The following is a 55,393-nucleotide window of genomic DNA, read 5'->3' as shown; positions in this document are numbered from 1 at the left end:
GGGGGCAAGGCTCAGGGATGTCTCAGGGTCGCTTGCAGGAACCGCGCGACACCCGATCCCGTTTTCCAAGGCAGAGAGCGGCACAAGCCGTGAAGGAGGCGACGCACATGTCGAAGAAGACGAAGATCGCCGCAGGAGGTGTGGCGGCCGGAATCATTCTGCTGTTCTGGCTGCCATGGTGGGCGGCATTCCTGATCGTGCTCGGAGTCCCCGCGGCGGCCTATCTGACGCTCGACTCCGGTCAGCGGCGCAGGCTGCGCCGTGTCACACGCAAGGAGATAGGCCACTGAGCCGTCTGCACGGTGCAGCAGTGAGTTCTCTCGCCGGTGCTCAGGAAGGGCGAACCGCCATGTTGTCGAGGGCCTCCAGCAGCGCGGGAAGCTCTGGTCCGCGACCCACCGGCATCACCTCTCCCGGTTCCTCGTCCAGCAGTACGAACGCGATGTCGTCGGTCCTGGCGACCATGGACCAGCCAGGACCGTCGGCCCGCAGGGTGCGTGCGTCCCCGGAGGCGAAGGACGACCGCACCCGTCCCAACGGCGGCGGAGTGTCCACGTACGCGCGAGCTTCGGCCAGGACACGCCGGACGCTGGTCAAAGGAGCACCCTCGGCGTCTCCCGGAGACTCCACCGCAGGCTCGTGCGCCGCGAATTCCGCGTCGTCGATCTGCGCCCGCCAGGCCGCCCACTGCAGTGCTATCTCGTCGGCACCGAGCCGCCGTTGCGCCGGGCCCCAGGTGTCGGACGCCGGAGGCGCGAGTGGCGGGCGGCCGGCGTCGTCGGGGCCGGGTTCCGGATCGTGCGGAGCGGGCACGCCGGGAGCCGCCACGGCGACCGCCAGAGGCCATCCGGGCAGCGCGGCGACCACCGTGTGCTCTTCGGGGGACAGGTCGTACTCCATGCCGCAGTCCCAGGAGGCGATCGCCACGGCCACCAGCGACACGTCGTCGACGACGACCGTCCAGCGCGCGCCTTCCCCGTCCTGGCCGAGCACCAGCCCGTATCCGGCGGCGAGCGGCGCGAGGCCGAGCGCCGCGCACGCCTCCGGATAGTCGTCGCCCAGTACGCTGGGGAACTTCGCGGGCGTCAAGAGCACCGCCGTCAGTACGTACAGCGCGTCGGCGGCGTCGTCGACAGCGTCGTCCGTCCCGGCCATGCCAGCCTCCCCGATCGCTTCATCCGTCGGCGCACCCTAACCACTCGTCCCAGAGATCGTCGAGGGGGCGATGAGCAGGAAAATCGTCGGCGTACCGCCTCATGCGACCGGTCCGGTGCCCTCGCGGGCTCAGGCCGCGGGCAACCCCAGAAGGGACCGGGCCACGTCTCGCGGGGACTCGTCCCGTTCTCGAGCGAGGGCGATGACGGCGCGGCACGCGAGCTCGTTGACACCGAATGACAGTGCTTCCGGAGAGACCCATCCGGTGGCTTCGTCCATCTCGGCTTGATCGTCCTCGGCACACGCCGCCACATAGACGGCGGCTGCCTCGAAGATGTTGTGCGGGCGCTTGTGCTTGCCCCGGTCGCCAGCGGGTTCGCTCTCGTCCCGCGCGGGCTTGTTGGATCGCCAGAATTTGCGCAGTCCGTCAAACATGTGGTCCACCTTCCCCCGGGTGCGGCTACCACCATTGAACCCCCACCCGCATTTGGCCAACGTAGAGTTGTTGTTCCGGTGCGAGAAGGGGGATCACGCGGTGAAGCGTTTCGAGCGGCTCGAGCAGATCAGGCGCCTCGACCCGGAGCGGGACTTCCTCGAGATCTACCGGCTCACCACGACGTTCGAATTCCCGTGGGACCACACGCGCGCACTGGAACTCGCGCTGTACCGCACCTACGCAGTCCCCAGTATCGGCCGTCTGCTGGCACAGACAGCGGAACTGACAGACCGTACGCAGAAGAGATACGACGACACGGCTCTGCTTCTCGACACCGTCGTAGAGCACGGTTTCACCGGCGAGAAGGGTCGTACCGCCATCCGGCGCATCAACCAGATGCACCGCAGCTACGACATCAGCAACGATGACATGCGCTACGTGCTGTGCACCTTCGTTGTGGTGCCGAAGCGGTGGATCGACGCCTATGGCTGGCGCAGGCTTTCACGACACGAGACGGCCGCGGCTGCCGCGTACTACCGCACTCTCGGCCGGCACATGGGCATCAAGGACATCCCAGGCTCCTTCGAAGAGTTCGAAGACTGCCTCGATGCATATGAAGAGGCCCACTTCGGCTGGGACCAGGGAGCGCGTGAGGTATCCGACGCGACCCTGAACCTGATGGCCTCCTGGTATCCGCGACCCATGGCGCCCCTGTTGCGCAACGCGACCCTCGCACTGCTGGACGAGCCCCTGCTGCGGGCGTTCCGGTACGAGCAACCCGGAGCGGTCACCCGCTCGGTGGTCCGGGGCGCGGTGCGGCTCCGCGGGCGCGCGGTGCGCCTCATGCCGCCGCGCCGGGCACCGCATTACGCCCGGCAGAACCGGGAGATCAAGGGATATCCCGACGGCTACGAGGTCGCCGAGCTCGGCTCGTTCCCCGTGCCGGGCGTGCGCGGGTGCCCGGTGCCGCACAAGGACAGGTCAGCGACCACGTCCGCCGAGTGAGGTCAAGGTGGCCCGGAGCCAGGCCAGTTCGGCCTGGCTGGTGGCGCGGGCGATCGTGAGGATGCCGCGTCGGAAGGGGTCGTCGAGCTCCTCCGCGCGCAGAGGGCGTTCACCGTCGTAGAAGAAGCTGGCGGGTTCCTCGAGGAAGGCCAGCCGTCGCCGGAGCACTGCCGCTTGTGCCGCTTCGTCGTCGAGGTGGCGGAGGAACGCGAGAAGCGTGAACCAGCGGTTCTCGTCGGTGATGTCCGCCCGAGCCGGCTCTGCGAGCCGCTTGCGCAGCTCCTGCCGGCCGGCCTGCGTGAGACTCAGGACGTGGCGGGGCGCCGCCCCGGTGCCGGGCTGGGTCTCTCTGGCGAGTAGCCCTGCCTTCTCCAGCCGCTTGATGGCGGGATACAGCGTGCTCTCCGCCACGGGGCGCACATGCCCGGTCAGAGCCGAGATGCGCTTGCGCAGCTCGTAGCCGTGCAGGGCGGCGTCGTAGAGGAATCCGAGGATGGCCAGTTCGAGCATGGCCAGCATTCTGCCGCACCTTTCATGGCGGCTGTACATCCGATGCGCAATACCTCGGCACCGATGTATGGTCTTCGGAGTCCGCTGATGACGCGTGGGAGTGGACGGCAGGACGAGGGACATGGGGTGCGGCGATGAAGGAAGCGCGGTTCGATGCTCGGGGCAGCCGTGTGCGGTGGACCGAGGTGGCGGGGGCCGAGCCGGCGCGGGTGTACGTGCACGGACTCGGCGCGGCTTCCACGATCTACCACGCACACATAACCGCCAGGCCCGAACTGGTAGGTCGCCGCTCGTTGTTCGTGGATCTCCCAGGTCATGGCCTCAGTGACCGTCCTGCCGACTTCGGGTACAGCCTCGAGGACCATGCCGACGCGCTGGCCGCGGCCTTGGACGAGGCTCACGTGGTCGGCGCGGAGATCGTCGCGCACAGCATGGGCGGGTCCGTCGCCATCGTGCTCGCGCGCCGACGGCCCGACCTGGTGTCGAGGCTGGTCCTCACGGAGGCCAACCTCGACCCGAACCCTCCTGCCACCGCGGGCAGCAGCGGCATCGCCGCGTACTCCGAGGACGACTTCGTCAGCGGCAGTGGCTACGCGCGCGTGCTTGAGAAGATCAGCGCCACATGGGCAGCCACGATGCGTCTTGCGGACCCCCTCGCGCTGCACCGCAGCGCCACTGGCCTCATCGCGGGCACCCGCCCCACGCTGCGGCGGATGCTCACGGAACTGCCCATCGACCGCGTCTACTTGCAGGGCGCCATGAGCGGCGAGCTCCCCGGGCACGGCGAACTGACCGCCTCCGGAGTGCGCGTGGTGACGGTGCCCAGAGCGGGCCACAACATCATGTTCGACAACGCGGACGCGTTTGCGGCGACGATCGCCGGTCGCCTCTGACCGCTCGCCGGGACCGGGCGGCCCGCGCTCAGTCCTGGCGCACCGCGAGGGCAAGGAAGCGTGCGTCCTCGTCGACGTACGAGGTCATGAGCCACCCGGAACGGGCGAGCAGCGGGCGCAGGTTGCCCTCCGCCCGCAGGTCGTCCGGAGTGATCTGCCGTCCTTGCCGTGCCGCGAGTGCCGCCCTGCCGATGGGGTGGAACAGCGCGAGCAACCCACCGGGGCGCACCACACGCCCCAACTCCTTCAGGTTCTCCGCGGGATCGGGGAGATGTGCGATCAGGCCGGCGCCGAACACGGCGTCGAGTGACTGCGTACGCAGCGGCAGACGCGCCACATCGGCGAGCAGCAGCTGGCCGTCATGGCCCCTGCCCGCGCGTGTCGCGGCCTCCAGCATCGCCGGAGTCAGATCGGCACCGAGCACCACCCCCGAGGGCCCTACGGCATCCCTGAGCGCGGGCAGCGCCCGCCCCGTCCCGCACCCGGCGTCGAGCACGGAGGAGCCCGGAGCGAGCGACAGCTCCGCGACGGCGGCCCGATAGGCGGGCCCGTCATCGGGGAAGCGGGTGTCCCAGTCGGCGGCGCGGGCGGTGAAGAATTCCTGGACCTGCGTGTGGTCGTCGCTCATGCGACCCATGATCCCGCACAAGGTCGCACGTGCGTTGGGTGCACTCGTTCGAGCGTGACTCGATCGTTCAGCATCTTCTCTCTGTCATCTTCCGCCAGCTTTCGAACTGCGCCCCCGTTGTGCGCCCCGCGCCGGACTAGCGTCCCGGGGCCATGGGACACCTGGACCACGCCACCTTCGGCTGGCTGACCCCCGTGCTGTCGTACGCGATGGCCTGCATCGGCGCCGCCCTCGGGCTGCGCTGCACCGTCCGCGCTCTGGGCGCCTCGGGCCGCTCACGCAGGAACTGGCTCATCACCGCAGCCTCCGCCCTCGGCACCGGCATCTGGACGATGCACTTCGTCGCCATGCTCGGCTTCGGAGTCACCGGCACCGAGATTCACTACAACGTGCCCCTCACCTTCTTGAGCCTTCTCGTCGCGATGGCCGTCGTAGGAGCCGGCGTCTTCGTCGTGGGGTACGGCCGTGACCGTGGGCGCGCGCTGGCGCTGGGCGGGCTTACCACAGGGCTCGGCGTCGCGAGCATGCACTACCTCGGCATGGCGGCGCTGCGCCTGCACGGCGACGTGGAGTACGACCTCGTGCTGGTCGGGCTCTCCGTGGTCATCGCAGTCGTCGCGGCGACCGCCGCTCTGTGGGCCGGCCTCAACATCAAGTCCCCGATCGCCGTCGCGGTGGCGTCGCTGGTCATGGGCGGGGCGGTGACCAGCATGCATTACACCGGGATGCTGGCTGTCAGCGTCCGGGTGGTTCCCTCGGAAGCCGCGCTGCCCGGTGCCACGACGATGCAGTTCATCTTCCCCCTTGCTGTCGGCCTCGGCTCCTACCTCTTCCTGACCTCGGCATTCGTCGCGCTGTCCCCGACCACCGGCGAGCGTGCGGCGTCTGTGTCGGCCCAGCGGCCGATGGACGGTGTTGCCCCTTAGAGCGCCTCCCGCGCCGACCGGGCGACACACACCGACCATCCGAGCGAGGAGGCCATGGACACCCCGCGAAGCACCCCCGATCCGGCCGCGAGCACGACACTGCCGCCCCCCGAGCACCAACCGGCGCGCGGACGACGCGCCCACGCGGGCCCGCCTGCCGTCGAACCAACCGGCGGATACGGTGAGTTCACCGATCCATCGACCTACAGGGCGCCCACGCGCGCGGCATGGTGGCGAATAAGGCCGCGCACCGTGCGGGCCAAGATCGTGTGCCTCCTGATGGTGCCTGTCGTCTCGCTGCTCGCCCTGTGGGGCTACGCGACCGTCAGCACCGCGCAGGATGCGGCCCGCCTGCGCCAGGTGCAGCGTGCCGATGCCGACGTACGGTCCCCGGTCGAAACCGCCGTCACCGCGCTCCAGGCCGAACGCGTCGCCGCCGTCCGCTACGCGGTCGAGCCCGGAGCCGACCGCGGCGGCGTACTCGAGAGGCAGGCGACACGGACCGACCGCGCCGTGGCCGAGCTGCGCCTCGGCGATCACCGGACCGTCGCCGACGGCGCAGGACTCCCCGATGGTGTGGCCGACCGGCTCGAAACGTTCGTCACCAGCGTCGAAGAACTGCGCTCCCTGCGTGCAGAGGTGCTGGACCGGCGCACGGGCTGGGACGCGACGTACGGCCAGTACACGAAGACGATCTCACAGGCGTTCGCAGTGGTCGGTGCCCTCACCGGAATGCAGGACACCGGACGCGGCTCCCACGCGCGCGTGCTGCTCGAATTCTTGAGGGCGGGCGAAATGCTGGCCCGAGAGAACACCGTGCTCGCCGCGGCCCGGCTGGACGGCGCCCTGGACGGCCCACAGCTGCGGCTGTTCACCGGGGCCGTCGACACCCGCCGCACCCTGACCGAAACGGCGGCAGCGGACCTGCGGGGCCCTGAGCGGGCCGCCTGGCGCGGACTTGAGCAAGGCAAGGCGTACGGAGACGTACGAGCCGCCGAGGACAAGGTTCTCCTCGCCGAACCGGGCCGCAAGGCACTCGCCGCGGCACCGGCAGGAGCCTGGGACCACTCCTACGCGGTCGTACGGGACGAGCTCCACGCGATCAAGGAGGCAGCTGATCGCAGCGCCGCTGACCGCACCGACCCGCTCGCCCACGCAGTACTCACGCCCGCGGGTGCCGCAGTCCTCCTCGGGCTGGCCGCTGTCTGCGCCTCACTCGTCATCTCCGTACGCATCGGGCGAGGCCTCGTCGTCGAGCTCGTGAGCCTCCGTAACGGAGCCCTGGAGATCGCACGCCGCAAACTCCCGCAGGCCATGCGACGGCTGCGTGCCGGTGAGGACATCGACATCCGTGCAGAGGCGCCTTCTGGACCACCGGCGGAGGACGAGACCGGGCAGGTCTCCGAAGCGCTCGGCACCGTCCATCGAGCGGCCCTGCGCGCCGCGATCGAGCGCGCGGAGCTGGCCAGCGGCATCTCCGGGGTCTTCGTCAACCTGGCCCGCAGGACCCAGGTCCTCGTCCATCGCCAGCTCAGCCTCCTCGACAGCATGGAGCGCAGGTCCGACGATCCCAACGAGCTCAGCGACCTCTTCCGGCTCGACCATCTGACGACCAGAATGAGGCGCCACGCGGAGAGCCTCATCATCCTCTCCGGAGCCGCACCCGGCCGCGCCTGGCGCATGCCCGTCTCCCTGACCAACGTCGTGCGCGCGGCAGTCTCCGAAGTCGAGGACTACGCGCGCGTGGAGGTACGACAACTCCCCGCCGCGTCGGTCCTCGGTACGGCGGTGGCCGACCTCACCCACCTCCTCGCTGAACTGGTCGAGAACGCCGCCCAGTTCTCGCCGCCCCACACCAAGGTGCGGATCAGCGGCGAACCAGTCGGCAACGGCTATGCCCTGGAGATCGAGGACCGGGGGCTCGGTATGGGCAAGGAGACGCTCGCGGAGGCCAACCGCCGTATCGAGCAGTCCGAAGCACTCGATCTGTTCGACAGTGACCAATTGGGCCTCTTCGTGGTCAGCAGACTCGCCGCCCACCACGCCATCAAAGTGCATCTGCGGACGTCCCCCTACGGAGGGACCACCGCCGTCGTACTGCTCCCGACCGCACTTTTGCACAGCGGCACGGTGGGGAGCACGGAGCCCCACGCCGCCGAGGCCGTCCCGGCGGCGCGCAGCACGCTGGACAAGGCGCACGCAGGCGTGCAGGGAGTACCACGGCACCACATGAACAACAACCCCGTGCCGGCCTCGGCCACACGCCCCGCACTGGCCTCAGCGGCCGAGGCGCCGCCTCCGTCCGGCGTCACCGCGCTCCGGCTGCATCAGGGACGAGGCGCGCGCGACACCCCGGAAACGCGTCCCAACACCCGGGAAACGCGTCCCGACACCCCGGAGACGCGTTCCGACAGCGTCGACGCTCTTGATACCGCCGGCGCCGACTCGCAGGGGGACTCGGAGGAACTGCCGCGACGCATACGCCAAGAGAGCCTCGCCCCGCAACTGCGGGAACGCCCCACAGGCAGTGGCAGCACGGCAGAGGATGCCGGAGCTGAGGACGAGCGCAGCCCGGAGCAGGTGCGTGCCCGTATGACCGCCTACCGCGACGGCTGGGCACGCGGGGGCGGCCGGCTCCCGGGAATCGGCACGCCGGGAGCCGTACCGGGCAGTGACAGCAGCGAAGGAGATCGCGCATGATCCAGGACCAGAGCATCCCCACCGGCCGGACCGGCGAACTCGGCTGGCTGTTGGACGACTTGGTGCTGCGCGTCGGTGAGGTGCGGCACGCGGTGGTGCTGTCCACCGACGGACTCCCGGTCGCCACGTCGAACGCTCTCACCCGCGAGGACGCCGAACACCTCGCTGCGGTGGCCTCGGGATTCCACAGCCTCGCCAAGGGGGCGGGCCGGCACTTCGGAGCCGGTGGGGTGCGCCAGACGATGGTGGAGATGGACGACGCCTTCCTGTTCGTGGCCGCTGCGGGCGACGGATCCTGCCTCGCTGTTCTCACTGCTGTGACGGCCGACATCGGCCTTGTGGCGTACGAGATGGCACGCATGGTCAAACGGGTGGGTGAGCACCTCTACACCCCGGCGCGCTCCGCCGAGCAGCCACCGACCCTCGGATGATGAGGGCGGCCGGTACCCATGACCGAGGACACGAGCGGCACCCCGGGCCAGCCGGGCAGCCAGTGGTACGACAACGAAGCCGGGCCCCTCGTACGGCCCTATGCGATGACAGGCGGACGCACCAGGCCAGGACCGCGGGGCGTCCGCTTCGACCTGATCGCCCTCGTGACGCTCGCCGACATGCCGCAGGAGCTTGACGACACCACCGGGCTCGGGCCCGAACACCGGGCGCTCATCGAACTGTGCCGCGCCGAGACACAGTCCGTCGCCGAGCTCGCCGCCGGTGCGGATCTGCCCGTGGGCGTGGTCCGCGTGCTCCTTGGTGACCTGATGGAGGTGGGGCGCGTAAAAATCAGTCGGCCCGTTCCGCCCGCACAGCTTCCCGACGAAAAGATCCTCCGAGAGGTGATCGATGGGCTCCGAGCACTCTGACGCCACGGGCGCCGAGACCTCTGCCATGGCGTTGAAGATTCTGGTCGCGGGCGGCTTCGGGGTGGGCAAGACCACCTTGGTGGGCGCTGTCAGCGAGATCCGTCCGCTACGCACTGAAGAGCTGTTGAGCGAGGCGGGTCAGTCGGTGGACGACACCGAGGGCGTCGACCGGAAGACCACGACGACCGTGGCCATGGACTTCGGTCGCATCACCATCCGGTCGGGTCTTTCGCTGTACTTGTTCGGCACCCCTGGCCAGGACCGGTTCTGGTTCCTGTGGGACGAGTTGTCACAAGGTGCCCTCGGTGCCGTGGTCCTCGCGGACACCCGGCGGCTCGAGGACTGCTTCCCCGCCGTGGACTATTTCGAGCACCGTCGTATCCCGTTCGTCGTGGCAGTCAACTGCTTCACGGACGCGCGTACCTATGGGGCGCTCGAAGTGTCACGAGCCTTGGACCTCGACCGCGGGACACCCGTGGTGCTGTGCGACGCCCGGGACCGGGATTCGGGGAAGGAGGTGCTGATTCGGCTGGTCGAGTATGCCGGGCGGTTTCATACCGCCCGGCTGCTCGACTCAGTGAGCTGAGCCGGCCGTCAGTCGGAGACGCCGGCGTACGCGAGCATCTTGTCGATCCGCACGCGGACCAGGAGTGCCCCCGGGACGCCGTTGTGCTTGCCGAGCTCCTCGGCGCGGTTCTTGCCCATTCGGGTGTCGTGCGCGACGAAGGCCCGCCACTGGTCGCCGGTCATCTTCTGTGCCATGTCCCCATCATGCTTGCCGGGCGGCCGGTCGTGGTGAAGGCTGGCAGGTCAGATCCTCCGGCCAGGGGGAGCGGACACGGGGAGACGGGATCATGGGGCAGAGCATGGGGCTCGGCTGGCTGCTGGACGACCTGACCCAGCGGATGGAACACGTACGGCACGCACTGGTGCTGTCCAACGACGGCCTGGTGACCGGCGCGAGCACGGACCTCAAGCGGGAGGACGCGGAGCATCTGGCCGCGGTCTCCTCCGGACTGCACAGCCTGGCCAAGGGATCGGGGCGCCACTTCCACGCAGGCAATGTGCGCCAGACGATGATCGAGTTCGACGATGCGGTCCTCTTCGTCACGGCGGCGGGCGACGGCAGCTGCCTGTGCGTCCTGAGCTCCGCGGAGGCCGACATCGGGCAGGTCGCCTACGAGATGACGCTGCTCGTGAACCGCGTCGGAGAGCACTTGGCCGTGGACGCACGGCAACCCGAACGCACGCCAGTCGTAGACCTCTGACCTGCACTGACGCTGCCACGTCAGGAGTTATCCACAGGCCCAGCGAGGATCGTCGTGATCGGGCTACGGTTTTTCCCGAGAGCAAGCACATCTCACACGGGGGAACCACCATGACCGGTGACACCATTACGCAATCCACCAAGACGCGATCCGGCAGCACGCAATCCACCAGCACGACGACCACCCGACCGACGGTCACGCCGAGCTGGGCGGCGAAGGAACTGGGGCTGAAGCGGGGTGAATTCGACCTGGCCGTGATGCTGGGGCGCATCCGCACCGTCGCGGACGTGCCGGGCGCCCGGCGCCGCGTCACTCACGAGGAGATCGAGCGTGTGCGCGGGTGCGAGGGGTTCCCCGAGGCGCTGCGAGAGAGCGTCAGAGCCGTGGGCACCACCGAGGGCGCGGAGCTCATGCAGATCACCACGGCCCGCTTCACCCGTCTCGCACGCGCCGGTGTGCTGACGCCCGTGAAATTTTACTTGAACCGCTACAGGACGGTTGTTTGGCTCTATCTCGCCGAAGAGTTGCGCCATTTTGCCGGGTCCGAGATGAATGCCGTACTTCTCAAGGGCCGCATGCCGGAGACGATTCGTGGGCGCCTCGAAGAAGGACAGGATCTACGGGCCCGCAACTGGCGGGGGCGGTACGCGGAATCCCTGCTGCGCCATGCCGAAGACGCCTGGGAGCGCGCCGCCGCGATGGCCTCGCTGCTCGACCCGGTGCAGATCGCGGAGATCGTCAGGGATCCCTATGAACGCGCGTATCTCAGCAGGCTCAAGCCCGTGCCTCGCACGCAGGGCGGACCGGAGTCGCCCGCGCTCCGGATCGTCGAGAGCATCACGACCGCGGACGACCCCGACGAGATCCGGTGGCTGCGCTCCAGCCTGCTGATCGGCCTGGTGCAAGCCCGCGCGGAGCGCCCAGCGCCTCGACCGTCACCACAGCCCGCTCCGGTTCTCCCTCCTCCTGAAACAAGCGCTCCGGCGCCGGAGTCGGAGGATGCGCCCGCCGTCTCGGCCGAGGCTTCGGTGCGGGAGGCGCGAGGCTTGATGAAGTGGTTGCGCCGCAGGAGGGCGTAGACCGCCAGAGCCGCGAAATCGGATTCGAGGGCCGGGTGCCCGTCGGCGTTGCTACATCGTCGCGTCCAGGTCCTTGGCGTACTCCTCGATGGCGGGGCGATAGCCCGTGATGTCAGGGTCGTTGCTCGTGGCGACAAGCAGCGTCAGAAGCATCTGCATCGCGTCGTGGTTCCGGCCGGTGTTGTACAGAGCCATGGCGAGGAACGTCTTGAGACCGCCGTCGTCCGGGAACTCAGCCACCCCTTGACCGAGTGTGGCCACGGCTTCCTCGTAGCGTCCCAGAATCCGGTAGGTACTGCCCAGCCCCAGCAGAGCTCCGCGACGATCATCGTTCGACAGGCCCGTTCCCTTGAGCGCGCGCTCGTAGTACGGCACCGCTTCGGCCTCAAGACCGAGCGTGTCGTGGACCCAAGCCGTCTGGTACGCGACCTCCACATCGTGTGGGAGTTCCGCGGCGAGGCCGACGAGTTGCTCCCTGGCCTCCTCGGGCCGACCCTCCTCGCGGAGCCGTACGGCCTCCGCCAGCAGCCGATCCCTGTCCTCGCTCGAATATCCGCTCAACGCCACGCCCCGTCCTCTTCGTGCTCATGTCCGAAACCGGAACCTATCCCGAACGGAGGCAGAGATGCCTTTCGGAACCCGTCCCGTACCCGCCCTGCGGTCGTCAAGCGGCCAGTTCCTCCTCCAGCCACGTACGCCCCCGGGTACGAGCGGTGAGCCGCACGCCGCCTAGCCGCGTGGCGAGTCGCTCCGCCTCGGCTCGCACCGAGCTCTCCGCGTCCGCACCGACGTCCTCGAGGAACCGGCACACGATCTCACCACCGCTGTCCTGGGCCCAGCCACCGACGATGCGGCCGTCCCACCACACAGACGGACCGATGTTGCCGTTCCTGTCGAAGAGGCGCGGGCCGTGCTCCCCAAGGAACCAGCCGCGGTGCTGCCAGCCCATCGGGGTGGAGTCGAGCGCAGGCAGGAGAGCCGCCCAGGGCTCCGGCCGGCAGGTCTCCTCCAGGTCATCGGGGAGCAACAGCCCGGGCAGCCCGTCCAAGTCGACCTCGACTGGGCGCAGTTCGGTCAAAGCCCGCTTGGTCTGGGTCTTGGTCCACCCGGCCCACCACCGCAGATCATCCGCGGTGGCCGGACCGAACGTCCTGAGCCAGCGCCGGGCGAGCTCCGTCTCGGCCTCACGGGTGCCCCAGTCGGTGAGGCCGCCGGGAAACCAGTCCGTCAGCGACGCCCAGCGGTACTGATGAGAAGTCCATGTGCCACGCGGTCTGCCACGCACCACGTGTCCTTCGGCGGCGAGCAGCAGAAGGAGTCGGCTGGCCAGCTTCTGCCGACCCTCGTAGCTCTTGCCACGCGCCATGACCAGTTCGGTCGCCAGCCGTGGATCATCGCTCGCGAGCTCGGCGGCGGTCGCCTCGCCCCGCTCCTTCAGCGCGCGCAGCGCCACCTCCTCCGTCTGCGCCAGCCACGCCACCACCCCGGCCGCGTCGTCGGCGACGCCGGACTCGGCCAGCATCCCCAGGAGAAGGCGACGCTCCCGCGCGGCGACCGCCCGCGAGCAGGCGGCCTGCAGTACCGGCGCCACATCGAGAGACGTCACGAAAACCGTGCGCCGCATGCCCATCAGCCGGATCAGCGAGCGGTCCTCGTACAGCGCGCGCTCCACGTCCGCCACCTGACCGTCCCGCATACGGGCCCACGCGCCGACATACACCGACGAGGGGTCGGTCCCGTGCAGAGCCAGCAGAGACCGCGCCACCTCGACCGGATCGTCCGTCCTGGTGTCCACGGTCAGCCGATGACGCAGCGCCAGCCTCGCCCGCCGCTCCACCGCGTCGATCCGTCGCACCGCGCCTCCCCTCCAGGCCTTTCACTGGCTATGCGCCGGTTGTCGGACCGTCCATGTGGCGCTCCCCGTACGGGCGGAACAGCCCTTCCTGCACCACCGATACCAGGAGGCGGCCCTCCTGGTCGTAGATACGGCCCCGTGCGAGACCACGGCCCCCCGTCGCGATGGGCGACTCCTGGTCATAGAGGAACCACTCGTCGGCGCGGAAGGGCCGGTGGAACCACATGGCGTGGTCGAGCGAGGCCATGTCGAAGCCTCGGGGTCCCCACAGTGGTTCCACCGGGATGCGGACGGCGTCGAGGAGCGTCATGTCGCTCGCGTAGGTGAGTGCGCAGGTGTGCACGAGCGGGTCGTCGCCCAGCGGGCCGACGGCGCGCATCCACACCGCGCTGCGCGGCTCCGCGTCCTTGGTCTCCTCGGCGGTCCACCGCAGCCGGTCGACATAGCGGATGTCGAAGGGCTGACGCCGGGCCATGCGCTCCAACTGCTCGGGGAGTGCGCCGAGGTGCTCCCTGATCTCTTCGGCGACCGTCGGCAGCGACTCCGGAGCGGGGGCCGCGAGGCGTGGCGGCAGCTGGTGTTCGAAGGCGCCCTGTTCGGGCTGATGGAAGGAGGCGGTGAGGTTGAAGATGGTGCGGCCCTGCTGGACGGCGGTGACACGGCGCGTGGTGAAGGAGCGCCCGTCCCTGACCCGTTCGACCTGGTACACGATGGGCACACCCGGGCGCCCCGGGCGCAGGAAATACGCGTGCAGCGAGTGCACCGGGCGGTCACCCTCGGTGGTCCGTCCCGCCGCCACCAGGGCCTGTCCGGCGACCTGCCCGCCGAACACCCGCTGCAAGGACTCGTTCGGGCTGCGGCCTCGGAAGATGTTGACCTCGATCTGCTCGAGGTCCAGCAGGTCGACCAGCCGGTCAGCGGGATTGTTCATGACAGTTCCTCGACTCCTGTCCGGGACACACGGATCCTCGGGGCCCTCAGAGCTGGCCGACGTCCGTGACCCGGACGACGGCACGGCCCTCCTCGTCGGAAGCCGCGAGATCGACCTCCGCGCTGATGCCCCAGTCATGGTCGCCGTTCGGGTCGGCGAACGTCTGCCGGACGCGCCACAGACCGTGCGCAGGATCCTCCTCGATGAGCAACAGCTTGGGCCCGCGGGCATCGGGGCCGGTGCCGAGATCTTCGTACTCGTCCCAGTACTTGTCCATGGCCTCACCCCACGCATCGGCGTCCCAACCGGACTCGGCGTCCAGCTCACCCAGCTCCTCGACGTGGTCGAGGGCGGCCAGCTCGACCCTGCGGAACAGCGCGTTGCGGACCAGGACGCGGAAGGCGCGGGCGTTGGCCGTGACCGGCTTGACCTCGTCGGCCTTCTCCTGCGCCTCCTCCGCCGTCATGACCTCGGGGTTGGCCAGCTGCTCCCACTCGTCGAGGAGGCTGGAGTCGACCTGGCGCACCATTTCGCCGAGCCAGGCGATCAGGTCCTCCAGGTCCTCGGACTTCAGGTCGTCCGGGATGGTGTGTTCCAACGCCTTGTACGCGCTCGCGAGGTAGCGCAGGACGATGCCCTCGGTGCGGGCGAGTTCGTAGAAGGACGTGAATTCCGTGAAGGACAGTGCCCGCTCGTACATGTCGCGGATCACGGACTTCGGGGACAGCGGGTGATCGCCGACCCACGGGTGGCTCGTGCGGTACGTGTTGTACGCGTGGAAGAGCAGCTCCTCCAGAGGCTTCGGGTACGTGATGTCCTGGAGTCGCTCCATCCGCTCCTCGTACTCGACGCCGTCTGCCTTCATCAGCGCCACGGCCTCGCCGCGCGCCTTGTTCTGCTGGGCCGCGAGGATCTGACGCGGGTCGTCGAGAGTGGACTCGACGACGGACACCATGTCCAAGGCGTACGAGGGGGACTCGGGGTCGAGGACTTCGAAGGCGGCGAGGGCGAACGTCGACAAGGGCTGGTTGAGCGCGAAGTCCTGCTGGAGGTCGACGGTCAGACGCACGATGCGGCCCGTCGCGTCCGGCTCGTCGAGTTTCTCCACGACGCCGCCCGCGAGGAGGGAGCGGTAGATCGCGATGGTCCGGCGAATGTGCCGCAGCTGCTGCTTGCGCGGCTCGTGGTTGTCCTCGAGGAGGTGCCGCATCGCCTCGAAGGCGTTGCCGGGCCGGGCGATCACGGACAGCAGCATGGTGTGCGTGACCCGGAACCGGGAGGTCAGCGGCTCAGGCTCCGAGTCGATGAGCTTCTCGAAGGTGCTTTCGGACCAGGCGACGAAGCCCTCGGGTGCCTTCTTGCGGACCACCTTGCGGCGCTTCTTCGCGTCGTCGCCGGCCTTGGCGAGCGCTTTCTCGTTCTCGATGACGTGCTCCGGCGCCTGGGCGACCACGAGCCCTGCCGTGTCAAAGCCCGCACGCCCGGCGCGCCCGGCGATCTGGTGGAACTCCCGCGCGCGCAGAGTGCGGACACGAGTGCCGTCGTACTTCGTGAGGGCGGTGAACAGCACGGTGCGGATCGGGACGTTCACGCCGACGCCGAGGGTGTCGGTACCGCAGATGACCTTGAGGAGGCCCGCCTGGGCGAGCTTCTCCACCAAGCGGCGGTACTTGGGCAGCATGCCGGCGTGGTGCACACCGATTCCATGGCGCACGTAACGCGAGAGGTTGCGGCCGAACTTGGTGGTGAAGCGGAAGTTGCCGATCAGATCGGCGATCTTGTCCTTCTCCTCGCGCGTGCACATGTTGATGCTCATCAGCGACTGTGCGCGCTCGACCGCTTGGGCCTGGGTGAAGTGGACGATGTAGACCGGCGCCTGCTTGGTCTCCAGGAGCTCGGTGAGCGTCTCGGTGATCGGAGTCAGACGGTACTCGTACGACAGCGGCACCGGCCGCGTCGCGGACCGGACGACGGAGGTGGGGCGGCCCGTGCGGCGCGTCAGGTCCTTCTCGAACATGGAGACGTCGCCGAGCGTCGCCGACATGAGGATGAACTGCGCCTGCGGGAGTTCGAGCAGCGGGATCTGCCAGGCCCAGCCGCGATCCGGCTCGGCGTAGAAGTGGAACTCGTCCATCACGACCTGGCCGACATCGGCGTGCTTGCCGTCGCGGAGCGCGATGGAGGCGAGGACCTCGGCCGTGCAGCAGATGACGGGAGCGTCGGCGTTGACCGACGCGTCACCGGTCAGCATGCCGACGTTCTCGGTGCCGAAGAGCTTGCACAGGTCGAAGAACTTCTCCGATACGAGAGCCTTGATCGGCGCCGTGTAGAAGGTGACCTTGTCCTGGGCCAGTGCCGTGAAGTGGGCGCCCGCGGCGACGAGACTCTTGCCGGAGCCGGTCGGCGTGGACAAGATCACGTTCGCCCCGGAGACCACCTCGATCAGTGCCTCCTCCTGGGCCGGGTAGAGGGCGATGCCCTGGTCCTCGGCCCACGACGAGAAAGCTTCGAAGAGGGCATCTGGGTCGGCGTCCGGCGGCAGCTGATCGATAAGGGTCACACCCCCATCTTGCCTTCCTTCCTGCCCGATCACGGAACCGGAGGTATTCAGGAAGATCACGAACGCTACGCTGTGTCGCCAACGGGGCGTCAGAACAATCGAAATGGGGCGGGCAAGACCAATGATGGGACCGGCACACTCACTGTCGGGGGCGGCGGCCTGGCTCGGGGTCGGTGCCGCGGCAGCGGCCGCGGGGCACACCATGCCCTGGCCGGTTCTCCTCGTCGGAGCGCTGATCTGCGCCGGAGCGGCACTCGCACCCGACCTCGACCACAAGTCGGCGACCATCTCGCGGGCCTTCGGGCCGCTCTCCCGGGGACTCTGCGAGATCGTCGACAAACTCTCGTACGCCGTCTACAAGGCGACCCGCAAGCAGGGGGACCCGCGTCGCTCGGGTGGGCACCGCACACTCACGCACACCTGGCTGTGGGCGGTGCTGATAGGGGCGGGCGCGTCGGCCTTGGCGATCTTCGGCGGTCGCTGGGCGGTGCTCGGGATCCTCTTCGTCCATATGGTGCTCGCCATCGAAGGCCTGCTGTGGCGGGCTGCTCGCGGGTCGAGCAGCGATGTCCTGGTGTGGCTGCTCGCCGCGACGAGCGCCTGGATCCTCGCCGGCGTCCTGGACAAGCCGGGCAACGGCTCCGACTGGATGTTCACCGCGCCGGGCCAGGAGTACCTGTGGCTGGGGCTGCCGATCGTGCTCGGCGCGCTGGTGCACGACATCGGGGACGCGCTGACCGTCTCGGGCTGCCCGATCCTGTGGCCCATCCCGATCGGCCGCAAGCGCTGGTACCCCATCGGGCCGCCGAAGGCGATGCGGTTCCGGGCCGGGAGCTGGATCGAGCTCAAGGTGCTGATGCCGGCGTTCATGCTGCTCGGGGGAGTGGGCGGCGCGGCCGCGCTCAACTTCATCTGAGCAGTGACTTCCGTCTGAAGTATGCCCACGCCCACGCCCACACCCACGTCGGCTCAGGCCGTGGACGGGCGCTCGCCGTGCCAGGAGTGCCAGAGGGCGGCGTAGGCGCCGCCGGCTGTCACGAGGTCGTCGTGGGTGCCGAGCTCGGTCACCCGGCCGTCCTCCATGACCGCCACGCGGTCCGCGTCGTGGGCCGTCTGCAGCCGGTGGGCGATGGCGATGACAGTGCGTCCGTGGAGGACGGCGGCGAGGGCCCGTTCCGTGTGCCGTGCTGTCGTCGGGTCCAGGAGCGCGGTGGCCTCGTCCAGGATCAGCGTGTGCGGATCGGCGAGCACGACGCGGGCCAGGGCGAGCTGCTGGGCCTGCGCCCCGTGCAGGCGGTGGCCCCCGGGGCCCAGCTCGGTGTCCAGACCCTCCGGCAGGTCGTCGGACCAGTCGGCGCCCACCGCGGTGAGGGCGGCCTTCAGTTCGACGTCGGTGGCGGTCTCCGCCGCGATGACGAGGTTGTCCCTGAGAGTGCCGAGGAAGACGTGGTGCTCCTGGGTGACGAGGACGACCTGACGGCGCAGCCGATCGGGCGGAAGATCGGCGATCGATACGCCGCCGACGGTCACCGTGCCCTCGGCCGGTGCGTCGATCCCCGCCAGAAGTCGGCTCAGCGTGCTCTTGCCCGCCCCCGAGGGCCCGACGATCGCAAGGCGCTCGCCGGGGTGTACGGAGAGGTCGACGCCGTGCAGGACGTCGGCGGAGCCGCTGTAGGCGAAGCGCACGCCCTTGACCTCGATGCGGTCGTCCTCAGGGGTGTCGCCGTGGGGGAGAAGGGGAGTGGTGGCGCCGGTGGAACCTGTCGGGGCGGTGGCCAGGCCCTCGACCCGGGCGAAGGAGGCGCCGCTGCTCTGCAACTGCTCCACCTGCTGGAGGATCGTGTCCAGCGGCTGGGAGAGCTGCTGCAGGTAGAGGGCCGAAGCGACCACCGTGCCCAGGCTCACGGAGCCCTGGTCGTGGAGGATCCCGCCGAGGAGCAGTACGGCGACGACCGGGACGGCGTACGAAACGTCGATGGAGGGGAAGAGGACGCTGCGCAGGAACAGTGTCCGGTCGTGGGCGGCGACGCACCGCCCGATCTCCGCCTCACTGTCCGCGACACGACGCTCGCGCAGACGCAGGGCCTCGACGGTGCGGGCCCCGGAGGCCGTGGCGGCGAGTACCTCGGCCAGTGCGGAGTGGGCCGTTCCCTGCTCGAGGTAGGCGGAGTGCGCACGGCGCAGGTACCAGCGGGTGGCGAACCAGATGCCGGTGAGGCCGACGACACCGCAGACACCGAGCAGCGGGTTCAGCAGAAAGACCGCACCGAGGATGAACAACGCCTGCACGGCAGCAACGAAGACATCCGGCCCGGTGTCGCGCAGCATCTGCCCTGCGGTCGCGACGTCGGTGGTGCCGCGCGCCGTCAGATCGCCTGCTCCGGCCCGTTCCACGACGGACGCCGGCAGGGCGAGGGCCCGGTCGACGAACTGCTCACGAATGCGGGCGAGAGTCCGCTCGCCGAAGCGATGGGCGAGGTAGCGGGCGTGGCGTGCCAGCAGCAGCTGGGCGACGGCGCCGACGAGGATGCCGAGCGCGAGGCGGTCGACGGCGTCGACACCTCCGCCGTCCCTGACCGTGTTGATGATGCGCCCGAGGAGCCAGGGGCCGGTGAGCCCCGCTGCCGCGGCAAGCGCATTGAAGACGATCATCGTGATGAAGGCGCCGGTGTCCTGCCGGATGAGCCGGAGGGCGGCACGTCGGACCTGGCGGCGGTCGGCCACGGGGAGGTGCCCCATCTCGGCACCGGCCGTGTCGTCGCGGCGGGGCGGCGTCATCGGAGGGCCTCATGAGTCGGCTCGGCGGGAGGTCGAAAGCGCTTCTGTCCCTGTGGCGTGTGCTGTTCCTTCGCCTCGTCGCCTTCTTCGGTCCCGCGCGACACCAGGTGCCGGTAGCCCGGATGGCCTGCCAGCAGGTCGGCGTGGCGGCCGACGGCGCTCACGCGGCCGTCCTCCAGGTAGTACACGGTGTCGGCTTGGTCGAGGACGAGGGGAGATGTGCTGGTGACAAGGGTGGTGCGTCCGTCGCGGGCGGCGCGGAGGCGGGACGCCATGTTCGCTTCGGTGTGGGCGTCGACCGCCGATGTCGGTTCGACGGCAAGGAGCACCTCGGGGTCGGCGAGGAGGGCCCGTGCCAGGCGGATGCGCTGGCGTTGGCCACCGGAGAGGTTGCGGCCCTGCGCGTCGAGGAGGGCATCGAGTCCGTCCGGGAGGCCGAGGACGATGTCGCCGGCCATGGCCGCCTCCACTGCGAGGGTGATGGCGTTCTCGTCCGGAGCCCCTCGGCCGGAAGCGGCGGCGCGCAAGGTACCGGCGAAGAGGTCCGCTTCGTTGTCCGCCACCAGGATCCGGGCACGCACCTCGTCCAGCGCGACGGCGTCGAGGCGGACCGAACCCCATGTGACGGAGGAGGGAGCGAAGCGGCCGAGCCGATCGACGATCTCCGTGCCGTCGGACGCACGAGCGCTGACGAGTGCGGTGAGGAGCCCGGGGGCGACCTCGACGCCGGACGCGGGATCGCGCAGCACGGACGGTTTCTCGGGGCCGGGGCCGGGGCCCGGGTCGGTGGCAGGGCCACCTTCACTCTCCCAGCCCTGCGGCTCCAAGTTCAGGAAGTCGACGACCCGACGCGCGGCCACGAGCCCTCGGCCGATGTCGTAGCTGCCCTCGATCAAGCTCGTCACCGGCACCACGAGCACGGCGACGTACCCGTAGATAGCCACCAACTCGCCGACAGTAATGGTGCCCTGAGCGGCCATGCGTGCGGCGAGCCACGTCACAGCGGCCAGGAACAGGGTGGGCAGGCCGAGACCGAAGGCCTGGATCCAGCTCATGCTCGACCCGACCCGGTAGCCCTCGTCCCGCAGGCGGCGCGAGCCCTCGCGGTAACGGGCCGCGAACACTCCCTTGCCCCCGAGGCCGTTGAGGACACGGAGCCCGCCCGCGAGGTCCCCGAGCGTCGCGGCGAGTGCACCTTGGCGCTCCCGGTAGGCCGTCTCGGCGCCTTGCAACCGGCTGAGGAACGGCCCGATCAGTACGGCGAGCAGCGGCACGCCGACCAGCACCACCACAGCGAGCAACGTGGAGACGGACAGCAGCAGCGCGGCCACCACGAAGTAGGCGATCACCGAGCCCACGCCCGGCCCGGTCACAGTGAGGGTCTGGCTGATCACTCCCACGTCCGAGTGGCCGATCGTGACGACCTCACCGGCCGAGATGCGGCGGGGCAGCGCGGCGCCGAGCCGGGTCGCGTGGTCGACCACGACTCGCACGGTACGGAAGTAGGCATCGAGGCGGATCCGGGTCATGGTGCGATGCCGCATGATCGCCAGCCAGGCGTTCAGGACTCCGATGCCGAACAGGGCCGCGCACCAGCTCACCAGAGCGGACCGGTCACCCGCCCGCAGTCCGTCGTCGATGGCGCGCGACAGGACGTACGGGGGGAGCGTCAGGCAGACCATCCACGCGCTGCCCAACACGGCTCCGGCGGCCACACGGCGAGGCTGGCTGACGGTCACCCACCAGAGGTAGCGGACGGGCCCACGCCGATCGGGGATGCCGGGTTCCGTGGACGATGCAGCCATCCACGAACCCTAACTGCCCCTGCCGGAGAGCCAGTAGGGGCCCCTGTGTCCAGGGAGTCCACCTCCCTGTACGTCGAGCATGCCTCCCCACACACCCAGCCCGCCCCCCCGTACACCCACCCCCTCCTACCCGTGCCAGGACCGCCACAGCGCCGCGTACGCGCCGTCCGCCGCCACCAACTGGTCGTGGCTGCCCAGTTCGCTGATCCGGCCGCTCTCGACCACCGCGATGACGTCGGCGTCATGTGCGGTATGCAGCCGGTGGGCGATCGCCACGACCGTGCGGCCGTCCAGGACGCGGGCGAGGGAGCGCTCCAAGTGCCGTGCCGCGCGCGGGTCGAGGAGCGAGGTCGCCTCGTCCAGGACGAGCGTGTGCGGGTCGGCGAGGACCAGTCGCGCCAGGGCGATCTGCTGGGCCTGCGCGGGTGTCAGCGCGAATCCGCCCGAGCCGACCTCGGTGTCCAGGCCCTCGTCGAGGCCACGCGCCCAGTCGGCCGCGTCGACCGCACCGAGTGCGGCCCACAGTTCGGCGTCCCGCGCGCCGGTTCTGGCGAGGAGGAGGTTGTCGCGCAGAGTGCCCACGAAGACGTGGTGTTCCTGGTTGACCAGCGCCACATGGGCGCGCACCGCCTCCGCGGGCATGTCCGACAGCGCGGCGCCGCCCAGAGTGACGCGACCGGTGCGAGGTCCGTAGATCCCGGCGAGAAGCCTGCCCAAGGTCGACTTGCCCGCGCCCGAGGGGCCGACCAGCGCGACACGCGAGCCGGGTTCGACGGCGAGAGACACCTCGCGGAGCACGTCGACGCCCGCGCGATACCCGAAGTGGACGTCGTCGGCGAGGACATGTCGTCCCTCCGGAGCCACGGAGGGGTCGCCCGCGTCCGGCTCGATGTCACGCACACCGACGAGCCGGGCCAGCGACACCTGCGCGACCTGAAGTTCGTCGTACCACCTGAGGATGATCCCCAGCGGGTCGACGAGCATCTGCGCGATCAGGACCCCCGTGGTCAGTTGGCCGACGCCGATCCAGCCCTGGAGGACGAAGACTCCGCCGATCATCAGTGTCGAGCAGAGCACCGTCGTGTGGGTGAGGTTGAGCACCGGGAAGAGGACCGACCGCAGATAGAGGGTGTACCGCTCCCAAGCGGTCCATTCCGCGATGCGGCGCTCCGACAGTTCGACGCGGCGCTGGCCGAGGCGGTGGGCCTCCACCGTGCGCCCCGCGTCGACGGTCTCGGTGAGGGCGGCGGCCACGGCGGCGTATCCGGCGGCCTCCGAACGGTAGGCGGAGGGAGCCCGCTTGAAGTACCAGCGGCAGCCCACGACGAGAAGGGGCACGGCGACGAGCACGGCGGGTGCGAGCGGCGGCGCGGTCACGACGAGCCCGCCGAGCAGCAGCACCACCCACACCACGCCGATGGCGAGCTGCGGCACGGCCTCACGCATGGCATTGGCCAGTCGGTCGATGTCAGTGGTGATGCGCGACAGCAGGTCGCCGGTACCGGCCCGTTCCAGGACGCCGGGCGGCAGCCCGACGGAGCGCACGAGGAAGTCCTCCCGCAGGTCCGCGAGCATCCGCTCGCCGAGCATCGCGCCGCGCAGCCGCACCTCGCGCACGAAGAAGGCCTGCACGAGGAGGGCCACGGCGAACAGTCCGATGGTGAGTTCGAGGTGGAGGTCCCGTGCGTCGTCGGAGACCTTCTCGACCAAGCCGCCGAGGAGATAGGGGCCGACCATCGAGGCGATGACGGCGAGCGTGTTCACCAGGATGAGCAGGAGGAAGGACCGGCGGTGGCGCTGGAACAGTTCGCGAACGTAGTCGCGCACGGTCGTGGCCGAGCCGATGGGCAGGGTCTCCGCCGTCGTGGGGGCCGCCGGATCATATGCCGGGGGCGCCAGGCCGATCATGCCGTCTCCTCGATGTCGAAGTTCGTCAGGCCGTCAGAGAGGGCCGGGCCCGCCAGAGCCTCCGCGGCGACGCGATCAGCGTGTTCTGCGCGATCTTCGTGTTCAGCACGATCTGCGCGTTCGGCGTGTTCGGCGCGTTCGCTGTCGGTCTCGCGGGTCACGACCGCGCGGTACCGCGGCTCGCTGTGCATCAGTTCGCGGTGTTCGCCTACCGCCGCGACTTCGCCGTCGGCCAGGAAGACGACACGCTCGGCACGGTCGAGGAGTAGAGGTGACGAGGTGAGGACCACGGTGGTGCGTCCCCGGCGCAGTTGCCGGATGCCATCGGCGACCCGGGCTTCGGTGTGCGAGTCCACGGCCGACGTCGGCTCGTCGAGTACCAGAGCCTCGGGGTCGGTGACCAGGGAGCGGGCCAGAGCGAGGCGCTGGCGCTGGCCTCCGGAGAGGGAGCGGCCGCGTTCCGTGAGGTGGGCGGCCATCGGGTCGTCGTCCACCGACGCCTGCGCGAGTGCGTCCAGGACGTCGGAGCACTGCGCCGCGGCCAGCGCCTCCTCGGGGCTGACCGCGCCCGAGGCCGGTACGTCGAGGAGGGCGCTCAGGGTTCCGGAGAGCAGGACGGGGTCCTTGTCCTGGACCAGGACGGCGGTGCGGGCGGCGGCCAGCGGCAGGTCGTCGAGCGGTACGTCTCCGAGACGTACGGACGGCAGGCCCGCGGCGTCGTCGAACGCGGGGTGTCCGCCGAGCCGTTCGGCGAGCCGTCCCGCCTCGTCGGGGTCGCCGCACACCACGGCGGTCAGGCGACCCGCCGGGGCGAGCAGGCCCGTCGCCGGGTCGTACAGGTCACCGGAAGGCGCAGGCGAGCCACCCGCCGAAGACTCCGCCGAACCTTCCGCCAAGGACGCCACATTCACATCACCGGAGGCCTCCTCCCCGGAGTCCGCACCCCTCGGCGCCGTCCGCTCCAGAGCGAGGACCCGGGCCGCTCGCTTCGCGGAGGGACGGGAGAAGGAGTACGCCATGGCGATCTCCTCGAAGTGCCGCAGCGGGTAGTTGAGCATCATGATGGCGCTGTAGACGGTGACGAGTTCGCCCACCGTGACGCGGCCCTCGCGAGCGAGGTGCACGCCGTGCCAGACGACCGCGATCAGCAGCAGCCCCGGCATCAGGATCTGGATCGCCGAGATGACGGCCCACATCCGGGCGCTACGCACCGCGGCCGTGCGGACCTCCTGCGAGGCACGGCGGTAGCGGTCGAGGAAGAGTTCCTCGCCGCCGATGCCGCGCAGCACCCGCAGCCCGGCGACGGTGTCCGACGCCAGTTCGGTGGCCCGCCCCGCCTTCTCGCGCTGGAAGTCGGCCCGGCGCGTGGCGCGGGGCAGCAGCGGGAGCACGGCCATCGCGAGCACCGGAATGCCGACAGCGACGACGACGCCGAGGGCGGGTTGGTAGACGACGAGACCGACGCAGACCAGGACGACCGTGAGCGCGGCCGCCGCGAACCGCGACAGCGCCTCCACGAACCAGCCGATCTTCTCGACGTCACCGGTGGAGACGGCCACGACCTCACCGGCGGCGACGCGCCGGGTCAGCGCGGAGCCGAGCGCGGCGGTCTTGCGTGCGAGCAGCTGCTGCACGCGCGCCGCGGCCGTGATCCAGTTGGTGACCGCGGTGCGGTGCAGCATGGTGTCGCCCACCGCGATGCCGATGCCGAGCAGACCGATCAGCGCGCCCGCCAGAGCGAGTCGTCCGCCGGAGCGATCGAGCACGGCCTCGACGGCGACGCCGACCATGTAGGGCAGGCCCGCGATGGAGCTGAAGTGCAGCAGACCCCAGGCGAGGGACTTGAGCTGCCCGCCGAGCTGGTTGCGGCCCAGCCACAGCAGGAAGCGCGGTCCCGACCGGACGTCAGGTACGCCGGGGTCGGTATACGGAAGGTCGCGAATCTGCATGATGTCCCAGGACTAGGTGGACGAGGTGCGGCGGCGTCGCCCCGACGAGAGCTCGAAGGAGCGGACGGCGGTTACAAACCGTGAAAGGTTCGCGTCGTGCGGTGGTGGGAAGCAAACGGTTTTCCGCCCTGGGGTAAAGAATCGGCCCGGTCCCGGCGTGCGCCGTGGCGCTGGCCGGGGGAGTGCGGAGCGGGTGCGACCATGGACGGATGCGAATAGCGGGTGGGATACGTGTGGTGGTCGCGGCAGCGGCCTGCGGTGTTCTTCTGACGTCCTGCGCGAGTGGGAACGACGACGGTCCGCGTAAGGGCGACGCCGGCGCGGAGCACGGCAAGGGTGCGGGAGATGGCCAAGGCGACCGGGCCGGGGCCGGCGACCCACGGCGTATTCCGGACGTCGGCGACCGGCTGCAGGCCGAGATCCCGCGGAATTCCCGTCAGGTCGTGGCTGTCTACGGCGACGGTGAGGACTCGGCGAAGTCGACCGTCGTGCTCTACACGAAGTCGGGCAGCAAGGACACCACCTGGGAGAAGGCCCGCAGCTGGCCGGCGCACAACGGCAAGAAGGGCTGGACCACCGACCATCGAGAGAACGACAAGCGCAGCCCGGTAGGTGTGTTCACGCTCTCCGACGCAGGCGGCGTCCTCGCGGACCCCGGGGCCAAGTTCCCCTACACGCAGTCGGTGTCCATGCAGGCCCCGCACTACTGGCCCAAGACGCACTGGCACGACTTCGACTACGTCATCGCCATCGACTACAACCGCGCCAAGGGCACCCCGCCGAACGACCCGACGCGCCCGCAGGGTCAGGCCAAGGGCGGCAGCATCTGGCTGCACATGGACCACGGCAGCGGTACCTCGGGCTGCGTGAGCCTGTCCAAGGCGGGCATGAAGTACCTGCTGCGCACGCTCGATCCGAAGCAGCACCCGGTCGTGGTGATGGGCGACAGGACGAACCTACGGGCCTGAACCGGATGCGGGACAGCAGGAGAGAGCAAAAGGCGGGGGACCAGGAGGCTGAGGCAGCGGCGGCACCATTGCGGTGATCGGCGACCGCCCCATAGAAAACCTCCATGAGAAGACGCGTCATGTCCATGCTCGCCGGGGCGGCCCTCGCGGCGAGCACTCTCCTCGGCGCCGGTCCGGCCGCGGCCGCCACGCCCCCACCGGAGTTCGGGAACGACTGGCACGACCCGGTCACCGCAGCACCGCCCGTGCCGAAACCGCCTGCCAAGTCCTGTGAAGTGACGGTCGCCGAAGCGCAGTTCAAGGACTTCACACCGTACAAGGGTGACTACGCCCCTCCGGAGAAGTGCGGCAAGGGCGACTGGGCCAAGGTGGTCCTGCGCCTCGACGGAAAGGTCAAGGGGCGTCAGTACGACCGTCTGGGCTACCTCCGCATCGGCGGTGTCGAAGTCTTCCGTACGTCGACTCCGCAGCCGTCCGTCGACGGCATCACGTGGTCCGTGGAGAAGGACGTGACGCGGTACAGCGACACGCTGGCCCGCGCCCAGCACGTCGAGATGCTCATCGGGAACGTCGTCAACGAGACCTACACCGGGATCATCGACGTCAAGGTGAAGCTGACGTTCTATCAGCGGCCGAAGGCGGCTGCCGCCTCCAGCGAGACGCCCGACCGGATCATCCCCCTCGGCGAGGGCGCCACCGGCACCACCCTCACCACCCCGCGCAACAGCGAACGCATCATCGCCGAGGTGTACGCCACGGGCTCCGGCGGCGGCTGCGAGGAGTACTGGTACCTGACCGTGCCCGACGCCGCGCCCTACTCCTGCAAGGCTGACAACGGCCCCTACCGCGAGGTGCAGGTCAAGGTCGACGGCCGGCTCGCGGGCATCGCCGCGCCGTTCCCGACCGTGTGGACCGGCGGCTGGTCCAACCCCTTCCTCTGGTACGTGATCCCGGGGCCGCGCGCCTTCGACATCAAGCCCATCGAGTACGACCTGACCCCCTTCGCGGGCATCCTCAACGACGGCCGCCCGCACCGGGTGGAGGTCTCCGCCGCAGGCGTCCCCGAGGCGACGACCGGCTGGAGCACGCCGGTCAACGTTCTGGTCTGGCAGGACGAGAAGAGCGACCACGTCACGGGCCGACTGACACGCCACAAGGAGGGCGACCTCGCCAACAAGTCGACGTACACACCCGGTTCGGGCGACGCGGCACACCGGCTCGACACGGAGGGCGGGCACCGGCTCAGCGTTTCGGGGTATGTGAACACCTCGCACGGCCGCGTCGCGACGACCGTGACGCGCGCCCTCGCGAACACGTCCGTCCACCGCTGGACCGACGGCGAGTCGACGGACGCGCTCAAGGCCACCTGGACCGACCGCGAGACGGTCACGACGGGCCATCGCGCCGCGCGCACCGACCGGACGTACACCATGGACGGCACCACGACGCTCGGGGCGGGCGACCGGCTGCGGACCGAGATCTCCCTCGGGGACCGCGCCGAGAGGGCCACGCAACGGGGCGACCGGCGCACCGGCTGGTCGGTGTTGGACGACCGTTATGACGGCGACGCGACGTACACCGCCAATGTCCCGCGTGATCAGCGGCACGCCGTCGGCACGTCGCGCGAGCGCTACCGGCTGGTCGGCGACACGGGCTGCTACGACCGGACCCTCTCCACCGTCCAGGGAACCCTGACGGAGGACCGCCGACGCTGCTGACCGGCGTAGCTCCCCAGCAGGCCCGGTGACGGGCCCGGTGCCAGAACCACGGCACCGAGCCCGCCCCGGCCCTTACGCCTTCGGCTTCTCCGAGTCCACGCCCGGCCTCGCCTTCTTCCACAGGCCACGCGTGAAGTCCGGGACCGCCTGCGGCGCGCCCTTCGCCTTGATCGACAGATGGCTCAGCGGGACGGGCGCCGTCCACGTCGCGGCGTCGTACACGTCGAAGTCCGGCACCAGGCCGAGCTGCATGGTCTGCATCAGCCGGAAGATCATGATGTAGTCCATGCCGCCGTGCCCGCCGGGCGGGTTGGAGTGCTCCTTCCACAGCCAGTGGTCGAAGTCGGCGTACTTGGAGAAGTCGGCCCACTGGTCGTTCGTGTGCTCCGGCTCGATGTAGATGCGGGCGGGGTAGTCCTCGAAGACGCCCTTCGTGCCGCCGAGGCTGTTGATGCGGCTGTAGGGGTGGGGCGTCGAGACGTCGTGCTCCAGACGGATCACCCGTCCCTTCGCCGTCTGGACGAGGCTGATGGTGCGGTCGCTCTCGATGTACGTCTCCTTCCAGCTGGGGTCGCCCGGCGGCATGTGCGCCTTGCGGTACTCGGCGAGGCCGAGCGCGGGTGTGCCGAAGCTGGAGATGTGCGTGACGCGGTCGCCGCGGTTGACGTCCATGTAGTTGGCGACCGGGCCGAAGCCGTGGTTGGGGTAGAGGTCGCCGCGCAGCCGCGTGTGCCACAGGCGGCGCCACGGACCTTCGTAGTAGTCGGGGTCGAACATCAGGCCGCGCAGGTCGTGGTTGTAGGCACCCGCCCCGTGCAGCAGCTCGCCGAACTTGCCCGCGTGCGCCATGCGCAGGACACGCATCTCATTCTTGCCGTAGCAGCAGTTCTCCAGCTGCATGCAGTGCCTGCGGGTGCGCTCGGACAGGTCGACGAGCTGCCACAGCTCGTCCAGGCGCATGGCGATCGGACACTCCACGCCGACGTGCTTGCCGTTGACCATCGCCGACTTGGCCATGGGGAAGTGGAGTTCCCAGGGCGTCGCCACGTACACGAAGTCGATGTCGCCGCGCTTGCACAGGTTCTCGTAGTCGTGCTCGCCCTTGGTGTACGTCGCGGGGGCGGGCTGGCCCGCCGCCGTGACCTTCTTCGCGGCGGCCGCGGTCTTGTCCTTGACCGGGTCGCAGAGGGCGACCACACGCACGCCCGGTATCGCGAGGAACAGGTCGATCATGCTGCCGCCGCGGTTGCCGAGCCCGATGATCCCGACCCGCACCGTGGAGCGCCGCTCGAACGGCACGCCGATCATGGTGGCGCCCTTGCGGGCGGGGGCCCCGGCCGCCCCTGTACCCGACGTGTCCGACGCCGGGGCGGCCGCGGCCGTGGCAGGGACGTCGGCGTGTGCCGGGCCGCCGGCGAAGGCGCCGACTCCGAGCCCCGCACCGGCGAGGCCCGCCGTGCGGAGCACCGTGCGGCGGGAGTGGCCGTCTCCCGCAGTGCTCCCGGTGCCGTCGTCGGGGGTGGTGCCGTCAGGGGTCGGGGTGGCGTTCTCGTCGTGCATCGGACCTCCGTAGCTCAATGTCGGCTGGTCTCTACCACTGGGGCGGAAGCCACCCTGGTGGCGGCCCGGCCGGGGCGCAAGAGACAGGAGGGACCGAAGAGTTGGACTTATTGACGGGACACCGGAGAGCACGGGGACGGGGGACCGGTCACGGACGTGTCGCGCGCTCCAACTCCAGGAGTACGGAGTAATAGCCGCGGCCCGTCGCGTGGTCCATGCCCACCTCACACATGCGGTTCGCCGAGAGGTGCGCGTCGAAGGGGCGGGACGTGACCTCCGCCGCCTCCTTGCGCGTGGCCGATTCCGTGAGCTCCTTGTGGAGCATGCCGCGGTCGCCCGCGAAGGCGCAGCATCCCGCGTCGTCCGGGACGACCACCTCGTCCGCGCAGGCCTCGGCGACCGCCCGGAGCTGTGGCTCGTCCCCGAGGTGCCGCATGGAACAGGTGGGGTGCAGCACGGCGGAGCCGACCGTGCGGTGCACCGTCAGGTGGGGCAGGAGCTCGTCGGCGGCCCAGACGATCGAGTCGACGACCGTCAGCTCCCGGTGCAACTCGCGGTTGTCGGCGGTCAGGTAGGGCACGACCTCGTGCGCGATGCCGAGCGTGCAGGACGAGGCATCGACGACCAGCGGCAGGCGGCCGCCGGCCGTCCAGCCCCAGGCCGCCTCGACGATGCGATTGGCCATGACCCTGTTCCCGGCGTCGTACCCCTTGGAGTGCCAGATCGTCGCGCAGCACGTCCCCGTGACATCGTCCGGAATCCAAACCGGCTTCCTCGCGCGCGTGGAGACGGCGACCACGGCCTCCGCCAGGGAGCGGTCGCCCGGCCCGCCGAAGATGCGGTTGACGCACGCCGGGTAGTAGACGGCCGAGGCGCCGACGCGTGCGGTGCGCGGCAGCTTGCGTGCGGCGGCCCCGGGGATCTGCGGCAGCCACTCGGGCACCAGGTCCGGACGCACGGCCTTGCGGGCGGTGCGGGTCACCGCGGTCAGGAGTCGGTCACCGATCCGGTCGGCGGCGGCCACCGCCAGCCGGGCGGACGCCTCGACGGCCTTGAAGTTCCTCGCGGCGAGAGCGGCCGCCTTCTCCTCGCGGGGCGAGTGCCGCGCGTGCCGGAAGTCCTTCATCAGGGCCCCCGTGTCGATGCCCACCGGGCAGGCGATCGCGCAGGTCGAGTCGCCCGCGCAGGTGTCCACGGCGTCGTAGCCGTACGCCTCGACGAGGCCGTCCTCGACGGGGGAGCCCGGGGGCTGGCGCATCATCTCGCGGCGGAGCACGATGCGCTGGCGCGGGGTCGTGGTCAAGTCCTCGCTGGGGCACGTCGGTTCACAGAAGCCGCATTCGATGCACGGGTCGGCGATCGGCTCCACCCTGGGGATGGTCTTCAGGCCGCGCAGATGAGCCTTCGGATCGCGGTCGAGGACGATGCGGGGCGCGAGCACCCCGTCCGGGTCGATGACCTGCTTGGTGCGCCACATCAACTCGGTCGCCTTGGGACCCCATTCGAGCTCCAGGAAGGGCGCGAGGTTGCGTCCCGTGGCGTGCTCGGCCTTGAGGGAGCCGTCGAAACGCTCCACCGTCAGACGGCAGAAGTCGTCCATGAACGCCGCGTAGCGCTCCACGTCCGTGGGGAGCGCCGCGTCGAAGGCGAGCAGGAAGTGGAGATTGCCGTCCGCCGCGTGGCCCGCGACGGCTGCGTCGAAGCCGTGCCGCGTCTGGAGGTCGAGCAGCGCTTCGCAGGCCTCCGCGAGCCGGCCCGGCGGGACGGCGAAGTCCTCGGTGATCAGCGTCGTCCCCGCAGGACGGGAGCCGCCGACAGCGGTGACGAACGCCTTGCGCGCCTTCCAGTAACCGCCGGCCGTCTTCGCGTCGCGGGTGAACGTGTTCGTCACCGACGGGACGGGCGCGACCAGTTCGAGCCCTTCGAGGACCTGGGCGGCCGCCGCTTCGTACGCCTCCCGTGCGGCCTCGTCCGGGGCGCGGAACTCCACCAGGAGGGCGGCCGTGGACTTCGGCAGGTCGGCCCAGTCGGCGGGCACGCCCCGCACGCTGACCGACGCGCGCAGGGTGTTGCCGTCCATCAGCTCCAGGGCGAGCGCGCCCGCCGCACTGAACAGCGGCACCGCGGCGGCGGCCGCGGGCAGCGAGGGGAAGAACAGCAGGGCGGTCGTCGTATGCCGGTCCAGGGGCAGCGTGTCGAAGACGACTTCGGAGATGAAACCGAAGGTGCCCTCGGAGCCGACCATCAGGCCGCGCAGGATCTCCACGGGCGTCGCGCCGTCGAGGAAGGCGTCGAGACGGTAGCCATTGGTGTTCTTGATCTCGTACTTGGCGCGGATGCGGGCCGAAAGCCCGGCGTCCGCCTCGATCTCCCGCTTGATGGCCAGCAGGCCCGTGCACAGCTCCGGCTCCGCCTGCGCCAGCCGCTCGTCGGCGTCCGGCTCGGCCGTGTCCACGACCGTCCCTGAAGGGAGGACGAAGGTCAGTGAGGCGACCGTGCGGTACGAATTGCGGGTGGTGCCCGCCGTCATGCCCGACGCGTTGTTCGCCACGACGCCGCCGACGGTGCAGGCGATCGCGCTCGCCGGGTCGGGGCCGAGCACCCTGCCGTACCGGGCCAGGGTGGTGTTGGCGCGCACGATCGTGGTGCCGGGGCCGATACGGGCACGCTCGCCCTCGCCGAGCACCTCGACGCCCGACCAGTGCTTGCGCACGGCGACGAGGATGTCCTCGCCCTGCGCCTGGCCGTTCAGCGACGTGCCCGCCGCGCGGAAGACGACTTCGCGGCCCTTGCCGTGCGCGTACGACAGGACGGCCGACACGTCGTCGATGTCCTCGGGGACGACCACGACCTGCGGCACGAAGCGGTAGGGACTGGCGTCCGACGCGTACTTCACGAGGTCGGAGATCTTCGTCAGGACCTTGTCCGCGCCGAGCAGCGCGGTCAGTTCGGAGCGCAGCGGCTCAGGGGTGCCGCCGCCCCGCCGGTCCGGCACGCGGTCGTGCGACGGGCCCTGCGCGCGCGCCGCGGGATCGGGGCGCAGGGCGTCCGGCTCGGGCTCCAGCAGTGGCATGAGCTCTCCTCGACGGTTGCGGCGACGGTGTGCGGCGCCCGGCGGCGAACGGGGTCAGCAGCGGCGGACGTCCGGCACGTCGAACAGCGCGTTCAGCAGGACGCCGAGCTGGGCGCGCTGCTCGGTGTCCAATGGAGCCAGGATGTCCTCCGCGGCGGCGCGGCGCGCGCCGCGCAGCTCACCGAGGGCCTTGAGTCCGGCGTCGGTGAGCTCGATGCGGATCACCCGGCGGTTGGTGGGGTCGGGTGCGCGGCGCACGAGATCGGCGGCCTCCAGGCCGTCGACCAGGGTGGTGACAGCGCGCGGCACGACTTCGAGGCGCTCGGCGAGATCGGCCATGCGGGGCGGGGTCTCGCAGTGCGCGAGGGTGCGCAGCAGGCGGGACTGGGCGGGCGTGATGCCGATCGGCACCAGATGGCGCTTCTGGATCCGCTGCAACCTGCGGGTCAGCCGCAGCAGCTGTTCGGCGAGCAGGCCGTCTGGGTCCGGGGTGTTCATGCGGGAACATTACCAGGACCTTGTGCATTGTGAGTATAGGTAACAGTGAGCTATGCTCCCCGAGTCGTCCTCGTCCGAAATCCCGAAGGAGCCCATGCGCCACGACGAACCCACCTGGACGCCGCAGCCCCCCGCCCCCGGCGAGGAGCCGCAGCCACGCCAGATGCGCCGCATCCTCCGCCTCTTCCGGCCCTACCGAGGCCGCCTCGCGCTCGTCGGCCTGCTGGTCTGCGCCGCGTCGCTCGTCGGCGTGGCGACCCCGTTCCTGCTCAAGGAGATCCTCGACACCGCCCTGCCGCAGGGGCGCACGGGCCTGCTGAGCCTGCTCGCGCTCGGCATGATCCTCAGCGCGGTCGTCACCAGCGTCTTCGGTGTCCTGCAGACCCTGATCAGCACATCCGTCGGCCAGCGCGTCATGCACGACCTGCGCACCGCGGTCTACGGCCGGTTGCAGAGCATGTCCCTGGCCTTCTTCACCCGCACCCGCACGGGCGAGGTCCAGTCCCGGATCGCCAACGACATCGGCGGCATGCAGGCCACGGTCACCTCCACCGCCACGTCCCTGGTCTCGAACCTCACGGGTGTCATGGCGACCGTCGTCGCCATGCTCGCCCTGGACTGGCGCCTCACGGTGGTCTCGCTCCTCCTGCTCCCAGTCTTCGTGTGGATCAGCCGCCGCGTCGGCCGCGAGCGCAAGAAAATAGCCACACAGCGCCAGAAGCAGATGGCCGCGATGGCCGCGACGGTCACCGAGTCGCTCTCGGTGAGCGGCATAGTCCTCGGCCGGACCATGGGGCGAGCCGACTCCCTCACCAAGTCCTTCGCCGAGGAGTCCGAGCGACTGGTCGACCTGGAGATCCGGTCGAACATGGCGGGCCGCTGGCGCATGGCCGTCATCTCGATCGTCATGGCCGCCATGCCCGCCGTCATCTACTGGACCGCGGGCATCGCCTTCCAGGCCGGCGGCCCGACGGTCTCGATCGGCACGCTCGTCGCCTTCGTCTCGCTCCAGCAGGGCCTGTTCCGCCCGACCGTGAGCCTGCTCTCGACCGGCGTGCAGATCCAGACGTCGCTCGCGCTCTTCCAGCGCATCTTCGAGTACCTCGACCTGCCCGTCGACATCACCGAGCCCGAGAAGCCGGTGCGCCTCGACGAGATCAAGGGCGAGGTCCGCTTCGAAAAGGTCGAGTTCCGTTACGACGAGAAGTCGGGCCCCGCGCTCCAGGACATCGACCTCGTCATACCCGCGGGCGGCAGCCTCGCCGTGGTCGGCACCACCGGCTCCGGCAAGTCCACCCTGAGCCATCTGGTGCCCAGGCTCTACGACGTCACGTCCGGGCGCGTCACCCTCGACGGGGTCGACGTGCGCGACCTCGACTTCGACACCCTCGCGCGTGCCGTCGGCGTCGTCTCCCAGGAGACGTATCTCTTCCACGCCTCGGTCGCGGACAACCTCCGCTTCGCCAAGCCCGACGCCACCGACGAAGAGCTCGCGACCGCCGCCCGCGCCGCCCAGATCCACGACCACATCGCGTCCCTCCCCGACGGGTACGACACGGTCGTCGGCGAGCGCGGCCACCGCTTCTCCGGCGGCGAGAAGCAGCGCCTGGCCATCGCCCGCACCATCCTGCGGGACCCGCCGGTCCTCATCCTCGACGAAGCGACCAGCGCCCTGGACACCCGCACGGAGCGAGCAGTGCAGGAGGCCATCGACGCGCTGTCCGCGGGCCGGACCACCCTCACCATCGCCCACCGGCTCTCCACCGTCCGCGACGCCGACCAGATCGTGGTCCTGGACGCCGGCCGCACCGCCGAGCAAGGCACCCACGAGGAGCTCATGGAGCGCGACGGGCGTTACGCCGCCCTCGTCCGCAGAGACGCCCAACTGGAGCCGGTGACGTGAAGATATGCCAGGAATATGACCATTTGCGGGTTACCGTGCCCGCATGCAGACCAAGACTCCGAGACGGGGCACGACTCAACTGACGCGCCGGGGCCGGATCGCCCTGATCGCGACCGGAGCCGCCGTCGCGGCAGCCGCTGTGGCGGTGCCGCTGCTGCTTCCTGACGACGACGCACAGCACGAGACCCTGACCATCCCGGAGGGGTGGCGCTCGGGGCAGGTGTACGCGGCCGTGGACAAGGCTCTCGGGGTGCCCGCCGGCACCACGAAGAAGGCGCTCCCGAAGGCCGGCCTCAAACTCCCCCGCGACGCCGGTGGCAATCCCGAGGGGTACCTCTTCCCGGCGACGTATCCGATCGACTCGCAGTCGACTCCGGCATCCGTCCTGTCGTACATGGTGAACACGGCGAACAAGAAGTTCGGCGGAGGTCAGGTCACGGCGGGCGCAGAGCGGAATGCCGTCAACCTCTACCAAACCGTCACCATCGCGAGCATGATCGAGGCCGAGGCGGGCTCCAAGGAGGAGATGGGCAAGGTCGCCCGGGTCATCTACAACCGCCTCGACCAGGGCATGCCGCTCCAGATGGATTCCACCATCAACTACGCGCTCAACCGCTCCACACTGGCCACCAGCGAACGCGACACCAAGATCAACAGCCCGTACAACACCTACGCACGCATGGGTCTGCCGCCCACGCCGATCGGCAACCCCGGGGAAGAGGCGATGCGGGCGGCCGTCAACCCGACTCCGGGGAACTGGCTGTACTTCGTGACGGTCAAGCCGGGAGACACGCGTTTTACGGCGAGCTTTGAGGAACACCAGAAGAACGTGGGGGAGTTCAACAAGGAGAAGTAGCAGGAGGCCAGGGCGAGTCAGGGGGACTCGCCGGGGTTCGGCTTCTCCTTGACCTCAACCGTGGTTCAGGTACAACGCTTTTCTCAACCGTACCGCTCAGTAGCAGGAGGAGCCGACCATGGCCGCACCGATATCACGTGCCTTTCCCGACGTCCGGCGCGCGGACGCCGGTACGATCCTCGTCAGTTCCTGGACCCTGCCGGCCCCGGGGGTCCAGAAGCAGGCCGCGGACCTGGTGATCGAGGAGTGGGAACACCAGGAACGCCCGGCGGCGATGCTGTCGTTCACCACATTCCTCAGCGAGAACGGCCGTGAGGTACTGAATTACGCGCAGTGGACGGATGACGACTCCCACCGCGAGTGGGCACGTGCGGCCCAGAACTCCGAAGACATGAGCCGGGTCGACCGAATGGTCCTCGGCATCGAGCGGCCCGGGGAGGTGCGCTATTCGCTCTATCGCAGCTACGCGACCGAGGAAAGGGCGGAAAGCACCCCCGGCGCACTGGTCACCCCCATCTTCCAGACCGACGGACCCGACCGGCAGCGCGCCTTCATCGACGGCGTCGTGGCGATCCTGGAGCGGACCCGCCCGCCCGGTCTCCTCGCGGCCCACTTCCACACGAGCAAGGACGGCCGACTGGTCCTCAACCACGGCGAGTGGCGGGACATGTCGGCCTGGCGGCGCTTCACCGAGGGAGGCGGCACCGTCGAGCTGGGCGTGATGATCGACGGCCTGGAGGGCGTCACTCCGGCCCCCACCCAGCCCAGCGTGCCGCGCTATCTCCCGTACAAGAGCCTGGTGAACGTCGCCGCGCCCTGAACCCCGGCTCCCGGAGTGGCCGTCCGGCCTCTTGTGCCGCGCCGAGCGGCGCGAGAGGCTGGCATGCGCTCTTGCAGCGCCTTGGGCAACAACCGCACCGCGCACCGCACGCACCGCACATGATCCGACCCCTTCTGGGCAACGAAAGGTTCAGGTGCACCGGGAATGAGAATGCCCTCCCGTCGGCGGCAGGCAGCGGTGCTGCTCTCCGCCGCGCTGACCGCCACAGGCCTGCTCGGCGTCACTCCCGCGGCTTCCGAAAACTCTGTCGGCTCCGTCGGCCACGACGGCTCCACCGCCCCCGGCAAGAAACTGCGGCTTGCGAGCGCCTCGGAGAATGCCGTGCCGAACGGCTGGATCGTCGTGCTGAAGGACCCCGGCCCGAGGGACAGGAGCGCCACGGTCGGTTCCTCCGGTGTGGCCGGCGTGGCGCGCGAGCTCGTCGGCCGGGCCGACGGGGCGCGGCTCGGCCACGTCTACCGAGCGGCGCTGCACGGCTTCTCCGCCCGGATGAGCCGCGCGCAGGCCGCCGAACTGGCCGCCGACCCCCGCGTCGCATACGTCCGCCAGGACACCCGGGTTCGCATCGACACTCCGCGGGCCACCCCGCCCCGCGCTGAGGCCGGCGGGGTCTCCACCCGCGCACAGACCCAGCCCGACGCCCCCTGGGGACTGGACCGCATCGACCAGCGGCGCCTCCCGCTGTCCACCACGTACACCTACCGCACCACCGCCCCCGGCGTGAGCGTGTACGTCATCGACACCGGACTGCGGACCACGCACACGGAGTTCGGCGGCCGGGCCTCGGTCGGGACCGACACCGTGGGCGACGGCCGGAACGGCGACGACTGCAACGGTCACGGCACCCACGTGGGAGGCATCGCCGCGGGCGCGACGTACGGCGTGGCGAAGCAGGCCCGCCTGGTCGCGGTGCGCGTCCTCGACTGTCAGGGCGCGGGCACCATCGCGGGCGTCGTCGCGGGCGTCGACTGGGTGACGGCGAAGGCCGCCGGGCCCGCGGTCGCGAACATGAGCCTCGGCGGCGCGGCCAGCGACGTCCTCGACAGCGCGGTGCGGCGCTCCATACGCTCCGGCGTCACCTACACCGTCGCGGCGGGCAGCTCCGGACAGGCGGGCGGCGCCTGCGCCACCTCGCCCTCACGGGTGGCCGAGACGATCAGTGTCGGCGCCAGTGACCGGGGCGACCGCCGGGCTTCCTCCTCCAACCACGGCAACTGCGTCTCCCTGTTCGCGCCCGGGGTGCAGATCCCCTCGGCGTGGAAGGACGGCGACACCGCGACCGCGACTCTCAACGGCACGTCGATGGCCGCCGGGCACGCGGCCGGAGCCGCCGCGCTGCACCTCGGTTTCCGGCCCAAGGACACCCCGGCGCAGGTCAAGCGGGGCCTCGTCGACAACGCCACCACGGGGGTGCTGCAAGGCACCCCACCCGTCACACCCGACCGTCTCCTTTACACCCTGTACCTGCCCTAGGGCCCTGTACCTGCCCCAGGGCCTGCTCAGGACGGGTCACACCGCGACCGGCGTTCCTGCCAGCAACCGCTGGATCTCGCGCACCGCCGCACGGCCCGCGCGGTTGGCGCCGATCGTGCTGGCCGACGGCCCGTACCCCACGAGGTGGACGCGCGGGTCGGCGGCGGCCCGGGTGCCTTCCATCCGGATGCCGCCGCCCGGCTCGCGCAGCCGCAGCGGTGCCAGGTGGTCGACCGCCGGGCGGAAGCCCGTCGCCCACAGGATGACGTCGGCGTCGACACGGCGGCCGTCGTCCCACTCGACGCCGGTCGGGGTGATCCGGTCGAACATCGGCAGCCGGTCGAGGACGCCGTCGGCCCGCGCCCGCCGGATCGCGTCGTTCACCGGCAGGCCCGTCACCGACACCACGCTGCGCGGCGGCAGGCCCCGGCGCACGCGCTCCTCGACCATGGCGACGGCTGCACGCCCCCAGTTCTCGTCGAACGGTCCCTCGCGGAACACCGGCTCGCTCCGGGTGACCCAGGTCGTCGCGGCCGCGTACGGGGCGATCTCCATGAGGTGCTGCGTGCCGGACGCGCCACCGCCCACGACGATCACGCGTTGTCCCGCGAACGCCTCGGGTCCGGGATAGATCGCCGTGTGCAGCTGCCGCCCGCGGAACGTGTCCTGCCCGGGGTAGCGCGGCCAGAACGGCCGGTCCCAGGTGCCCGTCCCGCTGATCAGCGCCCGCGTCGACCAGGTGCCCGCCGATGTCTCGACGAGCAGCCCGCCGCCGTCGCCCTCGCGGACCCGGCGCACGTCGACGGGCCGCCGGACCTTCAGGTCGAAGCGGCGCTCGTACTCTTCGAAGTACTCGCCGATGACCTCCGACGACGGACGTGCGGGGTCCGCGCCCGTCAGCTCCATGCCGGGGAGCGCGTGCATGCCGTGCACCTTCCCGTACGTCAGGGAAGGCCACCGGAACTGCCAGGCACCGCCGGGCCGGGGAGCGTGGTCGAGGACCACGAAGTCCCGGCCCGGCACGAAGCCGACCCGCCGCAGGTGGTAGGCGCTGGACAGGCCCGCCTGCCCGGCGCCGATGACGACGACGTCCACGTCGTGCACCGCGGCTTGCGCCGCTTCCCGTACCGCCGCCGGGGCGGCCGCGTCTCGTACCCCGATGTCGTTCACGTTTCTACTAACTGCATCGGGTGCCGGGATCTTCCCGCCCGGCCGGATTTCTCAGCGTCCTCCGGCCACCAGCAGCGGCGCGCCGCCCGGCGCGGAGGCGGGGCGGCCGTTCGCCGCGGGCACGCCCGCCAGCGGCGACGCCGGAATCCGGGGCAGCAGCCCCCGCGCGGCCAGATCGGGGATGACGCCCTCGCCGAACCAGTACGCCTCTTCCAGGTGCGGATAGCCGGACAGCACGAAGTGCTCGACGCCGAGCGCGTGGTACTCCTCGATCCGGTCGGCGACATCGGCGTGGCTGCCGACCAGGGCGGTGCCCGCCCCGCCGCGCACCAGGCCGACACCGGCCCACAGGTTCGGCGCGATCTCCAGCTTGTCCCGCGAGCCGCCGTGCAGCGCGAGCATGCGCTGCTGACCCACCGACTCACTGCGGCCGAGCGCCTCCTGGGCGGCGGCGACGGTGTCCGGATCCAGGTCGTCGAGCAGCCGGTCCGCGGTCGCCCACGCCTCCGCGGCCGAGTCCCGCGAGATGGTGTGCAGCCGGATGCCGAAGCGGACCGTACGCCCCTCCCGCTCGGCGAGCCCGCGAATCCAGTCGATCTTCTGCTTGACCTGCTCCGGCGGCTCACCCCACGTCAGATACACATCCGTGTGCCGCGCGGCGACGGGCCCGGCGGCGGCCGACGACCCGCCGAAGAAGATCTCCGGCAGCGGGTCCGGCGGCAGCGCGGTCAGACCGCCCTCGATCCGGAAGTGGTCGCCGTCGAAGTCGTACGGCTTGCCGCTCCACACCCCTCGTACGACCGAGAGGAACTCGTCGGTGCGGGCGTAGCGGCGGTCGTGGTCCAAGTGGTCGCCGAACCGCCGCTGTTCGGTCGAGTCGCCGCCCGTCACCACGTTGAGCAGCAGCCGGCCGCGGGTGATGCGCTGATACGTCGCCGCCATCTGCGCCGCGAGCACGGGGGAGAGCACACCCGGGCGGAAGGCGACGAGGAACTTGAGGCGCTCGGTGTGCTGGGCGAGCGCGACCGTCGTCAGCCAGGCGTCCTCGCACCAGGTGCCGGTCGGGGTGAGCACCGCCTCGAAGCCCAACTGCTCGGCGGCCTTGGCGATCTGGGCCAGATACTCGATGTCGGGCGCGCGGACGCCGCTCACCGGAGTGACGCGGGAGCGTGTGATGCCGCCGTCGGTGTAGGCGTGCCGGTCGACGAGCGTGCGGCCGTCGCCGCCCGTCGGCAGGAACCAGTGCAGGTGGACGGTCATGGTCAGGACTCCTTGCGGTACGTGCGCGGCTTGGTGGTGGAGGGCGGCAGACCGCCGTTGAACCGGGTGTCGACGAAGTCGCCGAAGTCGATGCGGCGCGGGATCAGCTTCAGCTCGGCGAAGGTGTCCGCGATCTCCTGCTCGGACCTGATCACGTTCTTGTCCACGGCCACCGTGACGCGGGTGCCGTTGGTGCGTTTGACCGCGTCGAGCGCGACCTCGTAGGGCAGGCCCGTGTCCTTCGCCCAGACCTTCGCCCAGGCCTCCGGGTGCTCGTGGACCCAGTCCTGCGCCCTGCGGAGCCGCTTCAGGTAGTCGGAGATCGCCGCGGTCTTCTTCCTGTCCTTGAGCGCGCCGGGCGCCGCGGCCTGGAAGGCGAGGCCGTTCACCACCCCGTCGCCGTCGGTCAGGACGCGGCCCTTCCTGCCGCGCAGGACCTGGGAGGTGTACGGGTCCCAGACCGCCCAGGCGTCCACCTTCCCGCTGGTGAACGCGGCGAGCGCGTCGGCGGGCTGCAAATACTTGACGTCGACGTCCGCGAAGTCGAGCCCGGCCTTCCGCAAAGACGCGATCAGCTGGAAGTGCGCCGACGAACCCTGCGCCACGGCAACGGACTTGCCCTTCAGCTCCCGGGTCTTCCGCAGCGGCGAGCCATTGGGCACGAGGATCGTGTCTCCCGCCGCCGTGCCGTGGCTCGCGGCCACCACGGAGATCCTGGAGCCCGCGCCCGCCGCGAAGACCGGCGGCGTGTTGCCGATGCCACCGATGTCGACGGCCTTCGCGTTGATGGCCTCCAGCAGGGGAGGGCCGGACGTGAAGGTGGACCAGCGGATCTTGTAGTCGAGGTCGTCGAGCTCCCCGGCCGCCCGCAGCACGGCTTCCGAACCGCCCTTCTGGTCACCGACGTTCAAGGTCAACGACCCCTTGCCGTCGGTGCCGCCGCCGGAGCCGCCGATCGACGTGCCGGCGGACGAGGTGCCGGAGCAGGCGGCGAGCAGCAGGGCCAGGGGGAGCAGGAGGAGGGCGGGGGCTGGGCGTGGTCGTCGCATGGTGGTTCCGTTCGCTTCGATACGTGGAGGACGGCTCATGTGGGTTCGGGGTCAGGCGGCGAGGGCTTCGGCGGGCGTCTCGACGCCGAGCCGCCGGAGCAGCTCCGCGCGCAGCTCACCGAAGCGGGGGTCGGAGATGCCGCGCGGCCGCTCCAGACCGATCTCCTTCTCGTACGCGATGACACCGCCGTCCATGACGAGCACCCGGTCGGCGAGGAGCACCGCCTCCTCCACGTCGTGGGTGACGAGCAGCACCGCGCAGCCGCGCCGCTGCCACAGTTCGTCGACGAGCCGCTGCGCCTTGAGGCGGGTGAGCGCGTCGAGCGCGCCGAACGGCTCGTCGAGCAGGAGCAGATCGGGCTCGCGCACCAGGGCCCGGGCCAGCGAGGCGCGCTGGGCCTCGCCTCCGGAGAGCGTCTTGGGCCAGGCCGTGGTGCGGTGCTTCAGACCCACCTCGGCCAGCGCCCGCTCCGCGACGCCCCGGTCCGGCCGGCCGGGCAGGCCGAGCAGCACATTGCGCCACACCCGCTTCCACGGCATCAGCCGCGGCGCCTGGAACGCGACGGCCTTGCGGCGCGGCACGAGCACGGTGCCCTCGATGTCGCGGTCGAGTCCGGCGAGGATGCGCAGCAACGTCGACTTCCCGCAGCCGCTGCGGCCGAGGAGCGCCACGAACTCGCCCTGCCGTACGTCGAGGTGCAGGTCGTGGATGACGGCACGCCCGTCGAAGGTGCGGGTGAGCCCGTCGACGCGTACGGCGGACGGGGCGGTGCTCCCCGGGGCCGGGGTAGTGGTCACCGGCCGGTGAACGTCGGTCGCCATTGAAGCAGCAGCCTTTCGAGGGTTCGGACGACGAAGTCGGCGGTCAGGCCGAGGAAGGCGTAGACGACCAGGCACACGACGATCACGTCGGTACGCAGGAAGTCGCGGGCCTGGACCATGAGGAAGCCGATTCCGGCGTCGGCGTTGACCTGCTCGGCGAAGACGAGGGCGAGCCAGGAGATGCCCAGTGAGTAGCGCAGTCCCGTCATGGCCCCGGGCAGCGCGCCCGGCAGGATGACGTGCCGCACGAGCCCCCACCGCGAGAGGCCGAGCGACTCCCCGGCCTCGATCAGCTGGGCGTCGACGCCCCGGATGCCGGCGTACACGTTCAGATAGAGCGGGAACGAGACACCGAGCGTGATGATGGCGATCTTCGGTGCCTCGCCGATGCCGAACCAGATGATGAACAGCGGGATGAGCCCGACGAACGGCACGGTGCGGAGCATCTGCACGCTGGCGTCCACGAGGTCCTCGCCGATGCGGAAGAGCCCGGACACGAGGGCGAGCGCCGTGCCGACGACGGTGCCGAACAGCAGGCCGAGCGCCACGCGTTGCAGTGAGACGCCCATGGCGTTGGGCAGGGACCCGTCCCCGATGAGGTCGCCGGCGACCCGGGCGACGGTTCCGGGCGAGGCGAGCACATCGCTGGTCAGCACGCCGGTGGCGCTGAGGACCTGCCAGAGCGCGAGCAGCGCGAGCGGGCCGGAGGTGCGGCGCACCCAGCGGGGGACGCGGGCGCGGCGGCTGGAGGAGGGGACGAGGGGGACGAGTTCAGGCCCTGGTGCGGGAGCGAGAGATGATTTAAGGGATATGTCGGGTGCTGATGGGGCGTGCGGAGGGGCATGGCTGACGCGCACAGGCGCTCCAGGGGAGGAGAGGGGAAGGGGGGAAGAAGGGGGAGGGGGTTACGGGCGGCCGGTGCTGAGGCGACTCGGCCCGCGGCCCGGCCCGCAGCTCAGGCCACACATACGGGCATGTGTGGACGGCGGCGGCACGGGGCACCTACCGCCGGAACCGGCGGAGGGAAAACGCGAAAGCGGGTGAAAGGGCGTCAGCGGCCGCGGCGACACGCGGAGGAGGCCACCCGCAGCAGGTCGATGTGACCGCGCGTGGTGAGCAAGGCTGAACGCAACATGCCGCGAAACGTAGCCAGATCGTGCACGCACGGTCAATGGTGTCTCGAAAGACGGACTCCCGGTATCAGGGAATGGAAGACGGCGTGGGGGAAGATGGGCGTATGTCCGATGCATTCACCACCCGAGTCCTCCAGGTCACCACCGGTTCGAGCGAGGTGGTCGCCGACCTCACCGCCGACTGCGAGGCCTTCCTGCGAGAGGCGGCAGGCGGCCGTGACGGCCTCCTCAACATCTTCGTCCCGCACGCCACGGCGGGCATCGCCGTCCTGGAGACGGGCGCGGGCAGCGACGACGACCTGCTCGCGGCGCTGCACACCCTGCTCCCCGCCGACGACCGCTGGCAGCACCGCCACGGCAGCCCGGGGCACGGCCGCGACCACGTCCTGCCCGCCCTGGTGCCTCCGCACGCGACGCTGCCGGTCGTCAACGGCCGTCTGGAGCTGGGCACCTGGCAGTCGGTGTGCCTGGTCGACACGAACGTCGACAATCCGGAGCGGAAGGTGCGGCTGAGCTTCCTGGGGTGACCGATGAGCTTCCTGGGGGGGACCGGTGACCGGTGACCGGTGATCGGTGGCCGGTTCAGGGGCGGGCGCAGTCGGGGCACCGGCCGCGGAAGGTCACCTCGGCCGCGGCGACGGTGAAGCCGTACCGCTCGCCGGGCGGCAGGTCGGCCAAGGGGTCGCCGACGGGGTGGACGTCCCGGATGGTGCCGCAGTCCGAGCACACCAGGTGCTGGTGGGGACGGCGGGCGTTCGGGTCGTAGCGCATGGCGCGGCCGTCCGTGGCGACCTCGATCACCTCGCCGAGCGAGACGAGTTCGCCGAGGGTGTTGTACACGGTGGCGCGGGAGATCTCGGGCAGGCGGTCGGTCGCCCGGGCGAGCACCTCGTCGGCGGTCAGGTGGACGTGGTCGCCGTCGAGCACCTCGGCGATCACCCGACGCTGGGCGGTCATCCGCCAGCCGCGTCCCCGAAGCCGCCTGAGCAGGTCACTCATGACCACCAGCCCTCACTGTGCATAGTCGGTGCCTCGTCCGTCCCTGCCCCGTACCTGGCCTGCGCCCAGTCATGCCTGACTCGTATGAATGAATCCGCGTACGTCTGTCTTCCGTATTGACTTGGATTTCGTCCATCGTAGGATCGGATCCGGCTGACAGCCAAGGGGCAGGGCAACAGCGGGCGACAGCACGGGACTTCACTGGATGGCCTTCCGGGCCCGCGTGGGCGCCTGCTCCACCACCCTCCGCTCTTGAGCACCGCGATCCGCCCTCTCCGGAAGGATTCCCATGACTGAGAACCACGACGCGATCGTCACCGACCCCAAACCGGAGGAGACGGGCGGCTGCCCGGTCGCGCACCGCGCGCCGCACCCGACGCAGGGCGGCGGGAACCGGCAGTGGTGGCCGGAGCGCCTCAATCTGAAGATCCTCGCCAAGAACCCCGCCGTGGCCAACCCGCTCGGTGAGGAGTTCGACTACGCCGAGGCGTTCAACTCCCTCGATCTGCCCGCGGTGAAGCGGGACATCGCCGAGGTGCTGACGACCTCTCAGGACTGGTGGCCCGCCGACTTCGGCAACTACGGCCCGTTCATGATCCGCATGGCGTGGCACAGCGCGGGCACCTACCGGATCAGCGACGGCCGCGGCGGCGCCGGCGCGGGCCAGCAGCGGTTCGCTCCGCTCAACAGCTGGCCGGACAACGCCAGCCTCGACAAGGCCCGCCGTCTGCTGTGGCCGGTCAAGAAGAAGTACGGCCAGTCCCTGTCGTGGGCCGACCTCCTGATCCTCACCGGCAACGTCGCCCTGGAGACGATGGGCTTCGAGACCTTCGGCTTCGGCGGCGGCCGCGCCGACGTGTGGGAGCCCGACGAGGACGTCTACTGGGGCCCCGAGACCACCTGGCTCGGCGACGAGCGCTACACCGGCGACCGCGAGCTGGAGAACCCGCTCGGCGCGGTCCAGATGGGCCTCATCTACGTCAACCCCGAGGGTCCCAACGGCAATCCGGACCCGATCGCGGCGGCCCGCGACATCCGTGAGACGTTCCGCCGCATGGCGATGAACGACGAGGAGACGGTCGCCCTGATCGCGGGCGGTCACACCTTCGGCAAGACCCACGGCGCCGGCCCGGCCGACGCGGTCGGCGACGACCCCGAGGCCGCCCCGATGGAGCAGATGGGCCTCGGCTGGAAGAGCACGCACGGCACCGGTGTGGGCGCCGACGCCATCACCAGCGGTCTCGAGGGCATCTGGACCGACACCCCCACCACGTGGGACAACAGCTTCTTCGAGATCCTCTTCGGCTATGAGTGGGAGCTCTTCAAGAGCCCGGCGGGCGCCCACCAGTGGCGGCCGAAGGGCGGCGCGGGCGCGGGCACCGTCCCCGACCCCTTCGACCCGTCCAAGACCCACGCCCCGACGATGCTGACGACCGACCTGTCGCTCCGCTTCGACCCGGTCTACGAGCCGATCTCGCGCCGCTTCAAGGACGACCCCGCCGCCTTCGCGGACGCCTTCGCGCGGGCCTGGTACAAGCTGACCCACCGCGACATGGGCCCCATCGTCCGCTACCTCGGCCCCGAGGTCCCGAACGAGACGCTGCTGTGGCAGGACCCGCTGCCCGAGGCGACGTACGAGACCATCGACGCGCAGGACGTCGCCGCGCTGAAGGCGCAGGTCCTCGGCTCGGACCTGTCGGTGTCCCAGCTCGTGTCGACCGCGTGGGCGGCGGCCTCCTCGTTCCGGGGCAGCGACAAGCGCGGCGGCGCCAACGGCGCGCGCATCCGCCTGGAGCCGCAGCGCGGCTGGGAGGTCAACAACCCGGACGAGCTCGCGTCGGTCCTGCGCACCCTGGAGGGCATCCAGGAGTCCTTCAACTCGGGCCGCGCCGACGGCAAGCAGGTCTCGCTCGCCGACCTGATCGTGCTGGCGGGCAGCGCCGCCGTCGAGCAGGCCGCCAAGGACGCCGGCTTCGACGTCGAGGTGCCCTTCACGCCGGGCCGCGTCGACGCGACGCAGGAGCAGACCGACGTGGAGTCGTTCGCCGCGATCGAGCCGCCCGCCGACGGGTTCCGCAACTACGTCGGCAAGGGCAACCGCCTGCCGGCCGAGTTCCTGCTCGTCGACAAGGCGAACCTGCTCACGCTGAGCGCCCCGGAGATGACGGTCCTCGTGGGCGGCCTGCGCGTGCTGGGCGCGAACCACCAGGGGTCCGGCCACGGCGTCCTCACCACGCGGCCCGGCACGCTGACCAACGACTTCTTCGTCAACCTGCTCGACCTGGGCACGCAGTGGAAGTCGACGTCGGAGGCCCAGGACACGTTCGAGGGGCGCGACGCCTCGGGCGCGGTCAAGTGGACCGGTACCCGCGCCGACCTGGTCTTCGGCTCCAACTCCGAACTGCGCGCGCTCGCCGAGGTGTACGCGAGCGACGACGCGCAGGAGAAGTTCGTGAACGACTTCGTCGCGGCGTGGGTGAAGGTCATGAACCTGGACCGGTTCGACCTCGTCTGATCCCGGCCCGGCGTCCGGGCCGGCCCTCACGGGTCGGCCCGGACCCGCCGTCCACGCCTGCCGCTGATCGCACGCCGGCTCACTGGTCGAGGAGGCCGGAGGGAGCGTCGCCGGTGCATACGGTGTGGGCGAGGTCGGTCAGCGCGACCGTGTGGGCGATGGCGTAGGCGCGGAGTCTGAGGAGCGCCTGGCCCGGGGAGATGTCCAGCAGGGCGGAGAGATAGCCGGTTGCCTGGTGGATCTCGGCACGGTGCAGAACCAGGTCGGATCGTGCTCCGGTCTCATCGGCGGGGACGGTGCCTGCCGTGTCCAGGAGCAGGGGCAGAAGAGCTCGGGCCAGGATCCTCAGGGTGCGGTGCTGCGTGTCGGTCAGGGCGCCGGGGGTGGTGCGGTAGCCGGTGAGCACACCGGTGGTGACGACGCCGACCTGGAGCGGGACGGCGATGACGGCCCGGACGCGGGTTCGGGCGGTCGCGGGCAGGAAGGCGGGCCAGCGCGCGGCGTCGGTGGCGGCCAGGTCGGGTTCGGCCACAGGGCGGCCCTGGCCGGCGCATTGCACGGTGGGGCCGTCACCGAGGGCGAACTGCAAATCCTCCAACTCGGCGCCCAGGCCCCCGGGCGGTTCGCTCCACACCAGTTCCGGCAGGCCGCTGCGGGTGACCGCGCTCAGCGCGAGGGCATCCAGACCGAGCAGGCGGGCTGTGCCTGTGGGCATGGCCCGCAGGCCGTCGCCGGACAGCGGAATGCCGTGGGGCGCGTCGCCCGTGTCACCCGTCGGCACGAGCGTCGAGTTCCGGGGGCACGGAGCCGTTCGCGACGCGGACGGCGACTTCGCCGAGTCTTTGGTGCCGGGAACGAGCGTGGCCGCGCAGCCGCTGGAAGGCCTCGTGGACGTCGATGCCCAGGCGGGCGGCGAGTGCGCCCTTGGCCTGTTCGACCACGACACGGGTGTTCAGGGCCCTTTGCAGCTGTTCGATGAGCCCGTCCTCGCCGGGCTGCGCCTGGAGGCGCCCCAGCCAGGCTCCGGCGGCGTCGGTCAGCGCCTGTGCCAGACGAATGTCCTGCGCGTCCGGCCTGCTGGGTACGTCGCCCATCAGATTGAGGGCGCCGAGAGTGGTCTGCCCGGTGCGCAGTGGCACTGCGGCGACCCACAGCACGCCCGCGTGCCGCGCCCGGGAGGCGAAAAGCGGCCAGCGCAGAGCGCCGGCGCTGCCGGGTGCCAGCATCACCGGGGGCACGACGCCGGCGGTGCGGATGCTGTCGGCACAGGGGCCCTCGTCGAGGTCGCGCTCCGCCTCCTCCAGTTGTCTGCACACCTCGTCGGAGGCGGTGAGGTAGTCCACCCGCCCTGCGGCGTTGCAGACGGTCACTCCGGCTCCGTGCACCCCGCACAGGGTGACCACATGGGCGGTGAGGTCGTACAGGACATCCAGCACGCCGCTCTGGTCTCCGCGCGCGGCCAGGTCGAGCACGGCCTCGGCGATCAGCGCCTCGCGGTGCGTGGTGGGCATCGGCGGACCTCCAGACCTCCAGACCTTGGGATCGTCCCGGCATGCATCCTCGGCGCTCCTCGGGGGCACCGCGAATCTCGTTCGCCCGAGAGATGCGGGGTGAGCCGACGCGCAGCGGGACGTCCGACGTCTGCTGCACCCTGTGCAGTCAAATCCCGAAGTCGGCGGTTACGACATGCACGGAACGCGACAGTTGGCGTCGGACATGCAGAAAACGCAGAGCTCGGCCCGGCGAGGTCTCAACTGCTGTGGTGCGTGAGGGTCTCCTGGGGGAGCCGGCCGTAGGCGGCGCGGTAGGCCGCGGCGAACCGTCCGGTCTGGAAGAAACCCCATCGGGCGGCGACAGCGGTGACGGTGGTGCCGCTGCGGGGATCGGCGTCGAGCAGATCGGCGTGGGCGTGGGCGAGGCGGACCCGGCGCAGATAGTTCATCGGGGAGGTGTCCAGGTGGCGGCGGAAGGCGCATTGCAGGGTGCGGATGCTGACGGGGACGGCCGCGGCGATGTCGGCGACACTGAGGTCGCGGTGGGCGTTCGCCTCGATGTGGGCGACGGCCCGGCGCACGGTGACCGGATGTGCGTCCCTGCGGTCCCGGGCGGTGGGGTCGGTCTGCGCGGTGTTGGGGAAGGTGCTCAGCACGACGGTCGCCAGTAACTGCGAGGCGGCGGAGACCATCAGGGGCTCCTGCCACGGATCCGGGGCGCTGTCGAGGGTGTCGCGCAGGTAGTCGATGGTCTGCCGCAGCGACTGCCCGGCAGCCTTCGACAGGGGCCGGTCACCGGTCAGCCGCACCGGTTCGGGCGCCCGGCGGCCGGGGACGGTTGCGGCGACCCGGTTCAGCAGCTCCGGCTCCAACATGACGATGTCGTACCGGGCTTGATGGATCACACCCTCGTACTCCCGGTCGTGCGGGGCATAGAGGAAGACGTCCCCGGGCCCGAAACGGCCCTCTTCGCCGTCGGGGAAGAACTGTCGGGCGATGCGGCCGGTGTGCACACTGCCCAGGCAGATCCGGCCCAGGACCTGGGCGTCGTGCGCCATGTCGTAGTCGAGCTCCAGGTCGTCCACACTGATCCGACCCAGAACGCTGCGTGACATACGCGCCCGCGTGCGCTCGGCATTGCCGCTGATCTGCATGCGGGCGTAGGCCTGGCTGAGGAACTCCTCGGTGAGCTCCAGATCGTCACTGTCGAAACGCAGCTTCTCCACCACGGCCCCCCGGCCGACGCCATCAACCACCCGCCCGCGCGCTCTTCGAAGCGCGGTCAGTCCGCCGACACCACTGTTTCACTCCCCGTACCCGGACTCCAGCCTTGGTGTGGCGGCAGGCCGGGCCCCGGGCGGCCGCCCCCCCCGAATATCGGGTGCCGTGAGGGCGGGCGGGAGTGCAGACTCGACGCATGGCGGACATGTGGGCTTTCCGGGACGCGATGAGTCGGTGGGCGTTCGGCGGGCCGGCGGGTGAGCCGGCCGGGCAGGCGCGGGTGCTGGCCGAGCAGGCGAGGGTGCTGGCCGAGCAACTGGGACTGACGACAGCCGTCCTGCTGGAAGGGCCGAGCGACCTGGCGGCCGTCGAGGCGCTGGCGGCGCAGCGCGGCAGGGACCTGGCCGCCGAGGGCGTGTGCGTCGTCCCGATGGGCGGAGCGATGAGCGTCGGACGCTACGCGGGTCTGCTCGGACCGCCCGGCCTCGGCCTGCGCCTGACCGGATTGTGCGACGAGGCCGAGCAGGGCTTCTACGACCGGGGTCTGGAGCGGGCGGGGGCGTCGCGCCGTGCCGTCTTCGCGTGTGCGGCGGACCTGGAGGACGAGCTCATCCGCGCGCTGGGCACGGCGAGGGTCGAGGAGATCGTCCGGGCGGAGGGCGACCTGCGTGCCTGGCAGACGCTGCAACGCCAGCCCGCCCATCAGGGCAGGCCCCGGCACCAGCAACTGCGGCGCTTCCTCGGCACGAAGAAGGGGCGCAAGATCCGGTACGGCCACCTCCTGGTGGCGGCCCTGGACCCCGGCCGGACGCCCGCCCCGCTCGACGACCTCCTCGCGAGCGTGTGACCGGCATGAGCTTCCGCCTCCGGTCGGCGGCTTACGTCATGTACGTCGCGAAGGGCCGGGCGCTGCTCGCCCTTCACCTGGCGCCGACGACCCCGCCGACAACCGCTGAGACCCCATAAGGCAGCCTTATGGGGTCATAAAGCAGACCCGCCTACTTACTTAGGCTTGCCTTAGTTTAGGCTTTCCCTCGAGTCACTCCATCACCGCTCGAAGGGAACCTGAACATGCCTCGCCCTCTGCGGGTAGCCATTGTCGGAGCCGGCCCCGCCGGAATCTATGCCGCCGACGCGCTGCTCAAGTCCGCAGTGGCGGTCGAGCCGGGTGTGTCGATCGACCTCTTCGAGCGGATGCCGGCCCCCTTCGGTCTCATCCGCTACGGCGTCGCCCCCGACCACCCGCGCATCAAGGGCATCATCACGGCCCTGCACCAGGTGCTCGACAAGCCCCAGATCCGCCTCTTCGGCAACGTCGACTACCCGCGCGACATCAGCCTGGACGACCTGCGCACGTTCTACGACGCGGTGATCTTCTCCACGGGTGCGACGGCCGACCGCGCGCTCGGCATCCCCGGCATCGACCTCGAAGGGTCGCACGGCGCAGCCGACTTCGTCTCCTGGTACGACGGACACCCCGACGTGCCCCGGACGTGGCCGCTGGAGGCCGAGAAGGTCGCCGTCCTCGGCGTCGGCAACGTCGCGCTCGACGTGGCCCGCATCCTCGCCAAGACCGCCGACGAACTGCTGCCGACCGAGATCCCGGCCAACGTCTACGACGGCCTGAAGGCCAACAAGGCGCTGGAGGTCCACGTCTTCGGCCGCCGCGGCCCCGCCCAGGCGAAGTTCAGCCCCATGGAGCTGCGGGAGCTCGACCACTCGCCGAACATCGAGGTCATCGTCGACCCCGAGGACATCGACTACGACGACGGGTCGATCGCGACCCGGCGCGGCAACAAGCAGGCCGACATGGTCGCCAAGACCCTGGAGAACTGGGCCATCCGCGACGTCGGCGACCGCCCGCACAAACTCTTCCTGCACTTCTTCGAGTCGCCGGTCGAGATCCTCGGCGAGGACGGCAAGGTCGTCGGCCTGCGCACCGAGCGCACCGCCCTCGACGGCACCGGCAACGTCAAGGGCACCGGCGAGTTCAAGGACTGGGACCTCGGCGCGGTCTACCGCGCCGTCGGCTACCTCTCCGACGAACTGCCCAAGCTGCCCTGGGACGTCGCGACGGGCACCGTCCCGGACGAGGCGGGCCGCGTGATCGAGGAGTCGGGCGAGCACCTTCAGTCGACGTACGTCACCGGGTGGATCCGGCGCGGCCCCGTGGGCCTCATCGGCCACACCAAGGGCGACGCCAACGAAACGGTCGCCAGCCTCCTCGACGACCGCGAGAACGGCCGGCTGCACACCCCGGCCTCGCCCGCCCCCGAGGCCGTCGACGCCTTCCTCGCCGAGCGGAACGTCCGCTTCACGACGTGGGACGGCTGGTACCGCCTCGACGCCGCCGAGAAGGCGCTGGGCGAGCCGCACGGCCGCGAGCGCGTGAAGATCGTCGAGCGTGAGGACATGCTCAAGGCGAGCGGCGCGTAAGGCCCCCCGGCCCGAGCGTCCCTCCCGGTCGTCAGCCGAGGTGCCCCGTGGCGCCGAGGCTGACGACCTGCCGGTTGTGGAAGAAGTCGTCCTCGCGCAGCTCGGTGATGCTGCCCGAGGGCGCCCGGAAACTGACCGAGCCCAGTGACTCGTACGGCATCCTGATCCAGGCCGTCACGACGAACGTCAGGGCGAAACCGTGCGTCACGACGATCTGGTGGGTGCGCGGCCGCCCCAGGATGTCCTCCATCGCGGCGTGGACGCGCCGCGCGCACTCCCCTCTGGTCTCGGCGCCCCGCACCCCCTCGTGATGACCCATCCGGTCGCCGTCGGCCGGCGGCGGCACGAAGCGCCGGTCCAGCCACTCCTGCGGGCGGCCCTCCGCCTCTCCGTAGGACTTCTCCCGCAGTCTGCGGTCGAGGGCCGGCGCCACACCGAACACCTCGGCGATCGCGTCCGCCGTCTCCCGGGCCCGCCACAGGTCCGACGAGACCACCTCCACCTCCGTGCCCTCCGGGATCTCCGCCCGCAGCGTCCGTGCGATGGCGGCCGCCGCGCGCCTGCCCGCCGCCGTGAGGTGCGAGTCGTGCCACCCGCCGACCACCTTCTCGATGTGGTGGGTCGCCTCCGGGTGGGCGACGACGTACATGCTCCGCATCAGTTCCTGCCTTTCCGCCGAGTGGCTCCGCGGCAGCCGAGTGGCTGCACGGAGGATGATGCCGTGTCGCGGAGCTGGCCTGATCCGCAGCGTGCGCAGGCGAGTTGGTGGCGCGCCGTCGTAACATGACCTGTCGATCGGGGAGCCGGTTTCGGGGCGGGGAGGGGCCGGCCGGACCAAGGGCGGAGATCGTGGAGCGGGGGCGGTGCGGGGCAAGGACCCATGGAGCTGGGCGTGAACAGGGACATGCACTACCGCTTGCTGGGGCCGGTCGAAGCGTGGCGCGCGGGCCGTCGCCTCGCCCTCGGCGGCCCCAAGCCCCGCGCGCTGCTCGCGGCACTGCTCCTGGAGCCCGGACGCGTGGTCTCCGCCGAGGCGCTGATCGACGTGATCTGGGGTGACCGGCCGCCGGACACCGCGCGGTCCCTCATCCAGTCGTACGTCTCCGCGCTGCGCCGCGCCCTGTCCGCCGACGTGATCGAGACACAGCCGCCCGGCTATCTGATCCACGCGGACGCCGACGTCGTCGACCGTGTCGCGTTCGAACAGCTCGCGGCGCGGGGCCGGCAGGCGGCGGCCGCGGGCGACCACGCGCAGGCGGCGCGGCTGCTCAGCGACGCCCTCGCGCTGTGGCGCGGTCCCGCGCTCGGCGGGATCGGCGAGACGCTGCGCGCCATGGCCGACCAGCTGGAGGAGGCCAGGCAGGCCGCCCTGGAGGAGCGGATCGCCGCCGACCTCGCGCAGGCGGGCCGCGAGACGGAGCTGGTCGGCGAGCTCACCGCCCTCGTCGCCACCCACCCCACCCGCGAACGGCTGCGCGCCCAACTCATGCTTGCCCTCTACCGGTTGGGCCGCCAGGCCGACGCGCTCGCGGTGTACGCGGACGGGCGCGACGTGCTCGCCGACGAGCTGGGACTCGACCCCGGGCCCGGACTCCGCTCGATGCACGAGGCGATCCTGCGGGCGGACGCGTCCCTGCTGCCCGCCCCCCCGCGGACGACAGCGGTCACACCCGCCACCGAGCCCGCCGCCGAAGGTACCGCTCCCGACGATGACCCCGACGCCGCCTCCGCCCCCGACACCGGCACCACGGCGACCCGCCCGCCCCCCGCCCTCCTGCCGCCCGCCATCGGCGACTTCACCGGACGCGAGACCCAGCTCGACGAGGTGCGGGCCGCGCTGACCCGCCCCGGACCGCGGCAGGCCGTGCCCGTCGTCGTCATCTCCGGGCCCGGCGGCATCGGCAAGTCCGTCCTCGGCGTCACGGCCGCACACCGCGCCGCCGGCGCCTACCCCGACGGACAGCTCTACGCCGAACTGCGGGGCGCCACCGACCCCGTGGCCCCCGGCGAAGTCCTCGGCCGCCTGCTGCGCGCCCTGGGCGCCGACCCCCCGGAGGGCGACGCCGAACGGAGAGACCTCTTCCGCAGCCTCGTCGCGGGCCGCCGCGTCCTGCTCGTCCTCGACGACGCGGGCAGCGAGTCCCAGGTGCGGCCGCTCCTCCCGGGCAGCGCCACCTGCGGCGTGCTGATCACCGCACGCGCCCGCCTCGGCGCGCTGCCCTGCACCCACCGCACCGACCTCGACGTGCTCGACACGGCACCGGGAATCGACCTGCTGGCCAAGGTCGCGGGCGAACGCCGGGTGCGCGAGGACCCCGCGGCCGCCCGCCGCATCGTGGAGCTGTGCGGCGGGCTTCCGCTGGCCCTCCGCATCGCCGGAGCCCGCCTCGCGACCCGCAGCCACTGGTCGGTGCGCACGCTCGCCGACCGGCTCGCCGACGAGCACCACCGCCTCGACGAGCTCGCCGTCGGCGACCTGGAGGTCCGCGCGGGCCTCGGCCTGAGCTACCGCGCCCTGGACGCCCCGGCCAGGACGGCCCTGCGCCGCCTCGGCCTGCTCGCCGCGCCCGACGTCGCGTCCTGGGTGGTCGCCGCGCTGCTCGACGTGGACGAGACCGAAGCGGAACGCGTCGTGGAGCAGCTCATCGACGCCCAGCTGCTGCACTGCACCCTCGTGGACCGCGCGGGCCAGCCCCGCTACCGGCCGCACGACCTCGTGCGGGTGTACGCGGCCGAACGCGCCGAAGCCGAGGACAGCCCCGCCGAACGCTCCGCCGCCGTCGGCCGCGCCCTCGGCGCCGGGCTCTGGCTGACCGGCCGCGTCGCGTCCGCCACCCCCTCCGGAGCGGTCGAACTGCACCGCGGCTTCCTGGACTCCAGCGGGCCGGCCGGCTCGGCGTCCGGCGCCCTGCGGGACCTCGTCCGGCCCGTCGGCCCGGCGGCCACCCGGCGGGCACTGTCCGACCCGGCGGCCTGGTTCGAGGCCGAGGCCGACGCGTTCGCCGCCGCCGTCGAACGCGCCGCCGCCCTCGACCTGCACACCCTGGCCTGCGAGGCCGCGGCCGCCCTCTGCTCGTCCGCGTACGCCGTCGGCAACCGCTTCGAGGCCTGGTGGCGCAGCCACGACGCCGCCCTGGCCGCCGCCCGGCGCGCCGA

49 protein-coding genes (1 of these 49 running past the window's edge) are annotated in these 55,393 nt (G+C 70.8%); 22 read left to right on the top strand and 27 right to left on the bottom strand.

Annotated elements, in window-relative coordinates; genetic code table 11:
* Window positions 1-107 precede the first annotated feature (107 nt).
* Window positions 108-290 (top strand): hypothetical protein, encoded by a 183-nt coding sequence (locus tag ACZ4Z4_RS33680; RefSeq protein WP_468336018.1) that lies wholly within the window; start codon window positions 108-110, stop codon window positions 288-290.
* A gap of 40 nt (window positions 291-330) precedes the next feature.
* Here ACZ4Z4_RS33680 and ACZ4Z4_RS33675 read toward each other — a convergent pair whose 3' ends face one another.
* Both ACZ4Z4_RS33675 and ACZ4Z4_RS33670 read right to left on the bottom strand, forming a co-directional pair.
* The gene (locus tag ACZ4Z4_RS33675) at window positions 331-1,155 is read right to left on the bottom strand and encodes a hypothetical protein (protein WP_468336015.1); all 825 of its coding nucleotides are present in this window, start codon (window positions 1,153-1,155) and stop codon (window positions 331-333) included.
* Between the two features lie 129 nt (window positions 1,156-1,284).
* Window positions 1,285-1,590 carry a hypothetical protein gene (locus ACZ4Z4_RS33670; protein WP_468336012.1) on the bottom strand — a complete coding sequence of 102 codons (306 nt, stop codon included), beginning with the start codon at window positions 1,588-1,590 and terminating at the stop codon, window positions 1,285-1,287.
* A 100-nt stretch (window positions 1,591-1,690) separates the two neighbouring features.
* On the opposite strand from ACZ4Z4_RS33670, the gene ACZ4Z4_RS33665 reads away from it, so the two are divergent.
* A complete protein-coding gene (locus ACZ4Z4_RS33665) occupies window positions 1,691-2,596 on the top strand; it encodes an oxygenase MpaB family protein (protein WP_468336009.1) in 906 nt (301 codons plus the stop codon).
* On the opposite strand, the gene ACZ4Z4_RS33660 is transcribed toward ACZ4Z4_RS33665, so the two are convergent.
* Complete coding sequence (locus ACZ4Z4_RS33660; protein ID WP_468336258.1) at window positions 2,573-3,106, bottom strand: PadR family transcriptional regulator; 534 nt, start codon at window positions 3,104-3,106, stop codon at window positions 2,573-2,575. The genes ACZ4Z4_RS33665 and ACZ4Z4_RS33660 overlap by 24 nt on opposite strands.
* A gap of 134 nt (window positions 3,107-3,240) precedes the next feature.
* Between ACZ4Z4_RS33660 and ACZ4Z4_RS33655 the strand changes: the two genes are divergently transcribed.
* Entirely contained in the window at window positions 3,241-3,999 is a 759-nt protein-coding gene (locus ACZ4Z4_RS33655; protein WP_468336006.1) for an alpha/beta fold hydrolase, read from the top strand.
* Window positions 4,000-4,027: 28 nt separating this feature from the next.
* On the opposite strand, the gene ACZ4Z4_RS33650 is transcribed toward ACZ4Z4_RS33655, so the two are convergent.
* A complete protein-coding gene (locus ACZ4Z4_RS33650) occupies window positions 4,028-4,627 on the bottom strand; it encodes a class I SAM-dependent methyltransferase (protein WP_468336004.1) in 600 nt (199 codons plus the stop codon).
* Between the two features lie 152 nt (window positions 4,628-4,779).
* On the opposite strand from ACZ4Z4_RS33650, the gene ACZ4Z4_RS33645 reads away from it, so the two are divergent.
* Genes ACZ4Z4_RS33645 through ACZ4Z4_RS33625 form a run of 5 tightly spaced genes read left to right on the top strand, consistent with a single transcriptional unit; the run spans window position 4,780 to window position 9,702 of the window.
* Window positions 4,780-5,553 carry an MHYT domain-containing protein gene (locus ACZ4Z4_RS33645; protein WP_468336001.1) on the top strand — a complete coding sequence of 258 codons (774 nt, stop codon included), beginning with the start codon at window positions 4,780-4,782 and terminating at the stop codon, window positions 5,551-5,553.
* 54 nt (window positions 5,554-5,607) lie between these two features.
* Window positions 5,608-8,253, top strand: a complete 2,646-nt coding sequence (locus tag ACZ4Z4_RS33640) for a sensor histidine kinase (RefSeq protein ID WP_468335998.1) — start codon at window positions 5,608-5,610, stop codon at window positions 8,251-8,253.
* The gene (locus ACZ4Z4_RS33635) at window positions 8,250-8,684 is read left to right on the top strand and encodes a roadblock/LC7 domain-containing protein (protein ID WP_468335995.1); all 435 of its coding nucleotides are present in this window, start codon (window positions 8,250-8,252) and stop codon (window positions 8,682-8,684) included. The genes ACZ4Z4_RS33640 and ACZ4Z4_RS33635 overlap by 4 nt, the downstream gene beginning before the upstream one ends.
* Window positions 8,685-8,702: 18 nt before the next feature.
* On the top strand, window positions 8,703-9,116 hold the full coding sequence (locus ACZ4Z4_RS33630; RefSeq protein WP_468335992.1) for a DUF742 domain-containing protein: 414 nt from the start codon (window positions 8,703-8,705) through the stop codon (window positions 9,114-9,116).
* A complete protein-coding gene (locus tag ACZ4Z4_RS33625) occupies window positions 9,097-9,702 on the top strand; it encodes a GTP-binding protein (RefSeq protein ID WP_468335988.1) in 606 nt (201 codons plus the stop codon). Before ACZ4Z4_RS33630 ends, ACZ4Z4_RS33625 begins: the two co-directional genes overlap by 20 nt.
* Before the next feature lie 8 nt (window positions 9,703-9,710).
* Here the strand turns inward: ACZ4Z4_RS33625 and ACZ4Z4_RS33620 are convergent, their stop codons facing one another.
* Window positions 9,711-9,878, bottom strand: coding sequence for a hypothetical protein (locus tag ACZ4Z4_RS33620; RefSeq protein ID WP_468335985.1), 168 nt, complete (start codon window positions 9,876-9,878; stop codon window positions 9,711-9,713).
* 92 nt (window positions 9,879-9,970) lie between these two features.
* Here ACZ4Z4_RS33620 and ACZ4Z4_RS33615 point away from each other — a divergent pair, with 92 nt between their 5' ends.
* Window positions 9,971-10,384: a roadblock/LC7 domain-containing protein gene (locus ACZ4Z4_RS33615; protein ID WP_468335982.1), complete on the top strand. Its 414-nt coding sequence runs from the start codon at window positions 9,971-9,973 to the stop codon at window positions 10,382-10,384.
* A gap of 110 nt (window positions 10,385-10,494) precedes the next feature.
* Window positions 10,495-11,463, top strand: a complete 969-nt coding sequence (locus tag ACZ4Z4_RS33610) for a DUF6397 family protein (RefSeq protein WP_468335979.1) — start codon at window positions 10,495-10,497, stop codon at window positions 11,461-11,463.
* Window positions 11,464-11,514: 51 nt separating this feature from the next.
* On the opposite strand, the gene ACZ4Z4_RS33605 is transcribed toward ACZ4Z4_RS33610, so the two are convergent.
* The 4 genes from ACZ4Z4_RS33605 to ACZ4Z4_RS33590 all read right to left on the bottom strand — a co-directional run bounded on the left by ACZ4Z4_RS33605 (window position 11,515) and on the right by ACZ4Z4_RS33590 (window position 16,902).
* A complete protein-coding gene (locus ACZ4Z4_RS33605) occupies window positions 11,515-12,030 on the bottom strand; it encodes a tetratricopeptide repeat protein (protein WP_468335976.1) in 516 nt (171 codons plus the stop codon).
* Between the two features lie 97 nt (window positions 12,031-12,127).
* Complete coding sequence (locus tag ACZ4Z4_RS33600) at window positions 12,128-13,318, bottom strand: winged helix DNA-binding domain-containing protein (RefSeq protein ID WP_468335973.1); 1,191 nt, start codon at window positions 13,316-13,318, stop codon at window positions 12,128-12,130.
* Window positions 13,319-13,346: 28 nt separating this feature from the next.
* Window positions 13,347-14,249, bottom strand: coding sequence for an acyl-CoA thioesterase (locus tag ACZ4Z4_RS33595; RefSeq protein WP_468335970.1), 903 nt, complete (start codon window positions 14,247-14,249; stop codon window positions 13,347-13,349).
* Window positions 14,250-14,295: 46 nt separating this feature from the next.
* Complete coding sequence (locus tag ACZ4Z4_RS33590; RefSeq protein WP_468336254.1) at window positions 14,296-16,902, bottom strand: DEAD/DEAH box helicase; 2,607 nt, start codon at window positions 16,900-16,902, stop codon at window positions 14,296-14,298.
* A 28-nt stretch (window positions 16,903-16,930) separates the two neighbouring features.
* On the opposite strand from ACZ4Z4_RS33590, the gene ACZ4Z4_RS33585 reads away from it, so the two are divergent.
* Complete coding sequence (locus ACZ4Z4_RS33585; protein ID WP_468335967.1) at window positions 16,931-17,725, top strand: metal-dependent hydrolase; 795 nt, start codon at window positions 16,931-16,933, stop codon at window positions 17,723-17,725.
* A gap of 53 nt (window positions 17,726-17,778) precedes the next feature.
* Here ACZ4Z4_RS33585 and ACZ4Z4_RS33580 read toward each other — a convergent pair whose 3' ends face one another.
* The 4 genes from ACZ4Z4_RS33580 to ACZ4Z4_RS33565 form a co-directional block, all read right to left on the bottom strand.
* The gene (locus ACZ4Z4_RS33580; RefSeq protein ID WP_468335964.1) at window positions 17,779-19,587 is read right to left on the bottom strand and encodes an ABC transporter ATP-binding protein; all 1,809 of its coding nucleotides are present in this window, start codon (window positions 19,585-19,587) and stop codon (window positions 17,779-17,781) included.
* Complete coding sequence (locus ACZ4Z4_RS33575; protein WP_468335961.1) at window positions 19,584-21,392, bottom strand: ABC transporter ATP-binding protein; 1,809 nt, start codon at window positions 21,390-21,392, stop codon at window positions 19,584-19,586. The genes ACZ4Z4_RS33580 and ACZ4Z4_RS33575 overlap by 4 nt, the downstream gene beginning before the upstream one ends.
* Window positions 21,393-21,518: 126 nt before the next feature.
* Complete coding sequence (locus tag ACZ4Z4_RS33570; RefSeq protein WP_468335958.1) at window positions 21,519-23,300, bottom strand: ABC transporter ATP-binding protein; 1,782 nt, start codon at window positions 23,298-23,300, stop codon at window positions 21,519-21,521.
* On the bottom strand, window positions 23,297-25,249 hold the full coding sequence (locus tag ACZ4Z4_RS33565) for an ABC transporter transmembrane domain-containing protein (RefSeq protein WP_468335955.1): 1,953 nt from the start codon (window positions 25,247-25,249) through the stop codon (window positions 23,297-23,299). The genes ACZ4Z4_RS33570 and ACZ4Z4_RS33565 overlap by 4 nt, the downstream gene beginning before the upstream one ends.
* A 209-nt stretch (window positions 25,250-25,458) precedes the next feature.
* Between ACZ4Z4_RS33565 and ACZ4Z4_RS33560 the strand changes: the two genes are divergently transcribed.
* The gene (locus tag ACZ4Z4_RS33560) at window positions 25,459-26,217 is read left to right on the top strand and encodes a L,D-transpeptidase family protein (RefSeq protein WP_468335952.1); all 759 of its coding nucleotides are present in this window, start codon (window positions 25,459-25,461) and stop codon (window positions 26,215-26,217) included.
* A 104-nt stretch (window positions 26,218-26,321) separates the two neighbouring features.
* Window positions 26,322-27,935, top strand: coding sequence for a peptide-N4-asparagine amidase (locus tag ACZ4Z4_RS33555; protein ID WP_468335949.1), 1,614 nt, complete (start codon window positions 26,322-26,324; stop codon window positions 27,933-27,935).
* Window positions 27,936-28,007: 72 nt separating this feature from the next.
* Here ACZ4Z4_RS33555 and ACZ4Z4_RS33550 read toward each other — a convergent pair whose 3' ends face one another.
* The 3 genes from ACZ4Z4_RS33550 to ACZ4Z4_RS33540 all read right to left on the bottom strand — a co-directional run bounded on the left by ACZ4Z4_RS33550 (window position 28,008) and on the right by ACZ4Z4_RS33540 (window position 33,066).
* A complete protein-coding gene (locus tag ACZ4Z4_RS33550; protein ID WP_468335946.1) occupies window positions 28,008-29,495 on the bottom strand; it encodes a Gfo/Idh/MocA family protein in 1,488 nt (495 codons plus the stop codon).
* A gap of 148 nt (window positions 29,496-29,643) precedes the next feature.
* A complete protein-coding gene (locus ACZ4Z4_RS33545) occupies window positions 29,644-32,568 on the bottom strand; it encodes an FAD-binding and (Fe-S)-binding domain-containing protein (RefSeq protein ID WP_468335943.1) in 2,925 nt (974 codons plus the stop codon).
* Window positions 32,569-32,622: 54 nt separating this feature from the next.
* Window positions 32,623-33,066, bottom strand: a complete 444-nt coding sequence (locus ACZ4Z4_RS33540; protein WP_468335940.1) for a MarR family winged helix-turn-helix transcriptional regulator — start codon at window positions 33,064-33,066, stop codon at window positions 32,623-32,625.
* Window positions 33,067-33,160: 94 nt separating this feature from the next.
* On the opposite strand from ACZ4Z4_RS33540, the gene ACZ4Z4_RS33535 reads away from it, so the two are divergent.
* The 4 genes from ACZ4Z4_RS33535 (at window position 33,161) to ACZ4Z4_RS33520 (ending at window position 38,139) form a co-directional block, all read left to right on the top strand.
* Window positions 33,161-34,969, top strand: a complete 1,809-nt coding sequence (locus ACZ4Z4_RS33535) for an ABC transporter ATP-binding protein (protein WP_468335937.1) — start codon at window positions 33,161-33,163, stop codon at window positions 34,967-34,969.
* Between the two features lie 43 nt (window positions 34,970-35,012).
* Window positions 35,013-35,825, top strand: a complete 813-nt coding sequence (gene mltG, locus ACZ4Z4_RS33530) for an endolytic transglycosylase MltG (RefSeq protein WP_468335934.1) — start codon at window positions 35,013-35,015, stop codon at window positions 35,823-35,825.
* Between the two features lie 118 nt (window positions 35,826-35,943).
* Window positions 35,944-36,645 carry an antibiotic biosynthesis monooxygenase gene (locus ACZ4Z4_RS33525; protein ID WP_468335931.1) on the top strand — a complete coding sequence of 234 codons (702 nt, stop codon included), beginning with the start codon at window positions 35,944-35,946 and terminating at the stop codon, window positions 36,643-36,645.
* Window positions 36,646-36,816: 171 nt separating this feature from the next.
* On the top strand, window positions 36,817-38,139 hold the full coding sequence (locus ACZ4Z4_RS33520; protein ID WP_468336251.1) for a S8 family peptidase: 1,323 nt from the start codon (window positions 36,817-36,819) through the stop codon (window positions 38,137-38,139).
* Window positions 38,140-38,175: 36 nt separating this feature from the next.
* Here ACZ4Z4_RS33520 and ACZ4Z4_RS33515 read toward each other — a convergent pair whose 3' ends face one another.
* The 6 genes from ACZ4Z4_RS33515 to ACZ4Z4_RS33490 all read right to left on the bottom strand — a co-directional run bounded on the left by ACZ4Z4_RS33515 (window position 38,176) and on the right by ACZ4Z4_RS33490 (window position 43,575).
* Complete coding sequence (locus tag ACZ4Z4_RS33515; RefSeq protein WP_468336248.1) at window positions 38,176-39,243, bottom strand: NAD(P)-binding domain-containing protein; 1,068 nt, start codon at window positions 39,241-39,243, stop codon at window positions 38,176-38,178.
* 117 nt (window positions 39,244-39,360) lie between these two features.
* Complete coding sequence (locus tag ACZ4Z4_RS33510) at window positions 39,361-40,569, bottom strand: LLM class flavin-dependent oxidoreductase (RefSeq protein WP_468335928.1); 1,209 nt, start codon at window positions 40,567-40,569, stop codon at window positions 39,361-39,363.
* A gap of 2 nt (window positions 40,570-40,571) precedes the next feature.
* A complete protein-coding gene (locus ACZ4Z4_RS33505) occupies window positions 40,572-41,618 on the bottom strand; it encodes an ABC transporter substrate-binding protein (protein ID WP_468335926.1) in 1,047 nt (348 codons plus the stop codon).
* A gap of 51 nt (window positions 41,619-41,669) precedes the next feature.
* The gene (locus ACZ4Z4_RS33500; RefSeq protein ID WP_468335923.1) at window positions 41,670-42,440 is read right to left on the bottom strand and encodes an ABC transporter ATP-binding protein; all 771 of its coding nucleotides are present in this window, start codon (window positions 42,438-42,440) and stop codon (window positions 41,670-41,672) included.
* Entirely contained in the window at window positions 42,413-43,297 is an 885-nt protein-coding gene (locus tag ACZ4Z4_RS33495) for an ABC transporter permease (protein WP_468335920.1), read from the bottom strand. The genes ACZ4Z4_RS33500 and ACZ4Z4_RS33495 overlap by 28 nt, the downstream gene beginning before the upstream one ends.
* Window positions 43,298-43,491: 194 nt before the next feature.
* Window positions 43,492-43,575 (bottom strand): putative leader peptide, encoded by an 84-nt coding sequence (locus ACZ4Z4_RS33490; protein ID WP_362638461.1) that lies wholly within the window; start codon window positions 43,573-43,575, stop codon window positions 43,492-43,494.
* A 102-nt stretch (window positions 43,576-43,677) separates the two neighbouring features.
* Between ACZ4Z4_RS33490 and ACZ4Z4_RS33485 the strand changes: the two genes are divergently transcribed.
* Complete coding sequence (locus ACZ4Z4_RS33485; protein WP_468335917.1) at window positions 43,678-44,100, top strand: secondary thiamine-phosphate synthase enzyme YjbQ; 423 nt, start codon at window positions 43,678-43,680, stop codon at window positions 44,098-44,100.
* Window positions 44,101-44,155: 55 nt separating this feature from the next.
* Here the strand turns inward: ACZ4Z4_RS33485 and ACZ4Z4_RS33480 are convergent, their stop codons facing one another.
* Window positions 44,156-44,572, bottom strand: a complete 417-nt coding sequence (locus ACZ4Z4_RS33480; RefSeq protein WP_468335914.1) for a Fur family transcriptional regulator — start codon at window positions 44,570-44,572, stop codon at window positions 44,156-44,158.
* Between the two features lie 289 nt (window positions 44,573-44,861).
* On the opposite strand from ACZ4Z4_RS33480, the gene katG reads away from it, so the two are divergent.
* Window positions 44,862-47,087 (top strand): catalase/peroxidase HPI, encoded by a 2,226-nt coding sequence (gene katG, locus ACZ4Z4_RS33475; protein WP_468335911.1) that lies wholly within the window; start codon window positions 44,862-44,864, stop codon window positions 47,085-47,087.
* Window positions 47,088-47,166: 79 nt separating this feature from the next.
* Here the strand turns inward: katG and ACZ4Z4_RS33470 are convergent, their stop codons facing one another.
* From ACZ4Z4_RS33470 to ACZ4Z4_RS33460, 3 genes are all read right to left on the bottom strand, one after another.
* Window positions 47,167-47,802 carry a GAF and ANTAR domain-containing protein gene (locus tag ACZ4Z4_RS33470; RefSeq protein WP_468335908.1) on the bottom strand — a complete coding sequence of 212 codons (636 nt, stop codon included), beginning with the start codon at window positions 47,800-47,802 and terminating at the stop codon, window positions 47,167-47,169.
* 52 nt (window positions 47,803-47,854) lie between these two features.
* A complete protein-coding gene (locus ACZ4Z4_RS33465) occupies window positions 47,855-48,598 on the bottom strand; it encodes a GAF and ANTAR domain-containing protein (protein WP_468335905.1) in 744 nt (247 codons plus the stop codon).
* A gap of 239 nt (window positions 48,599-48,837) precedes the next feature.
* Window positions 48,838-49,806: a helix-turn-helix domain-containing protein gene (locus ACZ4Z4_RS33460; RefSeq protein ID WP_468335902.1), complete on the bottom strand. Its 969-nt coding sequence runs from the start codon at window positions 49,804-49,806 to the stop codon at window positions 48,838-48,840.
* 191 nt (window positions 49,807-49,997) lie between these two features.
* On the opposite strand from ACZ4Z4_RS33460, the gene ACZ4Z4_RS33455 reads away from it, so the two are divergent.
* Both ACZ4Z4_RS33455 and ACZ4Z4_RS33450 read left to right on the top strand, forming a co-directional pair.
* The gene (locus tag ACZ4Z4_RS33455) at window positions 49,998-50,648 is read left to right on the top strand and encodes a TOPRIM nucleotidyl transferase/hydrolase domain-containing protein (RefSeq protein ID WP_468335899.1); all 651 of its coding nucleotides are present in this window, start codon (window positions 49,998-50,000) and stop codon (window positions 50,646-50,648) included.
* Between the two features lie 224 nt (window positions 50,649-50,872).
* Window positions 50,873-52,237, top strand: a complete 1,365-nt coding sequence (locus tag ACZ4Z4_RS33450) for an FAD-dependent oxidoreductase (protein WP_468335896.1) — start codon at window positions 50,873-50,875, stop codon at window positions 52,235-52,237.
* Window positions 52,238-52,268: 31 nt separating this feature from the next.
* Here ACZ4Z4_RS33450 and ACZ4Z4_RS33445 read toward each other — a convergent pair whose 3' ends face one another.
* Complete coding sequence (locus ACZ4Z4_RS33445; RefSeq protein WP_468335893.1) at window positions 52,269-52,895, bottom strand: histidine phosphatase family protein; 627 nt, start codon at window positions 52,893-52,895, stop codon at window positions 52,269-52,271.
* 234 nt (window positions 52,896-53,129) lie between these two features.
* On the opposite strand from ACZ4Z4_RS33445, the gene ACZ4Z4_RS33440 reads away from it, so the two are divergent.
* On the top strand, window positions 53,130-55,393 hold the 5' portion of the coding sequence (locus ACZ4Z4_RS33440; protein WP_468335890.1) for an AfsR/SARP family transcriptional regulator. The gene runs 865 nt beyond the window's last position; only the first 2,264 of its 3,129 coding nucleotides appear in the window; it begins with the start codon at window positions 53,130-53,132; the stop codon falls past the right edge of the window.

The organism is Streptomyces sp. NPDC030245 (genome assembly GCF_055572995.1).
This window is presented reverse-complemented; position numbering and strand designations above follow the sequence as displayed.

What these genes read in the sequence shown, in the direction of transcription:
- ACZ4Z4_RS33680 (WP_468336018.1), top strand. Translation starts at nt 108, where the DNA reads ATGTCGAAGAAGACGAAGATCGCCGCAGGAGGTGTGGCGGCCGGAATC.
- ACZ4Z4_RS33675 (WP_468336015.1), bottom strand. Translation starts at nt 1,155, where the DNA reads ATGGCCGGGACGGACGACGCTGTCGACGACGCCGCCGACGCGCTGTAC.
- ACZ4Z4_RS33670 (WP_468336012.1), bottom strand. Translation starts at nt 1,590, where the DNA reads ATGTTTGACGGACTGCGCAAATTCTGGCGATCCAACAAGCCCGCGCGG.
- ACZ4Z4_RS33660 (WP_468336258.1), bottom strand. Translation starts at nt 3,106, where the DNA reads ATGCTCGAACTGGCCATCCTCGGATTCCTCTACGACGCCGCCCTGCAC.
- ACZ4Z4_RS33655 (WP_468336006.1), top strand. Translation starts at nt 3,241, where the DNA reads ATGAAGGAAGCGCGGTTCGATGCTCGGGGCAGCCGTGTGCGGTGGACC.
- ACZ4Z4_RS33650 (WP_468336004.1), bottom strand. Translation starts at nt 4,627, where the DNA reads ATGAGCGACGACCACACGCAGGTCCAGGAATTCTTCACCGCCCGCGCC.
- ACZ4Z4_RS33645 (WP_468336001.1), top strand. Translation starts at nt 4,780, where the DNA reads ATGGGACACCTGGACCACGCCACCTTCGGCTGGCTGACCCCCGTGCTG.
- ACZ4Z4_RS33640 (WP_468335998.1), top strand. Translation starts at nt 5,608, where the DNA reads ATGGACACCCCGCGAAGCACCCCCGATCCGGCCGCGAGCACGACACTG.
- ACZ4Z4_RS33635 (WP_468335995.1), top strand. Translation starts at nt 8,250, where the DNA reads ATGATCCAGGACCAGAGCATCCCCACCGGCCGGACCGGCGAACTCGGC.
- ACZ4Z4_RS33630 (WP_468335992.1), top strand. Translation starts at nt 8,703, where the DNA reads ATGACCGAGGACACGAGCGGCACCCCGGGCCAGCCGGGCAGCCAGTGG.
- ACZ4Z4_RS33625 (WP_468335988.1), top strand. Translation starts at nt 9,097, where the DNA reads ATGGGCTCCGAGCACTCTGACGCCACGGGCGCCGAGACCTCTGCCATG.
- ACZ4Z4_RS33620 (WP_468335985.1), bottom strand. Translation starts at nt 9,878, where the DNA reads ATGGCACAGAAGATGACCGGCGACCAGTGGCGGGCCTTCGTCGCGCAC.
- ACZ4Z4_RS33615 (WP_468335982.1), top strand. Translation starts at nt 9,971, where the DNA reads ATGGGGCAGAGCATGGGGCTCGGCTGGCTGCTGGACGACCTGACCCAG.
- ACZ4Z4_RS33610 (WP_468335979.1), top strand. Translation starts at nt 10,495, where the DNA reads ATGACCGGTGACACCATTACGCAATCCACCAAGACGCGATCCGGCAGC.
- ACZ4Z4_RS33595 (WP_468335970.1), bottom strand. Translation starts at nt 14,249, where the DNA reads ATGAACAATCCCGCTGACCGGCTGGTCGACCTGCTGGACCTCGAGCAG.
- ACZ4Z4_RS33585 (WP_468335967.1), top strand. Translation starts at nt 16,931, where the DNA reads ATGATGGGACCGGCACACTCACTGTCGGGGGCGGCGGCCTGGCTCGGG.
- ACZ4Z4_RS33580 (WP_468335964.1), bottom strand. Translation starts at nt 19,587, where the DNA reads ATGACGCCGCCCCGCCGCGACGACACGGCCGGTGCCGAGATGGGGCAC.
- ACZ4Z4_RS33575 (WP_468335961.1), bottom strand. Translation starts at nt 21,392, where the DNA reads ATGGCTGCATCGTCCACGGAACCCGGCATCCCCGATCGGCGTGGGCCC.
- ACZ4Z4_RS33570 (WP_468335958.1), bottom strand. Translation starts at nt 23,300, where the DNA reads ATGATCGGCCTGGCGCCCCCGGCATATGATCCGGCGGCCCCCACGACG.
- ACZ4Z4_RS33565 (WP_468335955.1), bottom strand. Translation starts at nt 25,249, where the DNA reads ATGCAGATTCGCGACCTTCCGTATACCGACCCCGGCGTACCTGACGTC.
- ACZ4Z4_RS33560 (WP_468335952.1), top strand. Translation starts at nt 25,459, where the DNA reads ATGCGAATAGCGGGTGGGATACGTGTGGTGGTCGCGGCAGCGGCCTGC.
- ACZ4Z4_RS33555 (WP_468335949.1), top strand. Translation starts at nt 26,322, where the DNA reads ATGAGAAGACGCGTCATGTCCATGCTCGCCGGGGCGGCCCTCGCGGCG.
- ACZ4Z4_RS33550 (WP_468335946.1), bottom strand. Translation starts at nt 29,495, where the DNA reads ATGCACGACGAGAACGCCACCCCGACCCCTGACGGCACCACCCCCGAC.
- ACZ4Z4_RS33545 (WP_468335943.1), bottom strand. Translation starts at nt 32,568, where the DNA reads ATGCCACTGCTGGAGCCCGAGCCGGACGCCCTGCGCCCCGATCCCGCG.
- ACZ4Z4_RS33540 (WP_468335940.1), bottom strand. Translation starts at nt 33,066, where the DNA reads ATGAACACCCCGGACCCAGACGGCCTGCTCGCCGAACAGCTGCTGCGG.
- ACZ4Z4_RS33535 (WP_468335937.1), top strand. Translation starts at nt 33,161, where the DNA reads ATGCGCCACGACGAACCCACCTGGACGCCGCAGCCCCCCGCCCCCGGC.
- mltG (WP_468335934.1), top strand. Translation starts at nt 35,013, where the DNA reads ATGCAGACCAAGACTCCGAGACGGGGCACGACTCAACTGACGCGCCGG.
- ACZ4Z4_RS33525 (WP_468335931.1), top strand. Translation starts at nt 35,944, where the DNA reads ATGGCCGCACCGATATCACGTGCCTTTCCCGACGTCCGGCGCGCGGAC.
- ACZ4Z4_RS33520 (WP_468336251.1), top strand. Translation starts at nt 36,817, where the DNA reads ATGCCCTCCCGTCGGCGGCAGGCAGCGGTGCTGCTCTCCGCCGCGCTG.
- ACZ4Z4_RS33510 (WP_468335928.1), bottom strand. Translation starts at nt 40,569, where the DNA reads ATGACCGTCCACCTGCACTGGTTCCTGCCGACGGGCGGCGACGGCCGC.
- ACZ4Z4_RS33505 (WP_468335926.1), bottom strand. Translation starts at nt 41,618, where the DNA reads ATGCGACGACCACGCCCAGCCCCCGCCCTCCTCCTGCTCCCCCTGGCC.
- ACZ4Z4_RS33500 (WP_468335923.1), bottom strand. Translation starts at nt 42,440, where the DNA reads ATGGCGACCGACGTTCACCGGCCGGTGACCACTACCCCGGCCCCGGGG.
- ACZ4Z4_RS33490 (WP_362638461.1), bottom strand. Translation starts at nt 43,575, where the DNA reads ATGTTGCGTTCAGCCTTGCTCACCACGCGCGGTCACATCGACCTGCTG.
- ACZ4Z4_RS33485 (WP_468335917.1), top strand. Translation starts at nt 43,678, where the DNA reads ATGTCCGATGCATTCACCACCCGAGTCCTCCAGGTCACCACCGGTTCG.
- ACZ4Z4_RS33480 (WP_468335914.1), bottom strand. Translation starts at nt 44,572, where the DNA reads ATGAGTGACCTGCTCAGGCGGCTTCGGGGACGCGGCTGGCGGATGACC.
- katG (WP_468335911.1), top strand. Translation starts at nt 44,862, where the DNA reads ATGACTGAGAACCACGACGCGATCGTCACCGACCCCAAACCGGAGGAG.
- ACZ4Z4_RS33470 (WP_468335908.1), bottom strand. Translation starts at nt 47,802, where the DNA reads ATGCCCACAGGCACAGCCCGCCTGCTCGGTCTGGATGCCCTCGCGCTG.
- ACZ4Z4_RS33465 (WP_468335905.1), bottom strand. Translation starts at nt 48,598, where the DNA reads ATGCCCACCACGCACCGCGAGGCGCTGATCGCCGAGGCCGTGCTCGAC.
- ACZ4Z4_RS33455 (WP_468335899.1), top strand. Translation starts at nt 49,998, where the DNA reads ATGGCGGACATGTGGGCTTTCCGGGACGCGATGAGTCGGTGGGCGTTC.
- ACZ4Z4_RS33450 (WP_468335896.1), top strand. Translation starts at nt 50,873, where the DNA reads ATGCCTCGCCCTCTGCGGGTAGCCATTGTCGGAGCCGGCCCCGCCGGA.
- ACZ4Z4_RS33445 (WP_468335893.1), bottom strand. Translation starts at nt 52,895, where the DNA reads ATGCGGAGCATGTACGTCGTCGCCCACCCGGAGGCGACCCACCACATC.